The sequence below is a fragment of the Arsenicibacter rosenii genome, assembly GCF_001870735.1.
Lineage (GTDB): Bacteria > Bacteroidota > Bacteroidia > Cytophagales > Spirosomataceae > Arsenicibacter > Arsenicibacter rosenii.
Genome location: NZ_MORL01000018.1, coordinates 1 through 55,815 on the forward strand (window position 1 = coordinate 1; position 55,815 = coordinate 55,815).

General features: G+C 53.4%; 61 protein-coding genes and 1 tRNA gene (1 of these 62 only partly in view). 15 read left to right on the top strand and 47 right to left on the bottom strand.

The features are described from left to right. Positions 1-5,695: 5,695 nt before the first annotated feature. The 7 genes from BLX24_RS22650 to BLX24_RS22680 all read right to left on the bottom strand — a co-directional run bounded on the left by BLX24_RS22650 (position 5,696) and on the right by BLX24_RS22680 (position 10,620). A complete protein-coding gene (locus tag BLX24_RS22650; protein ID WP_071505499.1) occupies positions 5,696-6,100 on the bottom strand; it encodes a hypothetical protein in 405 nt (134 codons plus the stop codon). Then, positions 6,097-6,597, bottom strand: coding sequence for a hypothetical protein (locus BLX24_RS22655; protein ID WP_071505500.1), 501 nt, complete (start codon positions 6,595-6,597; stop codon positions 6,097-6,099). Before BLX24_RS22655 ends, BLX24_RS22650 begins: the two co-directional genes overlap by 4 nt. Further along, positions 6,594-7,487, bottom strand: coding sequence for a restriction endonuclease subunit S domain-containing protein (locus tag BLX24_RS22660; RefSeq protein ID WP_071505501.1), 894 nt, complete (start codon positions 7,485-7,487; stop codon positions 6,594-6,596). The genes BLX24_RS22655 and BLX24_RS22660 overlap by 4 nt, the downstream gene beginning before the upstream one ends. 93 nt (positions 7,488-7,580) lie before the next feature. After that, entirely contained in the window at positions 7,581-7,946 is a 366-nt protein-coding gene (locus BLX24_RS22665; RefSeq protein WP_071505502.1) for a hypothetical protein, read from the bottom strand. A gap of 28 nt (positions 7,947-7,974) precedes the next feature. After that, positions 7,975-8,919, bottom strand: coding sequence for a DUF6712 family protein (locus BLX24_RS22670; protein WP_071505503.1), 945 nt, complete (start codon positions 8,917-8,919; stop codon positions 7,975-7,977). Position 8,920: 1 nt separating this feature from the next. Then, a complete protein-coding gene (locus BLX24_RS22675) occupies positions 8,921-10,345 on the bottom strand; it encodes a hypothetical protein (RefSeq protein WP_071505504.1) in 1,425 nt (474 codons plus the stop codon). After that, on the bottom strand, positions 10,345-10,620 hold the full coding sequence (locus tag BLX24_RS22680; protein WP_143092760.1) for a hypothetical protein: 276 nt from the start codon (positions 10,618-10,620) through the stop codon (positions 10,345-10,347). The genes BLX24_RS22675 and BLX24_RS22680 overlap by 1 nt, the downstream gene beginning before the upstream one ends. Here BLX24_RS22680 and BLX24_RS22685 point away from each other — a divergent pair. After that, complete coding sequence (locus tag BLX24_RS22685) at positions 10,619-10,927, top strand: hypothetical protein (RefSeq protein ID WP_143092761.1); 309 nt, start codon at positions 10,619-10,621, stop codon at positions 10,925-10,927. The genes BLX24_RS22680 and BLX24_RS22685 overlap by 2 nt on opposite strands. A gap of 277 nt (positions 10,928-11,204) precedes the next feature. Here BLX24_RS22685 and BLX24_RS22690 read toward each other — a convergent pair whose 3' ends face one another. After that, positions 11,205-11,717, bottom strand: a complete 513-nt coding sequence (locus BLX24_RS22690; protein ID WP_083422124.1) for a JAB domain-containing protein — start codon at positions 11,715-11,717, stop codon at positions 11,205-11,207. Positions 11,718-12,780: 1,063 nt separating this feature from the next. On the opposite strand from BLX24_RS22690, the gene BLX24_RS22695 reads away from it, so the two are divergent. After that, positions 12,781-15,153: a choice-of-anchor Q domain-containing protein gene (locus BLX24_RS22695; RefSeq protein WP_071505507.1), complete on the top strand. Its 2,373-nt coding sequence runs from the start codon at positions 12,781-12,783 to the stop codon at positions 15,151-15,153. A 442-nt stretch (positions 15,154-15,595) separates the two neighbouring features. Here BLX24_RS22695 and BLX24_RS22700 read toward each other — a convergent pair whose 3' ends face one another. The 13 genes from BLX24_RS22700 to BLX24_RS22760 all read right to left on the bottom strand — a co-directional run bounded on the left by BLX24_RS22700 (position 15,596) and on the right by BLX24_RS22760 (position 24,622). Further along, positions 15,596-17,326, bottom strand: a complete 1,731-nt coding sequence (locus tag BLX24_RS22700; protein ID WP_071505508.1) for a hypothetical protein — start codon at positions 17,324-17,326, stop codon at positions 15,596-15,598. After that, positions 17,301-17,915 carry a hypothetical protein gene (locus BLX24_RS22705; protein ID WP_071505509.1) on the bottom strand — a complete coding sequence of 205 codons (615 nt, stop codon included), beginning with the start codon at positions 17,913-17,915 and terminating at the stop codon, positions 17,301-17,303. Before BLX24_RS22705 ends, BLX24_RS22700 begins: the two co-directional genes overlap by 26 nt. Further along, positions 17,912-18,190 (bottom strand): hypothetical protein, encoded by a 279-nt coding sequence (locus BLX24_RS22710; protein ID WP_071505510.1) that lies wholly within the window; start codon positions 18,188-18,190, stop codon positions 17,912-17,914. The genes BLX24_RS22705 and BLX24_RS22710 overlap by 4 nt, the downstream gene beginning before the upstream one ends. Beyond that, positions 18,156-18,401, bottom strand: a complete 246-nt coding sequence (locus tag BLX24_RS22715) for a hypothetical protein (protein ID WP_071505511.1) — start codon at positions 18,399-18,401, stop codon at positions 18,156-18,158. The genes BLX24_RS22710 and BLX24_RS22715 overlap by 35 nt, the downstream gene beginning before the upstream one ends. Before the next feature lie 2 nt (positions 18,402-18,403). Continuing rightward, entirely contained in the window at positions 18,404-18,997 is a 594-nt protein-coding gene (locus BLX24_RS22720; protein ID WP_071505512.1) for a phospholipase D-like domain-containing protein, read from the bottom strand. Then, positions 18,994-19,608, bottom strand: a complete 615-nt coding sequence (locus BLX24_RS22725) for a hypothetical protein (RefSeq protein ID WP_071505513.1) — start codon at positions 19,606-19,608, stop codon at positions 18,994-18,996. The genes BLX24_RS22720 and BLX24_RS22725 overlap by 4 nt, the downstream gene beginning before the upstream one ends. Before the next feature lie 68 nt (positions 19,609-19,676). Further along, on the bottom strand, positions 19,677-19,910 hold the full coding sequence (locus BLX24_RS22730; RefSeq protein WP_071505514.1) for a hypothetical protein: 234 nt from the start codon (positions 19,908-19,910) through the stop codon (positions 19,677-19,679). Further along, positions 19,876-20,400 (bottom strand): hypothetical protein, encoded by a 525-nt coding sequence (locus tag BLX24_RS22735; protein WP_071505515.1) that lies wholly within the window; start codon positions 20,398-20,400, stop codon positions 19,876-19,878. Before BLX24_RS22735 ends, BLX24_RS22730 begins: the two co-directional genes overlap by 35 nt. A 61-nt stretch (positions 20,401-20,461) precedes the next feature. Next, entirely contained in the window at positions 20,462-20,896 is a 435-nt protein-coding gene (locus BLX24_RS22740) for a hypothetical protein (protein WP_071505516.1), read from the bottom strand. 84 nt (positions 20,897-20,980) lie between these two features. Beyond that, positions 20,981-22,060 carry a hypothetical protein gene (locus tag BLX24_RS22745; RefSeq protein ID WP_071505517.1) on the bottom strand — a complete coding sequence of 360 codons (1,080 nt, stop codon included), beginning with the start codon at positions 22,058-22,060 and terminating at the stop codon, positions 20,981-20,983. Positions 22,061-22,117: 57 nt separating this feature from the next. Further along, on the bottom strand, positions 22,118-23,524 hold the full coding sequence (locus BLX24_RS22750) for a S49 family peptidase (RefSeq protein WP_071505518.1): 1,407 nt from the start codon (positions 23,522-23,524) through the stop codon (positions 22,118-22,120). 66 nt (positions 23,525-23,590) lie between these two features. Further along, positions 23,591-24,061: a hypothetical protein gene (locus BLX24_RS22755; RefSeq protein ID WP_071505519.1), complete on the bottom strand. Its 471-nt coding sequence runs from the start codon at positions 24,059-24,061 to the stop codon at positions 23,591-23,593. 24 nt (positions 24,062-24,085) lie between these two features. Next, entirely contained in the window at positions 24,086-24,622 is a 537-nt protein-coding gene (locus BLX24_RS22760; protein WP_071505520.1) for a hypothetical protein, read from the bottom strand. A gap of 260 nt (positions 24,623-24,882) precedes the next feature. Here BLX24_RS22760 and BLX24_RS31775 point away from each other — a divergent pair, with 260 nt between their 5' ends. Further along, on the top strand, positions 24,883-27,492 hold the full coding sequence (locus BLX24_RS31775) for a fibronectin type III domain-containing protein (RefSeq protein ID WP_083422125.1): 2,610 nt from the start codon (positions 24,883-24,885) through the stop codon (positions 27,490-27,492). Positions 27,493-27,561: 69 nt separating this feature from the next. On the opposite strand, the gene BLX24_RS22775 is transcribed toward BLX24_RS31775, so the two are convergent. From BLX24_RS22775 to BLX24_RS32235, 20 genes are all read right to left on the bottom strand, one after another. Beyond that, a complete protein-coding gene (locus tag BLX24_RS22775) occupies positions 27,562-27,921 on the bottom strand; it encodes a hypothetical protein (protein WP_143092762.1) in 360 nt (119 codons plus the stop codon). Beyond that, a complete protein-coding gene (locus tag BLX24_RS22780; RefSeq protein WP_071505524.1) occupies positions 27,918-28,388 on the bottom strand; it encodes a hypothetical protein in 471 nt (156 codons plus the stop codon). Before BLX24_RS22780 ends, BLX24_RS22775 begins: the two co-directional genes overlap by 4 nt. Then, on the bottom strand, positions 28,388-28,573 hold the full coding sequence (locus BLX24_RS22785) for a hypothetical protein (RefSeq protein WP_071505525.1): 186 nt from the start codon (positions 28,571-28,573) through the stop codon (positions 28,388-28,390). The genes BLX24_RS22780 and BLX24_RS22785 overlap by 1 nt, the downstream gene beginning before the upstream one ends. Further along, a complete protein-coding gene (locus tag BLX24_RS22790) occupies positions 28,563-29,222 on the bottom strand; it encodes a hypothetical protein (protein ID WP_071505526.1) in 660 nt (219 codons plus the stop codon). Before BLX24_RS22790 ends, BLX24_RS22785 begins: the two co-directional genes overlap by 11 nt. Next, entirely contained in the window at positions 29,203-29,547 is a 345-nt protein-coding gene (locus BLX24_RS22795) for a hypothetical protein (protein ID WP_071505527.1), read from the bottom strand. The genes BLX24_RS22790 and BLX24_RS22795 overlap by 20 nt, the downstream gene beginning before the upstream one ends. A 2-nt stretch (positions 29,548-29,549) precedes the next feature. Then, on the bottom strand, positions 29,550-29,726 hold the full coding sequence (locus tag BLX24_RS32790; RefSeq protein ID WP_177225896.1) for a hypothetical protein: 177 nt from the start codon (positions 29,724-29,726) through the stop codon (positions 29,550-29,552). A 66-nt stretch (positions 29,727-29,792) separates the two neighbouring features. Beyond that, positions 29,793-30,179, bottom strand: a complete 387-nt coding sequence (locus BLX24_RS22800) for a hypothetical protein (RefSeq protein WP_143092763.1) — start codon at positions 30,177-30,179, stop codon at positions 29,793-29,795. Positions 30,180-30,195: 16 nt separating this feature from the next. Continuing rightward, positions 30,196-30,624, bottom strand: a complete 429-nt coding sequence (locus tag BLX24_RS22805) for a hypothetical protein (RefSeq protein ID WP_071505529.1) — start codon at positions 30,622-30,624, stop codon at positions 30,196-30,198. A 7-nt stretch (positions 30,625-30,631) separates the two neighbouring features. Then, positions 30,632-30,973, bottom strand: a complete 342-nt coding sequence (locus BLX24_RS22810) for a hypothetical protein (protein ID WP_071505530.1) — start codon at positions 30,971-30,973, stop codon at positions 30,632-30,634. 22 nt (positions 30,974-30,995) lie between these two features. Then, positions 30,996-32,441 carry a hypothetical protein gene (locus tag BLX24_RS22815; protein ID WP_143092764.1) on the bottom strand — a complete coding sequence of 482 codons (1,446 nt, stop codon included), beginning with the start codon at positions 32,439-32,441 and terminating at the stop codon, positions 30,996-30,998. Positions 32,442-32,928: 487 nt separating this feature from the next. Further along, a tRNA-OTHER gene (locus BLX24_RS22820) sits at positions 32,929-33,020 on the bottom strand. Positions 33,021-33,191: 171 nt separating this feature from the next. After that, entirely contained in the window at positions 33,192-33,386 is a 195-nt protein-coding gene (locus tag BLX24_RS22825) for a hypothetical protein (RefSeq protein ID WP_071505532.1), read from the bottom strand. Then, entirely contained in the window at positions 33,370-33,777 is a 408-nt protein-coding gene (locus BLX24_RS22830) for a hypothetical protein (protein ID WP_071505533.1), read from the bottom strand. Before BLX24_RS22830 ends, BLX24_RS22825 begins: the two co-directional genes overlap by 17 nt. Then, positions 33,777-33,959: a hypothetical protein gene (locus tag BLX24_RS22835; RefSeq protein ID WP_071505534.1), complete on the bottom strand. Its 183-nt coding sequence runs from the start codon at positions 33,957-33,959 to the stop codon at positions 33,777-33,779. Before BLX24_RS22835 ends, BLX24_RS22830 begins: the two co-directional genes overlap by 1 nt. After that, complete coding sequence (locus BLX24_RS22840; RefSeq protein ID WP_071505535.1) at positions 33,952-34,356, bottom strand: C2H2-type zinc finger protein; 405 nt, start codon at positions 34,354-34,356, stop codon at positions 33,952-33,954. Before BLX24_RS22840 ends, BLX24_RS22835 begins: the two co-directional genes overlap by 8 nt. Next, the gene (locus tag BLX24_RS22845) at positions 34,356-34,613 is read right to left on the bottom strand and encodes a hypothetical protein (RefSeq protein ID WP_071505536.1); all 258 of its coding nucleotides are present in this window, start codon (positions 34,611-34,613) and stop codon (positions 34,356-34,358) included. The genes BLX24_RS22840 and BLX24_RS22845 overlap by 1 nt, the downstream gene beginning before the upstream one ends. A 5-nt stretch (positions 34,614-34,618) precedes the next feature. After that, a complete protein-coding gene (locus tag BLX24_RS22850) occupies positions 34,619-34,807 on the bottom strand; it encodes a hypothetical protein (protein ID WP_071505537.1) in 189 nt (62 codons plus the stop codon). After that, positions 34,782-35,252, bottom strand: a complete 471-nt coding sequence (locus BLX24_RS22855) for a DUF4494 domain-containing protein (RefSeq protein ID WP_071505538.1) — start codon at positions 35,250-35,252, stop codon at positions 34,782-34,784. The genes BLX24_RS22850 and BLX24_RS22855 overlap by 26 nt, the downstream gene beginning before the upstream one ends. A gap of 2 nt (positions 35,253-35,254) precedes the next feature. Next, positions 35,255-35,386 (bottom strand): hypothetical protein, encoded by a 132-nt coding sequence (locus tag BLX24_RS33925; protein ID WP_262482998.1) that lies wholly within the window; start codon positions 35,384-35,386, stop codon positions 35,255-35,257. Continuing rightward, the gene (locus BLX24_RS32235) at positions 35,364-35,624 is read right to left on the bottom strand and encodes a hypothetical protein (RefSeq protein ID WP_143092765.1); all 261 of its coding nucleotides are present in this window, start codon (positions 35,622-35,624) and stop codon (positions 35,364-35,366) included. Before BLX24_RS32235 ends, BLX24_RS33925 begins: the two co-directional genes overlap by 23 nt. 72 nt (positions 35,625-35,696) lie before the next feature. On the opposite strand from BLX24_RS32235, the gene BLX24_RS22860 reads away from it, so the two are divergent. Next, positions 35,697-35,999 (top strand): hypothetical protein, encoded by a 303-nt coding sequence (locus BLX24_RS22860; RefSeq protein WP_071505539.1) that lies wholly within the window; start codon positions 35,697-35,699, stop codon positions 35,997-35,999. A 34-nt stretch (positions 36,000-36,033) separates the two neighbouring features. Here BLX24_RS22860 and BLX24_RS22865 read toward each other — a convergent pair whose 3' ends face one another. Continuing rightward, positions 36,034-36,330, bottom strand: coding sequence for a hypothetical protein (locus BLX24_RS22865; RefSeq protein ID WP_071505540.1), 297 nt, complete (start codon positions 36,328-36,330; stop codon positions 36,034-36,036). 193 nt (positions 36,331-36,523) lie between these two features. Between BLX24_RS22865 and BLX24_RS22870 the strand changes: the two genes are divergently transcribed. Then, positions 36,524-37,042 carry a hypothetical protein gene (locus tag BLX24_RS22870; RefSeq protein ID WP_071505541.1) on the top strand — a complete coding sequence of 173 codons (519 nt, stop codon included), beginning with the start codon at positions 36,524-36,526 and terminating at the stop codon, positions 37,040-37,042. Between the two features lie 564 nt (positions 37,043-37,606). Here BLX24_RS22870 and BLX24_RS32795 read toward each other — a convergent pair. Next, a complete protein-coding gene (locus BLX24_RS32795) occupies positions 37,607-37,768 on the bottom strand; it encodes a hypothetical protein (RefSeq protein ID WP_177225897.1) in 162 nt (53 codons plus the stop codon). Between the two features lie 95 nt (positions 37,769-37,863). Between BLX24_RS32795 and gltB the strand changes: the two genes are divergently transcribed. From gltB to BLX24_RS22895, 5 genes are read left to right on the top strand one after another with little or no spacing between them, the layout of a single operon-like run. Next, entirely contained in the window at positions 37,864-42,495 is a 4,632-nt protein-coding gene (gene gltB / locus BLX24_RS22875; protein WP_083422126.1) for a glutamate synthase large subunit, read from the top strand. Between the two features lie 6 nt (positions 42,496-42,501). After that, a complete protein-coding gene (locus tag BLX24_RS22880; RefSeq protein ID WP_071505542.1) occupies positions 42,502-42,825 on the top strand; it encodes a DUF6883 domain-containing protein in 324 nt (107 codons plus the stop codon). Between the two features lie 5 nt (positions 42,826-42,830). Continuing rightward, complete coding sequence (locus BLX24_RS31780) at positions 42,831-43,421, top strand: UPF0175 family protein (RefSeq protein WP_083422127.1); 591 nt, start codon at positions 42,831-42,833, stop codon at positions 43,419-43,421. Beyond that, positions 43,421-43,921, top strand: a complete 501-nt coding sequence (locus tag BLX24_RS22890; RefSeq protein ID WP_071505543.1) for a PIN domain-containing protein — start codon at positions 43,421-43,423, stop codon at positions 43,919-43,921. The genes BLX24_RS31780 and BLX24_RS22890 overlap by 1 nt, the downstream gene beginning before the upstream one ends. Before the next feature lie 2 nt (positions 43,922-43,923). Beyond that, positions 43,924-45,411, top strand: coding sequence for a glutamate synthase subunit beta (locus tag BLX24_RS22895; RefSeq protein ID WP_071505544.1), 1,488 nt, complete (start codon positions 43,924-43,926; stop codon positions 45,409-45,411). A gap of 154 nt (positions 45,412-45,565) precedes the next feature. On the opposite strand, the gene BLX24_RS22900 is transcribed toward BLX24_RS22895, so the two are convergent. The 3 genes from BLX24_RS22900 to BLX24_RS22910 form a co-directional block, all read right to left on the bottom strand. After that, the gene (locus BLX24_RS22900; RefSeq protein WP_071505545.1) at positions 45,566-45,973 is read right to left on the bottom strand and encodes a T9SS type A sorting domain-containing protein; all 408 of its coding nucleotides are present in this window, start codon (positions 45,971-45,973) and stop codon (positions 45,566-45,568) included. Positions 45,974-46,067: 94 nt separating this feature from the next. Beyond that, positions 46,068-46,727 carry a response regulator transcription factor gene (locus BLX24_RS22905; RefSeq protein ID WP_229201876.1) on the bottom strand — a complete coding sequence of 220 codons (660 nt, stop codon included), beginning with the start codon at positions 46,725-46,727 and terminating at the stop codon, positions 46,068-46,070. Between the two features lie 206 nt (positions 46,728-46,933). After that, the gene (locus tag BLX24_RS22910) at positions 46,934-50,149 is read right to left on the bottom strand and encodes a sensor histidine kinase (protein WP_177225898.1); all 3,216 of its coding nucleotides are present in this window, start codon (positions 50,147-50,149) and stop codon (positions 46,934-46,936) included. A 337-nt stretch (positions 50,150-50,486) separates the two neighbouring features. Here BLX24_RS22910 and BLX24_RS22915 point away from each other — a divergent pair, with 337 nt between their 5' ends. From BLX24_RS22915 to BLX24_RS22935, 5 genes are all read left to right on the top strand, one after another. After that, positions 50,487-51,182 (top strand): BAR domain-containing protein, encoded by a 696-nt coding sequence (locus BLX24_RS22915; protein WP_071505547.1) that lies wholly within the window; start codon positions 50,487-50,489, stop codon positions 51,180-51,182. A gap of 93 nt (positions 51,183-51,275) precedes the next feature. Beyond that, positions 51,276-52,301, top strand: coding sequence for a hypothetical protein (locus BLX24_RS22920; RefSeq protein ID WP_071505548.1), 1,026 nt, complete (start codon positions 51,276-51,278; stop codon positions 52,299-52,301). Positions 52,302-52,379: 78 nt separating this feature from the next. Beyond that, the gene (locus tag BLX24_RS22925; protein ID WP_071505549.1) at positions 52,380-53,438 is read left to right on the top strand and encodes an acetate and sugar kinases/Hsc70/actin family protein; all 1,059 of its coding nucleotides are present in this window, start codon (positions 52,380-52,382) and stop codon (positions 53,436-53,438) included. Positions 53,439-53,521: 83 nt separating this feature from the next. Continuing rightward, complete coding sequence (locus BLX24_RS22930; protein WP_071505550.1) at positions 53,522-54,025, top strand: hypothetical protein; 504 nt, start codon at positions 53,522-53,524, stop codon at positions 54,023-54,025. A 128-nt stretch (positions 54,026-54,153) separates the two neighbouring features. Continuing rightward, a complete protein-coding gene (locus BLX24_RS22935) occupies positions 54,154-54,441 on the top strand; it encodes a hypothetical protein (protein ID WP_071505551.1) in 288 nt (95 codons plus the stop codon). Between the two features lie 49 nt (positions 54,442-54,490). On the opposite strand, the gene BLX24_RS22940 is transcribed toward BLX24_RS22935, so the two are convergent. Then, positions 54,491-55,815 carry the 3' portion of a TlpA family protein disulfide reductase gene (locus BLX24_RS22940; protein WP_071505552.1) on the bottom strand. 82 nt of this gene lie beyond the right edge of the window, so the window shows 1,325 of its 1,407 coding nt (coding positions 83-1,407); the start codon falls outside the window, past its right edge — the gene reads right to left on this strand; the stop codon is at positions 54,491-54,493.

Here is a 55,815-nt window from a genome sequence, read left to right on the forward strand (position 1 = left end):
CGGTACCGGCCGAAGGTGCTCCGGCACCGCTGTAAAAACGGGAACCCGCTGCGCCGGCCGTACCGGTATTGCCCTGCGCCCCTTTCAGGTTAGTCACCAGCAGCCAGGCTCCGGATGTTTTCTGGTAGATATCGCCGTTGGTGGTNGATATCGCCGTTGGTGGTGTTGAGGTAAAAGTCTGTATCCACACCGGTACCGGCTGACGGCGCACCCGGATTGGAGAACCATTTTGAGCCCGCCGTGCCGGCATTGCCGGTAGCGCCCTTAATGTTACCGATCACCGACCAGGCCCCGGAGGCTTTCTTATAGACATCCCCCGTCGAGCTGCGCAGGTAATAATCGCCGTCGATGCCCGTACCGGCTGACGGCACCGCCGCCCCGTCATACCAGACAGATCCGGTGCCACCCGAGCCNGGCACCGGCCGACGGCACACCGGCCGCATTGTACCACTTCGAGCCGGCCGTACCGGCCACGCCTTTCAGGTTACTTACCGGCAGCCAGGCACCGGCCGTCTTCTGGTAGACATCGCCGTTGGTGGTATTCAGATAGAAATCCGCATCCACACCGGTACCGGCCGGCGGGGCGCCCGGATTGGAGTACCATTTCGAGCCCGCCGCACCGGCATTGCCGGTAGCGCCCTTGATATTACCGGTCAGCGACCAGCTGCCCGAGGCCTTTTCGTAGACATCGCCGGTGGTCGTGTTCAGATACAGATCACCGTTGGTGCCGTTACCCGCCGCAGGCGCACCGGCCGCTGAGTAAAACCGGGAACCGGCCGCACCGGCGGCGCCTTTCAGGTTACCCGTCAACAGCCAGGCTCCGGATGTTTTCTGGTAGGTATCGCCGTTGGCCGTGTTGAGATAAAAATCACCGTCCACGCCCGTACCGGCCGATGGCGCCCCCGGATTGGAATACCATTTCGAACCGGTGGTACCGGCATTACCCTGCGCCCCCTTAATGTTGCCCGACACGGCCCAGGAGCCTGACGTTTTCTCATACACATCGCCGTTGGCTGTATTCAGATACAGGTCAATGCTTGTGCCCGTACCCGCCGAAGGCGCTCCGGAGCCGGCGTAGAACCGGGAGCCGGCCGTACCGGCTGCCCCCTTGATGTTACCGATGACCGACCAGGTTCCGGAGGCTTTCTTATAGACATCCCCCGTCGTGCTGCGCAGGTAGTAATCGCCGTCGATGCCGGTTGATGTCGACGGCACCACGGTGCCGTCATACCAGACGGATCCCGTGCCCCCGGAGCCGCCTGATCCGGCCGGTCCCTGCGGCCCCTTAATATTGCCGATCACCGTCCAGCCGCCCGATTGTTTCTCATACACATCACCGGTGGTCGTGTTCAGGTAATAATCTCCCAACANAGCTGCGCAGGTAATAATCGCCGTCGATGCCCGTACCGGCTGACGGCACCGCCGCCCCGTCATACCAGACAGATCCGGTGCCACCCGAGCCGCCCGAGCCGGCCGGTCCCTGGGGACCACGTATATTACCGATCGCCGTCCAGCCGCCGGACTGCTTTTCGTAGACATCGCCGTTGGTCGTGTTCAGGTAATAATCTCCCAACACCCCTGTACCCGCCGACGGTACACCGGCCGCATTGTACCACTTCGAGCCGGCCGTACCGGCCACGCCTTTCAGGTTACTTACCGGCAGCCAGGCACCGGCCGTCTTCTGGTATATATCGCCGTTGGTGGTATTCAGATAGAAATCCGCATCCACACCGGTACCGGCCGGCGGGGCGCCCGGATTGGAGTACCAGCGGGAGCCCGCCGCACCGGCCGCCCCCTTAANTTTCGAGCCCGCCGCACCGGCATTGCCGGTAGCGCCCTTGATATTACCGGTCAGCGACCAGCTGCCCGAGGCCTTTTCGTAGACATCGCCGGTGGTCGTGTTCAGATACAGATCACCGTTGGTGCCGTTACCCGCCGCAGGCGCACCGGCCGCTGAGTAAAACCGGGAACCGGCCGCACCGGCGGCGCCTTTCAGGTTACCCGTCAACAGCCAGGCTCCGGATGTTTTCTGGTAGGTATCGCCGTTGGCCGTGTTGAGATAAAAATCACCGTCCACGCCCGTACCGGCCGATGGCGCCCCCGGATTGGAATACCATTTCGAACCGGTGGTACCGGCATTACCCTGCGCCCCCTTAATGTTGCCCGACACGGCCCAGGAGCCTGACGTTTTCTCATACACATCGCCGTTGGCTGTATTCAGATACAGGTCAATGCTTGTGCCCGTACCCGCCGAAGGCGCTCCGGAGCCGGCGTAGAACCGGGAGCCGGCCGTACCGGCTGCCCCCTTGATGTTACCGATGACCGACCAGGTTCCGGAGGCTTTCTTATAGACATCCCCCGTCGTGCTGCGCAGGTAGTAATCGCCGTCGATGCCGGTTGATGTCGACGGCACCACGGTGCCGTCATACCAGACGGATCCCGTGCCCCCGGAGCCGCCTGATCCGGCCGGTCCCTGCGGCCCCTTAATATTGCCGATCACCGTCCAGCCGCCCGATTGTTTCTCATACACATCACCGGTGGTCGTGTTCAGGTAATAATCTCCCAACACCCCGGCACCGGCCGACGGCACACCGGCCGCATTGTACCACTTCGAGCCGGCCGTACCGGCCACGCCTTTCAGGTTACTTACCGGCAGCCAGGCACCGGATGTCTTCTGGTATATATCGCCGTTGGTGGTATTCAGATAGAAATCCGCATCCACACCGGTACCGGCCGGCGGGGCGCCCGGATTGGAGTACCAGCGGGAGCCCGCCGCACCGGCCGCCCCCTTAATGTTACCCACCACCGACCAGAGGCCTGAGGCTTTCTTATAGACATCGCCATTCAGCGTACGCAGGTAATAATCGCCGTCGGTGCCGGTACCGGCTGACGGGGCAGCACTGCCGTCGTACCAGACCGATCCGGAGCCCGTACCGCCGGAGCCACCCGATCCGGCCGGCCCCTTAATATTACCGGCCACGATCCAGACACCGGAACCCTTCTCGTAGACGTCGCCGGTGTTGAAGTTAATGTAGTAATCTCCGTTGCTGCCCAGGGTTGACCCGGGCAGGCCCAGCCCGTTGTACCAGCGGGTGCCGGTACCGCTTCCGGAGCCGCCACCTGAAGCACCCAGATCGACACCGGTTCCCCAGGCCCCGGAGGTTTTGGGCCCGTAGATAATCTTTGTGGTTTTCTGAAAATACCAGTCGCCTTCCTGACCCACCGATGAATCCGGATCGACCGTGCCCGACAGCATCGGCATGCCCTTGTCGCCTTTCAGCGACGTGCCGGCGCCCCAGCCGCTTTCGGTCTTGGGACCAAACAGGGTTTTGGTGGTCTTGTTAAACCACTGGTCGCCTTCATCGCCGTCATCAGCCGTGGGATCGGCCGTACCCGTCAGAATGGAACCGCCCCTGTCGCCTTTGAGCGGAACGCCTTCACCCCAGCCGTCGTCGGTTTTCGGGCCGAAGAGCAGCTTGTCGGTTTTCTGGAAATAGAGATTACCCGTCTGGCCGGTTTCCGGCTCCGGATCGTCATCCCCCGACAGAAAACCCGGCGGCAGCTTACTGACCGGCAGTCGTCGGATCACCCGCACGTCGTCGACCATTTCCCAGACGGCCATTTCCTTCAGATCGGGCAGCTCACTAAGCAGCGCCACATCGCCGCCTTCCGCCGTCAGATCCCAGTTCAGCTCATCTTTACGCAGATACGTATTGGCAATCTCGTCGGCATCCGCAATATCAGCCTTCAACGCGTAGAGATTATCCGCCACCTGACGGGTCAGATAGCCCGCATTGCCGTGGTTTCCCCAGGCGTAGGCCAGATTCCACTGCGAAATCATGGCCGGCGTTACGTCGCGCAGCTCGTCGGGTACTGTCGGATCAATGCTGCTGCCACCGGTACCGCTGCCGGATTCGATGTTGACAATGACCTGTCCGGCCGGCACAAAATACACCGGTGGCAGATCGTCGGATTCATCGCTGTCATCACCGGTGTAAAACTCCTGCCGGTACAGGTGGGAAAACTCAAAAGAATGGGCAAACTGGGTATCGCCGTCTTTAGCCTGTTTGATGCTGCCCGACACGATCCCGATAAAGATGGCCTGCCCGCCGCTATGCAGAAACTTCACCGGCGAACGGTAAAAATCATCCCAGCGCTGCAGCTCCTTCTGACTGCGGAAGCCGGTGGTCACCTGCTGCTGCTGCTGAAGCTGCACGTTATAGGGAATATACTGACCGCCCTTCGGGTCATAATTCACATCCAGATACCGCTCAGCCTGCTCGGCAAACAGCTGAAGCTCGGATGATCCTTTCCCGAAGGTGGTGATCGTATCCGGAGCGCCCAGCGAGTTAAGATAGGACAGATACCGCGCGTAGGGCTGATACGCATAGTTAAGCGTGTAGCGGTAGACCACGCTCAGGGGTTCGGTGCTGTAGAGCTCGATCTGGTATTCCTTCAGCGACTTGCCCGCCGGCAGATCACTGAGCAGCCCCAGCTGCTGCGGGCCGGCGGCAAACGTCAGTTTGTCCCCTGCTCCAAACGCCCGTGTGGCTACCGTATCGTAGCGCCACTGGCTGGTGTTATCATCGAAAAGCAGCAGGATTCTCAGCCCTACGTCCGAAACGGCCGTGCGCTGATTGATAAACGTCAGCCACTGCGGCTCATCGGGCAGCACGTAGCGCCGGCGCGGGCCGAAGCGCAGCGCGCGGTCCTGAGAAGCGGCGATGCCCTTCAGCTTCTGGCTCAGCCGGTAGCCCGTCGCCTTATTGAGAAAATCGGCCCCGCCCAGATAGACCGTGCGCGGCTCGTCGAGCAGTATCTGGCCTACAATCAGCGGCGAGCCGTAGCTTTCGGCATAGGCAATATAGTAGTCCCGTCTGGAGGTTGTGGCCGGAACCGAGAGATTACCCGCCCAGACGGCCCGCTCGGCTTCCATTTCGTTGTGCAGCATGTCGCCCGCGTCGAAGACGGCCTTGCCCGTGGCATCGGCCTCGATCAGACCACGGTAGACTTCTTCATACTGGCTTTCGTCGAAAACGGAGCTGCGTACCTGCCCCGATTTGAGCTTGAACAGCTGCACGTGCACGCCGTAACGTTCCTTGAGCACCGGCTGGATGCCGGGCGTAATGACGGCGGCCGACATGGACACGGTTACCGAGGCCGATGCGGCCACCTCGTAGGCGGGGCCCGGCTCTCTGGCCGTAAAAATTACCGACTCAAAACCGCCCAGCGAATCGCGGGACACGGTAAAGTCGGACCGGATGTAGAAATTACTGCGGAAGAAATCCGCCAGTGCATTCACATATCCGGCATTGACCGTGCCGGCCTGAAATTCGCCGGGCAGCGCGGGCGATGAGCGGGCGGTGAATACTTTGGGCTGACCGTTCCAGCGCAGGGTAATCTGCGCCCCGTCGGGAATAGTGCCCGTGAGGGCAAAGCCGGATACGGCCTTTGTGCCCGGTACGGTTACGGCCGCATTGCCCTGGAAAATGTACGTAGCACGCCCGCCCCGGCTCAGGGCCAGGGAATCGGGCGCGGTGAGGATTGAAAACGCCATGAGAAGGTGTAGAAGAAACTGCTTGCGCATGAGCCGCAAGCTATCTGCTCTCAGGGCGACGGACGGGGCCGGGTTCTGGCTAAAGCAGGCTTGTAGCCAAACTTGTAGTCAAACCGGTAGTTAAGCTTGTAGTCTTGCCTACAAAACGCTCTCCCAGCAGGTGCAGCCGCATTTTTTGCCAATCCGTTTGCGAATTGGCACCATATCACCGGTGCGGTAGTGGTAATACAGCTCCGGGGTAACAGACAGGAAACGGCTCCCGGTCATGTCCCGGATGTATAGATGATATTCCGGCGGATGCCAGGTACTGACCCGTGTCCGGCGGGTGCGGCGGTTACCCCGGCGGTCCGTGTAGGATTCGGCCACGTAATGCCGCTCCCAATACGCCTCCCGGAAGCTGCGGTCGTAGATGTAGGCCTTTGTGTCCACGTCGGTTCCCTGCGCGCAGTCTACCAGAAATAAGGCCAGATACCAGATCAGGGCAGAAAGTGCCAGTGCCCCGGCGGCAATGCCAAGGTTTTCAAGGGTCAGGTATTTTTTCACAGGTCGTACCAGTCTTCAGGGTCAACGCGTACGCTGAGCGGGGCGGTCAGCTCAAATTCATAGGCCCAGCCGGCCGCAATGCCGCCGATGAGCGGGGCAGGCTGCCCCTGTAGGTCCGGATCCAGGAAAACATCTTTCAGGCCGGGCTCCTGACGCAGACGGGCATCATGCCGCAGCCGGAAATAGATCTTCTGCGCCAGCGCACGGGCTTCCGCCTGTGCCAGCCGGACGGCATCGGCCCCCTTACCAATTTTGCAGAGCACCGAAAAGCCCCCACGGATCTGGCTGCGGCAATTATCCTGCGTCGTCAGAATATCATCCGTGTACTGATCCAGAATCAGCGCCGGAAAATTCAGCCGGGACCGCACCGCTTTTTCGACCTCCTGATAGTTATCGCCGGTGGCCATGAAAAAGTGCGGTTCTTCAACACTGTGGCGGATAAGCCGTGATTTGCCGGCAAGGGCCTCAAAGTAGCCGATGTACTGCTGCTCGGTCATTTTGGTTTCTGTTTAAGCGCTTCCAGCCGCTGGGCCTCTTCTTCCGCCTGCCGGATCTGCGTATTGAGTGTTTTCAGAACGAGGTATACATTCTGCTGCTCGATGAGCGGGATTTTCGTCACGTCCAGCTGGGCCATATTGATGATCACGTCCAGCCACCGGAAGGGTGCTGCACCTTTCCCGGCATCACGCTTCTGCTCGTCCGCATTCTGAAAAACATACCGGAAGTAGGGGGCAATCACCAGCAGGCTGTCGCCGAAATTCTGCGCCACCAGACTGATCACCGCCGGATCAAGGCGGCTGAACAGCTCAGCCCGTTCGTCGAGCGTATCGTGGTCAAACGGCACCCGCACCTTGCGGCCGGCCAGCTGCTGCACCGGCCGGTAGAGTACGGCGGCCAGCTTCACAAAATCCCCGTCGCGGTATGCCTGATCGGCCACCATAAACTCGCCGAAGGTGCAGTTAGAAAGCGCCGCTTCGGGGCCCATAAACCGCGTGCGGTACCGGAGCTGACGAAGCCACACCGATGGCCGGCCGAAGTGATAGTCATAGAGCCGCAGATCCGGCAGGCTAAAATGCGCATCCGGATCCGGATCGCCGATCCAGCCTAGTTCCTTGAGAAGCTCCAGCCCCTGACTGAAGTGGTCGGTCTGCTCTTCTTCAGAGAGCCATTTGTAGCGGATGTAGTAATCGTCGAAAAGCCAGCGCAGCTTCTTGTTTGGGATGCCAAAAAGCAGCTTTAAAGCCGGAAAAAGGGCTTCCGGCTTTTTATCCGCCAGCTTTCTGAGCCGGATACAGGCAACGGCCTGCGCAGGTTTCAGTTCTCCCCAACAGCCGGGGCCGGTATAGCGGCTATAGGTTCCGCGAACGGTAATCTCGACGGTTTTCATTTGTGTAGAATAGTCTCATAGAGGCGGTCAGAAGCGGTGATGCCCCGCCGGGCGGGGGTATCACCGCTTATTTTCTCATTATTTTTTTTCTGCCTATGTCAGCTGCGGACTATCATCCGGCATCTCCACCCACCTTCGTTTCCGGGTATCGGTTAATGCGGAATCCGGATTAGCCACCTGTGATCGCGGACGGTAACTGGTGTAGCCAGGCTGAATGATTACCGCGCAGGGAGACCGGTGAATCACCGAATCCAGGGGCATTAGATTATCCACCAGTTGGCCGAAGCGGACCGTGATCCGGTCGCTGACATGACAGTACAGATCCGGACCGGCATCAGCCGGTGCATACAGGCGGGTTTGCGGCGGCAGGGCCGCTGCGGGATGGTCCGGAGCACGCAGCTCCAGCAGGGTAAACAGGATCAGGCCGGATAGCCAGCCGATCAGCAGTAACGCTCTCATACGAGTTGTTTTTGGGGTTGAACAAACATTAAAAGCCGACGACCGGCCCCGCGTCAAAGACGGGCGAAAAACCGCTGTCGTCAGTATCGTTACCCGGAGCCGGTGTCAGCTGCTCCAGTTCAGTATCAAAGCGCTCCCAGGAAAGGGCCGTCTGTTTTTCCAGATTACTCAGCGCCACGGCCAGCAGATCACCGGTGGTTGGCTGGAAATAATCATAGGCGCCCGAGTACTGGCTGGTGTAATTGATCTGCACGCTGCCCTGCGTGATATCCAGGGCCAGATTCGGCGTGGCATCCAGCACCGCCTGCCGGGCGACGGCACGCATCAGCAGCCGGGTCAGCCGGTCTTTTTCGCCATCAGCCAGCGACAGGGCGGCAATACGGGCTTTGGCCGTAGCCGCGCGGCCGTCCTCGATGTCGTCGATATAGGGTCTGAGCGACCAGTACGTCAGCCAGCTGTCTGAAATGCCATAATAGCGGCTGAACTGAGCGGGATTCTGAAACAGCGAGCCGGTATATACCGCATACCAGGGCGAATCCGGCCAGCCCGGAAACAGCTCAGCCGACGCCGGATCGGCTACCACGGCAATCAGCTGATCGACCGCTGTCCAGCCGCGTTTGAGCAGCGCCTTTCCCAGCTTTTTAGTCTGGTAGTCGAAGGCCGGCTTGCGGGTCTGGCTGGCCGAGACGGTAATGCCGTCGTCGTCAATCTGCACTTCGGCAAAGGGCAGGTAGTCAAACATGGCCAGATTGGCCACGGCAATACGCGCCTGTTTGAGGGCTTTGCCCGCCTGACCGTCCGGATCCAGCTCACCGGCCATCTCCCGTAGTACCTGCACCGTTCCGGCATCCAGAAACCGGCTGAAGAGCGCCTCTTCGGTCTGCTCCAGACTCGTGCGGAAGGTGTCGACCGTGAAGTTGATGTTGACCGACAGAAACTGGCGGAGTTGTTCGGTATCGTCGTAAAACAGCATGTCAGCTTAGTTTTTTGGCAGAGCCCGCACCGGTGTCGAGCGTGGTAAGAATGGTATCCTTAAAGCGGAACGCCAGATCCGGATGCCGGTCCGTCCAGCCGTTGTATTCGGCCACAAACTGGATCGGCTCCAGCAGCAGATCGCGGAAGAAATTCAGCATCTGCAGGGCAATCAGGTAGCCTTCCCGCTTATCGGAGCCGCCCGACCGGGAACCCATTTTATCCCCGCCGGCAAAACCGGATATGACCGGATCAAGCCCCAGGGCGTAGAAGATGTTGGCCGCTGCTTCCAGGTTGTCTTCGATGTATTTGCCTTCCTTGCTGGAATCCTTAATCTCCTCGATCTTGATCAGTTCCCGCTGCTGGGCCTTCTGGTCACGGGGGTCATAGGCCATCGGCGTCACAATGGACACCCCGCTTTTTTCCATATTGGCCAGCGCCCTGGTCTGCTCGGTAATCCAGTCACGCTGGATCTGCATGCGTTTTTTGGCGTCCGCCTTATCCCAGATTTCCCCGTAGCGGACTTTCCAGTACTCGAAATCGATCTTCCAGTGGTACTTAATCGAAATCTGATTTTTAAGCAGAAATTTCTTAAACGTAGGAATCGCCAGGTGCACATCCAGCCAGCCCGATTCAACGATGGCATAGTGATGCGGCAGGGCATACACCCGTTTGCCGGGCGTGGGAAACTTCAGCGGGTAGACACACTTATAGAGCGACGAATCCCGGAGCCAGTCCACGCGGTCGATCCGGTAGGGATCGATAGCGGACAGCTGCTTCGGCTCGCGGGTGTAGCCTTTTTCCCATTCGGAAGAGAGATACACGTAGGGCAGATCACCCGCATCGGTCATTTTTCCGTAGCGGCATTCTTCGGCATTCAGCGGGTGGATCTGCACGATCTCCGACCGGTCGCGGGAGAGAATCATCTCCGGAAAGCCGTTGAAAAACCAGCTGAGATCACCCGACATTTCCCGCAGGTATTGTTTTGTCTGAATGGATCTCAGAAACCGGTTGATCTGCAGATCATTGACGCGGATATCCTTATCCTTTCCGTTATCGTCGATGGTTTCCTGCACGGCCATGATTCCCCGTCCCACCAGCATGGTCATCAGCTTGCCCAGCGTAGCGGGAATAATCGGATCACGGTTGTAGAGTTCGATAATCCGCTGCGGGAGCGCGTTGTCATCACCCCAGTTCATGATGTCACCGAACTGCGAGGTCAGCAGATTGGTATCGGGCTTTGCAGCCGATGGTTTGGCCCCGGCTGCCGGTGCAGTACTGCCCCCGGCGCGGGCCATTGCCATGCGCTCGGTTTCAAAACTGAACATGGCTCCGGTGCTGACCATAATGGCCACGTCGTAATCCCCGCCGTTACTGAAAAAAACGGGGGAGTGATCAGCGGTAACGGCTGCGTTTTTTTTTGACATCAGGCAACGGGTGTGTTATTGATGTAGAGAATCAGATCGATGTGAACGGGCATGGGGTGTTTCAGCCCGCGTGCCTTGATGAGAATACGCCGGGCATCCTGGCGTTTACCGGTGGCCAGTACGACGCGCGACAGCTCACGGATCTGCCCGCCGGTACCCTTCTGTGTATTAGCCGAGACAAATACCAGCTCGCACGGCCTGGGCTTTCCGTTAGGGAGTTTCTGGCGCAGGATCTGCATCATGTCGGCGACTGTAATCATGCCGGAAGTACGCATGCTGCACCGGATCAGGCCGGGCCGGGTTCTGCCGGAATCCAACTACCTGGCTTGGAAATATCCCGGCAATACGGTATTTTTGATTATGAGATCGGTCGAATCTACACGGGCAGCATTTGAATTGCTTCTGGAGACTCCTTATTACTGGAGCTTAACAGGAGAGCCAACCGAAAAGCGCTGGTATTACCGGTCAGCGTTAAAAACAGGTAAGAAGCCCATAACACTTGACAAAATGCAGGAACTGCTTCAGAAGGCTGGCTTCACGATCAAAACCGATATTGTCTGGAACATCCCCCAAGGGACATAAAGAATATAAGTAAAAAGTAATTGTTAAACCTCCCGATCGCTGATGGGGAGGTTTTTTGTTTGTAGCTTCACCAAAACACCCCATCACAGAAGAAATGAAACGGCAGTTAGCCGTCGCATAAGCATACGGAAGTTTCACTGGCTTTTCTTTCTTTGCTACTTTCTTTCTTTTGGCAACGAACCAAAAGAAAGAAAGTAGCGCCCTTCGGGCGAACACACCAACGCCCGAAAGCCCGCACCAGTGACGGCGCGGGCAAATCAGTGTCAGTAATTAAATGTTATAAAATTCCTTCGTCTGCGAAGCTGAAATACCGCTGGTCCGGGGTAAGGATAATATGATCTAAAACAGGGCAGTCAAGAAACTTCCCTACCTGTTTCAGCTTATAAGTCAGATCCTTATCTGCCTGTGATGGCTGCAGATTACAGGACGGGTGATTATGAGCCAGTATGATGCCACTGGCATGACATCCCAGAGCTACCTGAAATATTATTTTCGGATCAGCGACCGTTCCTGAAACACCACCCTGACTAACCCGGTAGTAGCCAATGACCTCATTAGCCCGGTTTAAACAAAGAATACAAAAATCTTCCCGGTGGGCGATGGCATCTTTAACCCAGTGCGTCGATATAACCTCATAGGCGCTGACACTACTGACAATTCTGATACGCGGCCGGGTTAAATCGGGACAGTAACGGACGGTAATTTCGCCTACACCAAGGATTTTTTCAATAGATTCATTCTGAGAGAGAGTCGTCTCAACAACCGGTTTTAATGTAGTGTGATTCTGCATATTTTTATAAGTAAAAAGTAACGTAAGTGATTGATTATCAAACTATAAATATACAAATTACCTTGGAAAATTCCAAGGTAACTTCCGGCTTTTTGCAAACAAAAAGCCGCTCTTTCCCCTAATTATCAACCTGTTATCTATTTTTTTTCTAAAACGCGAAGCGTCTGTGCGTCAGCTCTCCCCCCGTTCACGCACAGAGGGAAAATGCAATTGCAGGGGGGTGGCTTCCGCGACATATGAAATGATGAAGTCATCATGCGTTTTGGGCCGGTTTTGGGCGACGTCGATGGCATCCGCCCGGCCCTGTCCGGCCCCGCCCTTAGCGGTGAGGCCTGCCCCACAGACCCGCTATGTCAGCCCCGCCCTTAGCGGTGAGACCTGCACTACAGCCCCGCTATGTCAGCCCCGCCCTTAGCAGTAAGGCTCAGGTCAGGGCATAAAAAAGCCCGGCCCTTACAGGCCAGGCTAGTGCATGTGCACGACTATCCTTACAAGGCGAACACGGCATCCATTGCCACGCGGTCGCTGTTGAACTTATGCTGATAGTGTGCCCCTACCAAAAGCGTATCCCCCGCATCGGAAAAGTGGGTCGTTCTCCGCTAATCCAGTGAATATGAAGATCGCTTGAACAATAAGACTCTAGTAGAACTAGGTTGTGGGAGTGCCTCGTATCAATGATATAAGCCAATGACTCCTAAACAGAAAACAACATTGGTCTTTAATGATATTTCTGAACAGGTCAAAAGCGGTCAGGAGGCAACCTGAATACCTTTAATTTTATTCTTTGTGAGTAGATGAAAAGCATGCATTTCAGAGTGGCTTGCAAAATATTGCCGTAGATAAATCACCACTACCTAATCCGTCAATACAAATAAATTAACAGCCATACATTTTTATATATAATACTTATAATCAAGACTTTATCTATTTGTCAATTTCTATAGTTTATCCGATTAATTCTTTATTATTGCATGCCGAAACAGTTACAGAAAATCGTATAATTACTCTGCCCTGATATACGGCTAACGCTTATTCAGCTTCTGAATATACCATTCCTGAACCAATGAAACAACACGTTTACTTACTCAGCTTTCTTCTCCTTTCATTCGTTGCCAGCGCGCAAACGACCTATGTAGTGAGCAGTGCAGCAGACTCAGGTCCCAACACGTTGCGGGAGGCCATTTCACGGATCAACAGCGGAACAGATGCCGCGCCTTACACCGTTACCTTTTCTACTGCCGGTCCGGTCACGCTGACAGCTGCCCTGCCGGCAATCACACGATCCTGTACGATTACCGGGTTCAGTACACTTACACCTGCCACCGCTACCGGCGGCACCACCATAGAACGTTCGGGTTCAGCCGGAAACTTCAGTGTGTTATCGTTTAACGGGACAGGGATAACCGTCTACTTACAGGATTTGCTGTTACAGGGCGGGGCAGCAGGCAGTGGCGAAGGCGGGGCATTATATGTCAATGCCGGTGGCGGTAATGTGACCATCAACCGCTGTCTGATCCGTAATTCCACCGCTATTTCCGGCGGTGGGGCAAGAGTAATTTCCGGTACGCTTACTTTATCTGACTGCCAGTTTGCCAACAACACCGCTACAAATACATCAGGCTCCGGTGTATTTGGGGGGGCTCTGGGAATTAACTGTTCTACCTTCACTGCGAACCGATGTACGTTTACCGGAAACAGTGCAAGATTTGGAGGTGTGTTGGATTCTTTCGCTACCAATGCAACGATGGCAAACTGCACATTTACCGGCAACAGTGCGACCTCTGTTGCCAATTGCATTTACCTGAACCCCGGCACTGCTATGGATGTTATTCATTGTAGTTTTATCCGGAATCTTGGTAGGGACATGGTTCTGGATCTGGATGGGGGAAGTGCACGGATGCTTAATTGTCTTCTGCTTGGAAACCAGAATCGTAATCTTTTCACAATAGGACAAAAACCGACTACTTTGGGGGGAAATGTTAGTGACAATGCTGATGATAGCCGCACGCTGACAGATCCGACCGACAAAACAGGCCTGCGTCTTTTCGCCGGACCTCTGCAACAGAATAATGGCGGACTCGTTGCCACATGTAGCATCGGTGATTGCAGTCCGGCAAAAGATGCAGGAGTCACCTCTTCGACAGCGGTAACTATCCCAACCACTGATGCCAATAATAAGCCCCGGACCGGTGCGCCTGATGCAGGTGCCTTTGAAGTACAGGTGCCAACTTCTGTCAGCCTGACTGCCGGTAACAGCGGGACTATAACCTGCGTGAATCAGGTACTAACGTCATCTTTAAGTGGCGGTACCAGCGGAACCTATGTATTTGCCGGGCCCGGGTTAAGCACCACCACAACCAGTACCACAGCTATCGCCAGTCAGGCAGGTACCTATACCGTTACGGTCACTAGTGCCGAGGGTTGTACTGCTTCTGCCACCACGTCTGTTTTCGCCGATACCGCTTCGCCCGGTATAAGCTTATCGGTGTCCAATAGCGGCATAATTACCTGTAGCACACAAGCCGTAACGCTGACAGCCGGCAGCCCGACCGCCGGGAGCAGTTTCAGCTTTACCAGTCCGGGCGGAGCGGTCCAGACCACAAACCTACTCACGGTCAATACAACGGGAATTTATTCTGTAACAGCGACGAATCCGCAGAATGGCTGTGTCAGCTCGACAACTGCCACCGTTACAAGCAGCACCGAAGTGCCGGGAGTTAGCCTCACCGCGACGAACGGAGGTGTACTTGTCTGCGGAACCCAGACCCTGACCTTAACGGCAGGAAGTCAGACGAACGGAGTCTCCTACAGTTTCACCGGTACCAATCCGTTTACAACATCCGGTAATTCCATTATTGTTGCAGCGCCAGGGCAATACTCCGTAAGCGCCCTGAATCCGGCAAACGGCTGTTTTAGTACCACATCGCTGACAGTAAGTGAAAATCTGATCCCGCCCGGTCCTGTTTCAATAGATAAGAGCGGTGCGATTGGCTGCGGACCGAACAGCGTGACGTTGTCAGCCAGTGCCACCGGGGCGGTAAGCTATACACTCTTACCAGCAAATCAGAGCAGTGCCAGCGGTCAGTTTGTGGTTACCTCAACCGGTTCCTACACCGTAATTGCAGCCAATGGAACGGGAGCGGGCTGTCAGTCATCCGGCACGACTACCGTCAATCAGGGAGTGGGTGCAGTGGCAGGTCCTATGTCACTATCCGGTCAGCCCAATGCCGCCAATCCGGGACGTTTGTCTGCCACCGGTACCGGGGTCCGCTTCGTTTTTACGGGTCCCAACGGATATGTATTTTCGGCGGTGTACCGGTCTTCCGGTACGTATAATGTCATTGCCAACGGCATCATCGCCCCCGGCGTTTATACGCTGACTGTATACGGTACGGAAGGCTGCCCGCCGGCCACCAGCAGCATTACGGTGCAATAGACGCACAGTTCTGTCTAACAAAAATTAGACATCCCGAATTTTAAGCAGACTCAGAAAAAAGAACCTCTTTTCCTGGCTTTGAGCATCACCACAATGCTAAAGCCGGAAAGGGGTTTTATTTGTGGGGTAAGTAGTCCGTCAGAAATGGTTTATATTATTGTAAAAGTTCGTCTTTACAGGACGAGTCAATACACCGGCACTAACGGAATCACAACGGACAAAACCGGAGACACTCTTTGAAAAAAGTGCCATCCATAGTTTGCGAAATTGGCGCCAAACTATATTACTGCAAGCAGACGGCCGGATTTAAAGGCTATCGCCAAGATCGTAGGCGTGAGACATGTTAGTGTAAACAGTTGGCTAACTACCAGCAATTAACTCTTGAGCAACGCCCGGCAATTCAGGCATCAGTAAAAGTAGCCAACCTTTAGGCTAACTACTTTTACAAGGCAAACACGGCATCCATTGCCACCCGGTCGTGGTTGAACTTGTGCTGATAGTGTGCCCCTACCAGTAGTGTATCCCCCGCATCCGAGAAGTGGGTCGTGCCCCGCTGATCCAGTGAAAGCGTCTTTTCATCTTTCTTTTGCTTTTCGTAGCCTTCCTTACCCTGCTTAACCTGCGTGCGCTGCATGGACGTGCGCAGATACTCGGTATTCTGCCGGTTGAAGCTCACACTATACGTATCCTGATCACCGCCCGACAAGGCCCGTCCCCACAGCTCATACCGGTACTGATAGCTGGTGGTTTGGCCAATATACACCATGTTCACCTTCCAGCCCTTTCCGGTCAGCCAGTTGGCCACATCTTCCGCAAACGATACGGGGTCCTTGGCAGTCGTGACGTTTGCCGTGTGGTCATAATAGAAGTTGACTTCTTTACGCGGGTGATGGGTATAGTACGCACAGAACTGATCAATCAGCTGCCGCAGCTTCTGGGGGTGCATCACATACAGCGCATTGAGAATCTTATAACTCCGGCCAAACAGCTGCCCAACGGCCAGTGTATTAATCAGCGCGTTATTATCCATTGCCATATCCAGGGGCGCATAGCGGTTTACATCCCCGTCCTTACGCGAATCGCTGAAGTTACCCTTCCCGAATTCCTGACTCTCCACATAGCTGTAATCAACGTGATCATAGGCGTGCTCATCGGTCAGATCCGGATAGAATGCGTGCTCGGTCACGGCGGGTTTGCGGTTGAGAATTGCCGTCGAAAAAATAAACGGCGGCAATTTCTCTTTCAGTTCCTTGAGCTGCTTGAGACCAAAGCCGTGCAGGTTGTCAAATGTGCTGGCATAAGAGACATAAACCGTGTTCGCCCGTATGGCATCCCACTGAGCCTGGAAACGGTTAATCTTCGCCACGATGCTCTTCCGGCGCGCGGGTGACGCTACCAGTTCCGAGTTCAGCTCATACAGCTGCGCCTGAATGGCCAGCAGCGCCTGAATCCGTTTGGGGTCCATGCGCTTCTCCTGCTCCAGGATCCACTGGGCTGATGCGGTCGTGGGCATATCGGTACAGAACAACAGGCTGTGAAACTCGGGGATTCCCCCGAAATACCGCTCGTCGCCCCTATTGGTCATCAGCAACTCGTTATCCAGCGATTGCTTGTTGAGCAGCTTGGCTTCGTCGCCGACGATCCAGTGCACGGTTTTCCCGTTGGCTGATCCCGGCCGGTCCTGACTGACCATGCTGGCCACGGCACCATTCCGGAAGAAAATACAGTGCTCCGCCGTCAGGGGCCCCACAATCGGCTCGGGAATATTCAGGCTCTTCGGCGGGCGCTCGCGGATCCAGAAATCACGGCCGCGCTTCCAGCCCATATTCTCCCAGCCCTTCACCACCGGCGGCAACGTCCGTTCGAGCAACTGCAGGTAGGTGGCCCCCACAAAACAGCCGTGGCCACGGGGCATCACCTGCACGTTGCGGAACGTACGGGGCGCAATGCGGCCTTCAGACTTTCCGGTACCACGACCCCAGATGGCATACTCTTCCCAGGCTTCCACGGCCATCGACCGCAGCTGGGGCTTATTGTAGTGCAGCTGGCGGGATTCGGTTTCGGCAGACAGCCCCTTGTACTGGCCGATGTGGGCCAGCTCCAGCAGCAGATCCAGATCGCCTTCCAGGAGACCGGATATAGCCAGGCTATCGGGCAGGTTTGTCGCTGACATCGGTAAATGCATCAAACAGTTCGTCTTCCTTACGGCGGTCTTCGGCCATGATGTCCTTAATGAGCTTATTGAGCTTATCTTCCGGAATCTCCTTCGCGCCCAGCTGCGTGGGGTTGTAGTTGAGAATATTGATCACCGTTTTCTGCTCGGCGGCCTGCGTCGGCTGATCCAGCCCCAGTATCGACACCAGCAGCTTTCTCAGCGCCGCCACCGACCGGAAATCATTGCGGGCCTTCGCTTTTTTGATATCATCCTTCAGCTCGGAAACCTGCATCACCTTCTCAAAATCAATATTGGTAACCGAGATGGCCCCGTAGAACCGCCGGCAGTCGTTGATGTAGTTGTAGGCGGTGCGCTGAGAGACCCTCTGTCCGTCGATCTCCGCTTTGCGGAGAATCTCCTGCACCAGTTCGGTATCGCGGGCGTAGCGGCCGGTATGGAGCTTATTGTATATCCACTCCCACCACTTCACCTGACGCTCCAGATCGGCGGGCAGCGTCACGCTGCCCGTGCCGTCTTTCCACCAGCGCTGCACCTGATCAAACTTATCGGCCCATTTCTGGCCGGCTTTTTCCAGATCGGTTGTCATAATTCGCGGGATTCAAGGTCGAGCAGGATGCGGGCGGCCATCGTCTGGGCCGGTCCTGAGCCCTGCTTTGCCTGGGTGAGGATCGTTTTATGTAATTCGGCTTTGGTCCTGAGCTTCCCGCGCTGGTAGGCCTTGTAGGTATCGCTGCTCTCGTAGAGCAGATCATCCAGAAACTCATCGGTATCGACGGCCAGAACAATGGCAATCTCGCCGGGAGCCAGCAGCAGGCTGGCCAGCTGCTCAGTCTGCTCCAGCTGTTCGACGGTCAGAAACATAATTAGTGTGGATTTCGTATTTGTGAATTGTATCACCTGATTCCGTATCAAGTGCAGCACCGACCGGCAGAAACCGAACGCCGTTTTCACTGGCCAGCTGTGCAAACCGCATCAGCAGTTTTTCATCGACCGCCCGGGCGTTTTCGCTCACATCAAAACTGATGATGGGGTCGCCGGTGAGTTTGTTGAGATCTAAATTGATGGTGATCATGATTAGTCAAATGGTTTGGATTTAGCGATTTCGGCCTCGATCCACTGGCGGTGAAAGGCCGCCACGTCGGCGCCTTCCCTGAGGATGCCGCATTCGATGCGCGGATTATTGGTATAGTTGGCAGAGCCGATCAGACTGAAGCTCCAGTGCTCGTTCTGAATCACCGTCACCTTCGCGTGACAGATCGAGGTGCGGATGGTGGCCGTCTGGTGTTTTATGAACGCATACACCGCCGGATTGCGGACCTGTACGCGCACGTCGAGCAGCAGCTGCAGCGAGCGGATCGTGTTGTCCGCCAGTTTCTGCACCAGCTGACGGGCCGGCTCTTCGGTCATGCTCCAGGTAGCGATCCAGACGTCGGCAGGACCTGTCTGCTCCAGCAGGTGAAACAGCAGATCGTGCGATGACCACAGACCGGCCGTGGCGTAATGAATCTCCTGATTCCGGGCAACGGGCGGCCAGCGTTCCTGCAGGGTCTGCGTAGCCTTCAGCAGCAGGTTCTGCACGGGATTACCGGTTGTTTTCTCCAGAATGGAGGGCTCGCGGTGCTGCGGCACGCTGAAATCACCGATACTGCTTACATCAAAAAGGCTCATGTCAGCTGCCGTTCAATGGTGTATAATTCCTTGCGGTAGCCTTCCAGCCGCTCCGCCAGCTCCGCTTTTCGTTTTTCCGAAGTGGCCCGTATAATCTGACGGGGCAACCGGGAGCAGTACGTGCGCAGCGTATTGCGCCGGGCAATCAGCTCGGCATCGGTAAGCTGACTGACGACGACGTCTTCATCGGGCATATACCCGTGGGCGTGAAAGAAATCCTTCTTTCCGTAGATACCGTCCAGCTCTGCGGTAATATCCAGCACGCGGAAGGCTTTTTCCCGCAATGCGTCGCCCTGCGAAGTGCCGCTCAGCCACAGGCTGCGCATCTGCTCCTTAAGCACTACGCGCTCATCCATCAGCCGGCCCGCACCGGCCAGCTCCTCTTTCAGGTGATCCGGATAGGCGGACTTTTTCGCCTTCAGCTCCGACTCCAGCTGGTCATGGCGGGCCTTCAGCGCCTGGTGGAGTTTGGTCCGGTTGTAGTCGTCGGCGCCCTTCATCAGCATAGTCAGCAGAAAACCCCTGCCGATGAGCTTTTCGTAGAGCAGTACGCCCTGATCGTAGCCAGGGGTGGCCAGCCAGTCAGCCAGCAGGGACAGTTCGTTTTCCATCTAAAAAAAGAAAGAGGCCCGGCAGCAGCCAGGCCTCTTTGCCGGTTTATCGTGAAACACACACGTTACTAAACTTTCAGATACGGTACCTGCTCCGGAAACCCGAGCAGGTAATTCAGCTCATCAGCCGTGAGCTGCTTGAGATCATACGACCGGCCGCCGAAGTCAATCACGACCGGACCGGTGATATCCAGACCGATGATCGCATAGGCCTGCGTGCCGGTTTCGCCTGTGGCCGTATATTGTACTCCTTCCGGAGCCGGCTCATCAGGCAGCTGCTGTGAGCGGGACCGCTGCCGCATAGATCAGGATGTTTGGCTGGTAACTCATCACCGTCAGCTCGGAGCCTTTGCCACGGCCCGACACCAGACCCGTTTTGGGTAGTCCCATCACGTAGGCAAAGAACTTATCGGTACCGATCTGAATCATTTTGCCGTCCGGCAGCGGCACGATGAATACAAACTTGTCGTTTTTAGCATCGTTGATGAACTGCACCCAGTCTTCAGTCAGGCCCGGATAGAACATTTTAAGTTCGGGTTTGAATGACTTGCCGTCAAACTCCCCGACTTCACCGTAATCGAGTTGAGACGTATCCAGCGTTGTGTACAGCTGATAAAATTTCTTGCCGGTCTTCATCACAAACGGCTGGGTGTGCACGTAGGGATTGGTGGCATTCTGGGCCGGTGCCGCATAGGTCTGGATCTCGCTGACTTTTGCGTAGTAGACGATCTGCGCCGTGCCGCCCATGTTGTTTTCGGTCCCGTCCGGACCGAGTAAATCTTTATAGGCCATTGTCGTAAAAAAAATGGTGTTGGATATAGCGTTTCTGCGTCCTGAATACTGTGAGGGTCGTTTAGTCTACCGGTTTCAGATCACCCACCCCTTCGCTGATCAGCTCGCGGGCCAGCTTCGTGTTTTCCTGCAGCTTTTCAAACGTCACAATCTCACCCTTCCAGCGGAACTCCGAAACAAACTCGTAGTCCGTGGCGTCGATGGTCAGTATCTTCTTTTTGGCAGTTTCTCCGGGCCCTTTGGCAGCTGCTTTCTTGAGCTCTTCAATCATTGCGCCGGCCTGGTCAAGGTCCGTTTCAATGTCAGCGATGGTTGCCGCCTGCGCCGTGATCTGCTTTTCGGCATCCTTCAGCTTTACCTTGTGCTCGTCGAGCTGCTTTGTGGTCTCGGCAAGTTTGGCCTTTGTAGCGTTATGGGCCTTTGTAGCGGCCTCCAGACCGCTCTCCAGTGTTTTGACCTGTGCTTCCAGCCCGGCCACTTTTTCCTCCTGGGTCATGTGTTTTTTCAGAAAATCCGGACACCGGTAGCGGTGTCCGGACAGATGATGACAATAAATTAGCTAACTCATTACCGGCCGGGCCTACGCCTGGTCGTTCAGGTAGAGCGTTGACAGGTCAGCGATCTGACTGGCAATGATCATCTTGTAGATGTAGTTCGCCCCGTGCAGGGTCTCAATCATTTTTCCGATCGAGTCCATATCCGAGGTCACATCCGTACCGAAATACAGGTTTTCCTTCTGGGTACCGATCAGCCGCTGCGAGCCGTTCATCCAGGTTACCGGCTTCAGCACCCACTTGTTGGCCGAACCGAAAATGTACAGACTGACGGAGCCGGGCACCTGGAACATGCTCGTACCGTTCTTGAACTTCTCGGCCAGTGCCAGCTGGTATTTGCCCATTACGTTATAGCTGCAGTAGATCGTACCGCCCAGCTTCTGGTGGGCCGGCAGCATCGACATGTAGAAGCCCGTTACCTTGTCGTAGCAGTTGGTTTCCGTCAGCAGACCGGTAGCAATCTTATTGGCAGCCGGCAGGTTGGCGTACTCGGCATTGATGATCGTTCCCAGACCGTCACCCAGACACTTGCCGTTGATGTTGACCCACTTTTCCGGGTTAGCCGTCGGCGACTGGTTTGCCGTTGCAGAAGCCGTACACTCAAAGAAGTCGGTACCGAAGGCAACGCGCTGACCGGCCGTGTACGAGTTACCGGCCACGTAGTCGGCAATCGCCTCGGGATCGACCGACAGGTAGAACTCGTCGTTGATCTCGGCGCTGAGCGTTTTCTGCTGTTCATCCCAGAAATACTGGGCAAAGCCGCCGGGATAGGTCGGGGCATTGGCCGCCAGGCCTTCACTGAGGAAGGTCTTGCGCAGCTCTTCCGGAAGGACCTCGATGATTTTCATCGATGTGCGCGGCACGATGGTCCGCTTGCTCCACGTACCGGCCTGACCCGATGCCCGGTTGACACTGGAGTCGTAGGGCCGCAGGCCTTTTTTGCCGGTATACTTTGGCAGCACGCGCGGGGCGCGCAGGTTACGCAAAACCGTTAAATCCTGTACAACATCCAGACTATTGACAATACTGGTAATAATCTGCGAACGATACTGGCCGGCGTAGTTGTTAATCGCGGTGATGTCGTTCACCGCTGTTACTTTTCCCATGGGGTGTAGATGAATGGTTTAAAAATGGTATGGATACAGTCTGGTTCAGCTGTCTGATCAGGCCTTGCCCTTCAGTCTCTGCAATTCCCGGTCGGTTTCCGAGATAAAGGTTTCCTGATCACCGACTGTTGATTGCTCCTCTGTCTTGCCGTCACCGGATGCTTCCGCGCCCGGCAGTTTGGCATACTTTTCAGCATTAGCCTTGTGGGTGTCCCGTTCGGTGGTCAGCGTCGTTACCTGACCTTCCAGCGTCGTCACTTTCGCGTTCAGGGCATTTACCTGGCCCTGAAGTGTACCTGCGTCGTCAATCTCTTTCTGACTCACAACGGCCACATTATAGCCCTGCTCCGCCATTTCCTGATTGATTGCCTTCACATGTGCTTCTGTGATATCGGCGGCAGCCAGCCCGTGAATAGCGGCCAGGCTTTTGAATTTTACATAACCTAACATATCTGTATTTTGAGATTGAGACGTGGTTGGGGCGGCTGAGCCGCTTTGGGGGGCAACGGTTACCGTTGCGCCGGACGAACCTTCCTGCCGGGCGGCATGCAGTTCCTGTACTTTTGCGATCGCGGTATCCAGATTACCGAATCCGTCGATCAGACCGAGTTCAATGGCCTTTGCCGCGTAAAAGACTTTTCCGGTGAACGGATCGCCGGCTTTCAGATTCAGCCGCTCGCCACGGCCTTCGGTTACCGCCTCACGAAACATCGTTGCGGCGTAATCCAGATCTTCCTCCAGCAGTTTGGTATCACCTTTCAGGGCATCCTTGTAGGGCTTGTTCTTATCGGGCGACAGGGTGGAATAGACGGCTATTTCCTTAATACCGTCCTGCTCCAGCTGTTTGGTGTTATCCCGCAGGCGGACAAATACCCCGATGGAGCCGACCTGATCGGTTTTCTGAGTGGCATAGATGTAATCCGATCCGCAGAACGCCCACACACCGGCCGAGCAGGCCATGCCCTCATTGATTACCGTCACAAACGGCTTGGCCGGATCGCGTACCGCATCATACAGCGTCGGCGTGCCGTTAAGCTGACCGCCCGGCGTGTCGACCAGGGCAATTCCTCCGATAATAGCCGGGTGCGCGTATGCCTTGCGGATGAGCTGTGCATATTCTTCGGTACCGATCGTGCAGCAGTTAGACTCCTTCATGATCGGCCCGCGCACATCCAGGATCAGGATTGAACCTTCGGGGAGTTCAGGATCGTCGATGCTGTATCGCGTAGCAGTTCCGGCACTCCCGGAATCGCTGCCAGCACGGAGGCAGAAGGCATGCGGCGGCGGACCGCTTTCTTCTTCGGTGTCGGAGTCGTCTGATTGTTCACTGGCCAGAATGGTTCTGAGGTCTAATTGACCGTTAAAATATGCGTCAACCTGCGGCATGTACTGCCCCGCATACGTGGGCTCAATGGCCCACGTATGGCGGAGCAGTGCAGAGATAGTACGGAATTGCCGGTTCATGGGGTGAAAATTCCCGAAAACACCCCTGAACCGACGGGCCTGGTTCTGCCATACTTTCGGTGGCGATCAGATAATGACCGGCGCCGGTGTAGTCGTGCTGCCCGACAGGGTAATGCTGTAACCCCTGCGGTCGGGAACGGCGCTGCCGGTATTGAAGGCCGATTTCAGCGAGAGCGGTTCGATAATTGTCCCTACGCGCCGGTAAATGCCGGCCTGATCGTAGATCTGCGCAACGAACCGGTAATTAGCCCAGCGGAACAGCTCCCGCCGGTAGGCGGCATTGTCAGACGGCAGAAACAGGGAGATTTTCGGCATCCAGACGGGGCCGTTGTCCGTCTCGTCTTCCGGCTCCTCGAAGCCCGGCGTATTGGCCGTCGAATAAATGGTAAACCAGCGGTAGCCCTGCCGGAAGGAAACGGCGGCGCTGACCTGCCCGTCGGCCGCTGCGGGGAAGGACGCAAAGCCAAAAGTCGGGCATACCTGAACGCTGACCAGGCTGCCCGGATTATCGGTGTTGGAATAAAGAAGATCCTGCATAGGGCGAAGCTATCGCCGCCAGGCTCAGGAAAACGGGCCGGGTTCCGGCATTTGCGGCACGGTCGCTGAAAAGGCGTGCTGCACCCCGCTGCGGACCCGCTTGTAGATGTGCATCAGGCTGTCTTCCGTGACGTCGTCTTCCGAGAGATCGTAGCGGTCCACCCAGGCGCGCAGCACTTCCGCATCGGACTGACACCGCCGGTCATTAGCGGCCAGCAGCTGCACCAGTTCATTGTGCATGCTGTGCAGCACCAGCCGGTTAAAAATACCTGCCTCCAGCTGATTGAGCAGCAGGTTGCGCCGGGTATGATGACGGCCGGCTATCAGTACGTGCAGTTTGTCGCTGTACTGCGCCTCGAAGTAAATCCGGCGGTGATCGCGCTGATGGCGGCCGACCACTACGGTAGTTTTTTCGATCTGACAGAGCGCCCACAGAATCGAGCCGAACGGGGGATTGTCCACGTGGGCGACAAGGGGATTACCCTCCAGTTTTACGCTGAGAAATTTACGCACGCGCGGCAATACGGGTACCGTGTAGTGCAGGGAAGTATTAGCTGTCATGAATGGGGAATATAGTCATAATATAACGAAAACAGCCGGCACTTCCAATGTGTTCGCGTACAGATTACACAAATAACGCGCCAGTGGTACCGGCAATCCTGCATTTTATCAAACCGAACTGTACCATGCAGTTTACTCAGCTACCGGCTCTTGTCACAGTTGCAAACAGCTTTAACCAATATATTAGCAGGATTTTCACTTACTTTTGCAGGATTTTTCAATTCAATTCCACTCGTAAACACATCCAATAATTCCGGTTTATGCATTCACAACCAGTTACTATCTCATTAAAGCATCATCTACTCATCCGCTTTTTCCACCTGAATGCCTTTTTGCTACTACTGATCACTTATCCGCTTTTGGGACAAACCCAACAGGTTATTTCCGGAACTGACAACCCTTCGCTTTACGAAAAAGCATCCGTCAGTTCTATTAGTGATCATAGCACGTTCAGTAGTACTACTACTCCAAATAATTTAACAGATGATAGCCTGCAGGCTGAAACTGCTTTTTTGGCCTGTGGAATACCAACAGGCTTGTCAGAAGATGTTGGCTCCTACAAGGCAACTGTTAAATGGTTTCATATATATAATACCGGAGATTATAATTTGCGGTGGAGAGCCGTCGGGGCAACTGACTGGCAAACAGCAACGAACATTTGCTGTACAGCGTTTACGCTTGAGAACCTGGAGAAAGGGCGTACTTATGAATGGCAAATCCAGAAAAATTGCAACAACGGTACGTTTTCAGATTTCACTCCGTCAAGACAATTTACAACAACCTGCAGCGCGACAAACATAATTTACGGAGAATCACCTACAAGTAATACTATTAAACTACAATGGACAGGGAGCAGGTATTATACCTATAACCTTCGCTATAGGCCCACCACCAGCCCGTCAAACTGGACAGTCATAACTGGTATTGAGGCCCCTGATCTGGAGAATGTATATACACTCAACAAACTTACAGGTTATACTAATTATGAGATTCAGCTACAGACTGCCTGCGACCGGAATGATGTTTCTACATTTACATCCAGTTATACTACGACTACGTCTTGCCGTATACCCAGTTTATTAGAGGTTTCATCATCTTTAAATCAGGCAACCTTTAACTGGATAGCAGAACCGGATGTAAAGTATTCATTATTTTATCGGTCCGGCAACAGTGCTCCCTTTCTATCTATCAGCAATTTAACTACATCGCCATTTAACCTGACAGGCCTATCGCCTAATCAGGCGTATCAAAGTTTCATTCAAATCAATTGCTCAGATGGTTCTTCATCAATAACTAACTTTATAAACTTCTCAACCATCTGTACTGCGCCAAAGTACGGATATCAAAAAAAAACATTCGTGATAGCCTGGCAGTCCTTAGGAAGTGGCCTGCTATACGAAGTGCAGTATCGTCAGTCAGGGCAAAGCACCTGGACCAATAGCATGACAACTACAGTAGCAGAAACAACCCTTCCCGGCGTTAACCCAAACACGCAGTATGAGTGGCGTGTCAGAGTACAATGTAACAGTCAGACTTCATCAGATTGGTCTCCGATCTTTACCATGCGAACCGGTTCATGTAATCCTCCTGTAAGCCTGAATTATTATTCCGTTGAAGGTGGTGCCGCGATTTTGGACTGGAACAGATGGGAAGATGAAAAGTACATACTGCAATGGCGATCTCAGGGCCAGTCGGAGTGGGTTACTGATACTATAGAGGGTGACCATTATTACCTGACAGGCTTAATGGCTGGTAAGACCTATGAATGGCGTGTAGCATCTCGTTGTGGACGGGACATGATTTCTGACTTTTCCACCATTCAAACGTTTATTACAGAATGTTCTAATAAGTTTTTTTTCAGCGGCATCTCTTATGCTACTAATACTGATGCCGAAATATACTGGTCAGGTCTTCCCGGGGTTAAGTATCAAATCTCATGGCGCAAACTTGGTACAACCGACTGGAATGTATCAAAGTACGTATCACCGGGTTATACAGGTAAAGCTTTTTATAAACTCTCAGGTCTCTCTCCGTATACAATTTATGACGCAAAGGTTCAGGCATTTTGCTCTGATGGCAGTACTTCATCCTTCTCAGATACACAAACATTTTTAACACAATGCGGCTACATTGGATATTTAAGTGAAGTAATTAAAACGCCTACAAGTGTAGGTGTAAGGTGGGGAGGCCCGGAAACAGGAACAAGTTACACTATTCGATGGGCAGAGTTCAATCAGCCCTGGCAAGGCAGTGCAACTGTTAATACCAATAGATATACAATCAAAGGACTTAAGCCATTCCGGACATATCAGGTAGAAGTTAAGTCTAACTGCCCAGGCGCTCAAAACTTTTTCAGTGTAGTTAGTACCAATACTCAGTGCGGCTTTATTTGGCCTGACAATACAATCAGCTCACTGTCATCTACCTCATTAGCTATGACCCTTAGCGATAGTGCCATAGGCTTTGATACAAAAATTTATTATTTATCATTAAATCGCTCACGATCTGACGCACAATCGATATCTATCAAAAAAGCACCCACGGCCAGCATGTCCGGCTTAACCCCAAATGATATGTATATGGTCCAGCTACTCCCTGACAGATCCGATTGCCAGGAAGTTCAAAGTATCGTTTATGTGCTGCCTCCTTCCTTAACCCGTTCTGCAACCATTTACTCGGTTACCAACGGTAACTGGGATAATCCCGATACCTGGTCAGCCCGCAGAATACCGGATAAAACAGATACTGTCGGCATACGCCATACGGTCACAATACCGGACAACACCACGGGAACGGCAGAGTACATTATGTATTATAAAGCCGGCAGAATCATTCAGAAATCCGGTGCCCGGCTACAAACCGGATATTAAGTAATACTTTCCTGAAGCCGTTTTGTATAACGGCTTCAGGAAAGTATGCTTTGTTAGTCCGGCACTACTTTACCTGCTGGCGGTACTTTCCTTATGCACTCTTTTAGGTAGCGCGGGAAATACCCGTTCAATGGCGCGGGCAGCTTCAGCCGGCGTGGCGTAGGCCCTTGTTTTGTAGCAGACTACCGTATCAGTCAGCCCAGCTGAATTCGCCCGGTAGCTGATGAGTACACCGTGAAATCTGTCATCGATGATAAATACCGCATGGTCGCACTTATTCAGACCGTGATAAACCACTGTCCGGGTAGATGACAGAATCCACAGGATCAGCATCAGACAGATCAGGATAATTACGATCAGAATAACCGGGTGCTCGATGGCCATCGGGTGACCATAGCGTCTTTCGAAAAGAAAATGCTCTCTGATCATTCCGCTTCAGGATAAATGTGGATAAATTCAGTAAAACACGCCTGAATCGCATGCCAGGTAATACAATTCAGCGACCGGAAACGGTCATTATCTTCTTCAACCATCATGTATCCCGCCTCGCTGGTCAGCAGTTTCAGCGAATCCCCGATTTCACCGGGCCGGAGTTTTCCGGTTTTCAGAAAATTGCTTACGATCTCCGCCGGTGTCTTGTGCAGATTAACAGTCAGACTCATCATCTCAAGATAGCGGATGAGATAGCCGGCCAGCCTGCGCGAAACAGGATATACCTCGTGATGGGGCCGGGCCTGCCGTTCCAGGGCGGCAATCTCGCCCATCAGAAAAAGTACGTCGATGAACAGATTGGACTTCTGTAGATCAGGGTCGGCTTGCTTCTGGTGCTCTGCTTCATTTACCAGTTCAGTTGCAAAGTCTGTAATTAATATATCCGTGTAAGTCTGGATGGTCATCAGAATATAGAGGTTTGACTTGTGGGTGTCTGATTTAGTTTTGCCAGATCAGCGGCCAGTTCCTTATCGATCATGGCCTCAAACTTGTCCATGATCCGCTTATTCTCCGGGTGCCTGTGCTGCTGATATTTCTGCTTTGCGTGCCAGTACTGGAGTACCAGCACGCGGAAATCGCTATTTTCCATCCCGCAGAAAATTGAAGATGTAGATCACGTTGTGCTCCTTCTGCATGCTGCGCGAGTAGAGCCAGCCGGCCTTCACTTCCTCGTAGTAGTATTTTTTCAACAGGCCCTTATCGCCGTGAGTCAGTTCATTGCCCACATGAATATACGTCTGTGTGTGCCGGGCCAGCTGAAGCTCATCGACGCCGTACACATTACCCTTACCGGTTTCCGTATTAAACCGCTCGGTAATCCAGCAGCCCACCACAACCTGAGGCTTCATCTGCATCACCGCATGATTACCGGTTATCTTCAGCACGTCATCCGGATACTGAACTCGGGGGATGCCGTTCAGATCGTACAGTTCTCTGACGCCCGGCAGATTGCTTTGCTGTAAACAGGAATCAGTGACGGGGATCCCCAGCGCACGGCCGACCGCCCCGTTGCCGGCTCCGATCTCAATGGCCGTGCGGTCGCCGATCTCGTCTTCCAGAAAACGGATCAGTTCCGTGGTCGGCAGCTGATACACTGCATGCTTGTGACAGAATGCCGACAGCTGCTCCTGGCTGAAGCGGGCCAGATCCGCTGCGGGAACCGGTATTAGTTTCCCCACGGGCATAAGCAGCGCCTCCAGCTCAGCGGGGACAGTGGAATTAATAAGTGTTCCGTTCATCTTTCTGAAGCATTGAAACCTTAACCTGTGAAACAAACTGACTTTCCATAATCGAAATAGCCTTGCGGAAAAGTTCGGCCGCATCCATACCATTCAGCTGGCCGGCATTATGGATTATCGCCGTTACGCCGTTGCAGAACCCGAACAGCAGGGCATTAATCCCCATTTCTGTATACCGGCCTTCACCGTCATGCCACTGGTCCAATGGCAGGTTATGGCTGTATTCCACTTCGACCTGTCGCGCACTGGTGGTGCCACTTTGGGTGGCCGTTGCGTCGATCCGGACAATGGCCTCGTAGGTGAAGTCAATTTTGATACCTTCCATGTTTAGTTGCGTTGATGTTGACAGAGGCGTTTCTGAATGTGCTGCATGATGTTTTCGGCCTCCCGGATCAGCTCCGGATTATTGATTTGCCTGGCAGCAAGGCGGGCTTTTGCTGCCAGCAGGTACACAGCGACCTGATCGGCTTTGGCCGGTTGCGTTGTTTTCCGTACGTTTGTCATGGTTTTTGAAGTTGGCCCCGGGTAGTTGTTGGAAGCGATACCCGGGGCTTTTTTTATTGTGAGAAATTAAGTTGCGTAATCGCAGCCGGCTACCGTTTTCATCACGGCCGCCAGCCCTTCAGCTGTCAGCGTTTCCACCGGTAACAGATCCCTGTGGATTCCGTCTGTATACCACTCCGGATGAGCTGACAGAAATTGCAGCAGGCCCACCCAGCTGTAGGTACTCAGCTCAATCCGCACCGGATCGGAGACCCCTTCGGGATTATATACTTCCGGACTTTTCCCCAGCTGATCGTAGGTTACCCGGTAGTTTTCCGCTTTCAGCAGTTTCCGGGCAGGCAGCACCAGAAACGACGCCCCGCGGACCATATAGTGAAAATCCGGCCATCTGCCCTCCAGTGCTGCCAGGCACTCATTGTTGGCGCAGAACTCCAGCCGGTGACAGATATTCATCCGGTTACCGTACTGATCATTGATCCAGGCCAACAGGTGGGTCCTGACGGGATATATCATCCTGAAGCTGACTTTTTACAATGGCCGGCAGCTGACTGAGAATTACCTGATATACGCTCAGCGGCCGGTTGCCCAGATTAACCAGGGCAATATCCAGCTGATTGAGGAAAGACTGCTCGGCCACTGAAAGCGGAACCCGCTGCATCAGCTGGTGCAGCACTTTGGCTACCACCAGCCTGATCTTAAACCGGAAGCGCTTGTTGTGGCGTTTGCGGTGCCAGCTCTCCAGATTCCACGCCGACCGCTGCTGCACGTACTCCTGTAGCACCAGCACCTCGATGGTCAGCTTCCGGGTCTCCGTAACGTAGATATACTGCAGGTGCCGTTTAAGAAACTCGGCCAGGGCCAGCCGCTCGGCCGGATACAGGTGTAATTCAAGATTCATAGTCCGATCAGTTATGCCGGTTCCATGTCCAGCCCGCCCGTCGTTCAAACTGGCAGATCTTGTCTCCCCGGTTACCGTCAAAGCTATGAAAAATGGCCGCAGCTTCTACCCTGCCCTTCCAGCCCGGCGGCGTTTCGAATTCGATTTTCTTCTGCCACAGCGATGTCCAGTAACCGACATTCTGGTATATCTTCTTTCCCCGGTGCTGCACATCGTACGAGTAGCGCAGAACCGAGTTCCCGTCGATGAACCGGACGACGACCTGAATGCAGGCCTCCTGCTTCAGCGGATCGGCCGCGCCGGGATTCTGCGGTTTGGGTGATGCGGGGGGGTGTGTGCTTATTGTCATGGATTATAACTGGTTTAAAATGTTACATTGGTTGATTTGGTCTCAGATCCACGCCGATACCGGCTGCCAGTTCGTGGAAGCGCTTCAGGGCGGCTTCCCCGTAGCGGGCAATCTGATTTTCAAGGAACCGGTAGGCCTCGATATAGGTCTTCAGCTGAAGCTGCTTCGGGGCGCGGCCGACGCGGTGGCGGTGCAGGTTGCGGACGGCCAGACTCACCCGCTGGGAAACGTACGACTGGCGGTAATGGCGGTAATTCTCGTCGATCCAGCCGGCCGTTGCCCGGAATCCGCGCAGGTTTTCCCAGTCAAAGAATCCCGTTCCGGATTTTACCTGCGCATACGGCTCGGGAATCCACTTGTCCGGATGGCGCTGGTAATAAGCCGCCACCAGATCCACGCGCTTAAAGAGCTTATCCTGAAACCCGTCCCATTCGCGGTCGGTGAGCGGTGACTGGAAATTGCCGTACACGCCGAAGAGAATGCTGCGCAGAATGACCCGTTCTTCCTGCTCTGACCACCGGCGGGCGGTGTAGAGCACCTGTCTGGCATACGCCCAGAAACTGCGCACATAGCCTTCGCGCATTTCCAGCCGTTTTTGCTCGCTCATCGACGGCCGGGGCCGCTGTGTACCCGTGAGCCTCGCTTTCAGCCTCGCACCGGCCCCGTTTGGGTTTTCCACTGCGTTTTCCACCGCCCGCGCCCCCCCCGGCCCCTTGTCTCCGTTTCCGGCGCTGTCCGAAGGTTGGGACTGACTTTCTGTCAGTTGCCTCTGCTGCGGCCGTTCGGTGTCGCTGTAATTGTCGCTGTGCTCAGACATAAGGCGCGTATGCTGCTTGTCGCTGTGCACATTTCCACGTTTATATGTTTCAGTTTCTTTGTCTCTGTATGTTACAGTGACTTGGTATGCGGAGGAAAGCTCCGTTGATGACTGAGCGAATTGCGGTATTTCTGTCTGAGAAACAACGCTATCCACATGCAATTGTGCAATACCGACCAGCTCCCAGAATTCGGCCTGTTTGGGCCCGAAAAGCACCTGCTCGTTGATCCGGATTTCATAATCAGAGCGCGAGCCGTGCCACTTGTAGAAGCTCACCAGACCGACCTTCTGGAGCTTTCTGACGTGGTCGCGGGCCTGCCGGTCAGACAGGGAGCGGCGCTCACCGATTTTGACGGAATTGGTAAACAGCGGCGGCAGCTGCGGATTACCGGCCGGATCCAGAAAGGCCGCCTTGCCGGCCTTAATGAACAGGGCTTCGCAGTAGGTGACATAATCCTTGATCAGCCGCTCGCCGGTGGCTTTCACGTTGGCAGAAATCTCTTTGGGCTGCCAGGGAATCTGAACCGGCCGGCCACGGCGGGTAGTGGTGTAATACTGCACCGGAACCGCCTCGTTCAGCTGCTGCACCTGTTTGTGCCAGCGTAGCAGCATATCGCCCTGTGAAATCGGTAAACGTACTGGTTTACGCATAATGAACTGAAAAGTCGTTGAATTTGGGCCCATCCCCTTCGGAGGGACAGGCCCGGAAATAGACAGCTCTGCTGTGGCCTACTTCGGTGGTGATGCTCCGGGAGTCGAACCCGCTGCGGCAGCCGTCGGCTGCTTCTCCATAGACGGCATCAAGATGGGGCCGGGACCAGTGATCCCGGCCTATCCAAACTACGTCTTGTAATTTTCCCTTAAACCCTGGCAAACGGATTTAGCTCCCTGCAGCCGGGGTCGAACCGGCACCTCCGGACAGGTTTTCTGACATCGACACCTGATGCTGTCCGGCGACTTACCCTTTGCCTATGCGGGAGTATTTTCCTGAAGCTGAGCGGGCCGAAACGGCCCGTCCAGACCTGACGTATTAAAGCACAGAAAATTTTTCGGCGGGACTATACTGGCCGGACCGGCCTTTGCGATTCCGGCCCGGCAGTACGACTATATCCACACCATTTAACGCCCCGCGTGGGGTTGGTTGCGGGAGCCGGACTCGAACCGGCGACCTGGAGCTTATGACCGCGATGGCGTACCATACTCCCGAGCTTCCATCTGCTCTATCCCGCAGTAAAAAATCTGTCCGGCCAGATAATCCTGACGCGCGGCTGAACCGAACCGGATTCCGCCGGCAGACCGGCTATATTCCGTGTACTCCTGTGAACTGCTGAGAATCTTAGGCCGGCTCAAGATGGCCGGCCCAGACTAACCTACCGTTTGAAACTACGTTTAACCCTTTACCTATTCGCTCTTCCAGTCCGGTACAGCCTGTACATAGGCTTTCCGTACCTGACTTAATATTTTTTTCAGCTCGTCGGCCTCCCGGATATCCACCGCCGACGGCCGTCGATGACTCATAGCATCCGCTTCGCGCTCGGCTATCATGTGTCTGATCCGCTGGCAGAGTCCTTCAATGGTATCAGGCCACACCTGCATTTTTATGCCACCCGGCCGGGTTATTGTTTGGATCCGGACGGCCGATTTCCTGCATAACTGCGGCCATTTTCAGTCGGTCATCAATTGTGCGGTTGATGTGATAGGTGGCCATACCGGCAAGGTAAAATACATGCGCCAGCTCGGCAGCGCTTTTAGGCGGGCACCTCTCGTCGACCAGAGCAGTAAGGTCACGCATTACCGTCTGAACGCAGGTGGCATGATCTGCTTTCGCGGCAAAGCGACGAAACGCACGGTTAGAGGCTTCCTGAATGCAGGCAGTTAATTTTTGGTCATACTCGGCCGATACCCCGAAGAAATCTTTCGGTTCTGTTGTGCACTGCTCCGGCAGAAACAGCACTGATAGTGACCTGAACGTAACGGTTGTTTCCATTAGTGATAACTCATTTCAATTTCCAGAAAATCAGCCTCTGCCATATCCTCCCAAAACAGGAGAAAGCTGTAGGTTGCGTGGCCGCCCAGCAGCCGGTAAGCCCATTTCGGAAGACCGGCGAACCACTCCGCCCGCCGCTTCCAGATCAGCCACTTTTGATAGGCCAGACGAAGCTCATTCATACCGGTGTTTTTTCTGGTGGCCCTTCAGGGCCGCCGGTGAACCAAAGACTCTCCCGCATTTGGGGCACTCCAGCCCGCTGGCGGGCAGTACTTGCGGAGCAGGCGCGGCCGGCGCTTCCCTGACGACCGGTGCAGGCGGGTACACACACGCACCACCTTTTCCATGAGCCCCGGCATTCCCGTCCGTACAGAGACCACCGGCCAGGCCCGCTCCTGATTTCTTTGTATAATATTCCCGGAACCAGTCCCCGACGGCAACCCCTGCGTTATGGGCGGCTATGCCCAGCAGGTTCAGAATCGACCGCTGTATGGATTCGTCGCTGGCGGCTACGCCGTGCATGCGTTCCATCAGCTCCTCCATCCGGGTCAGTGCCGCTGTTCGTCGGGACGGTACCATTATGCGCTCCGTTTAAGACCTACTTCACCGAACTTTCGGGTTGTGGATGCCCAGAGCCGGAAGATCTGACGCTTTCGCTGGAGACTCTCCAGTTGTGGCCTCAGGCTGGCATAAGCCTGACACTGGGGATGCATCTGGGTAATGCTGCCCTGCATCTGATCGATGTGCTTATCAGCTTCTTCCACGATCTCACAGCGCTGCTCCCACGTAAACGCATCAGGATTTTCCAGTGCTAAAAGCTGCTCAACGGTACGCATATACGTTACAGGTCTTTAAACAGGTCTTTAAGTCGTTTACGGTCATGGGCTTTGGCTACCAGCAGCTGAACCAGCTGAATCAGAACCAGGCTGACAATGAACACGCCCAGCACAAACAATCCCGGCGGCGCCGGATAGATCCGTTCGACGAACACCAGCCACAGCCGGCTAAGTATCTGAATTGCCTTCTCCATTTTCTTCGTAAGGGAAAATATCCAGTATGGGCGTGCGGTTAATGTCGGTAATCTCGTAAGGCATCAGAATTCTCTTCAGACTCGTCTCCAGACGTTCATAGGCCTGTTTGACCGACTCTGCGTTGATCAGCATCAGATTGACCAGCTTCTTCTCGCGGCCTTTGTCATCTTCAGTCGTAAAAACAACCTTGCATTTATACCAGGTTTCGCCTCCTTCGTCAATAAAAAAGACATCGGCCAGCTTCATTTTGCTGATTTTGCCCACCGTAAACTCCGGCGTATTATCAGCCGTTTCCTGATACAAACGCGCTTCGGCGTCGGTGTAACTCACCGCATCCAGCAGGTAAAACTCAGTGATGGTTTTCATCTTCACCTGATCGCCCTGCCGGTCGGTGACGATTTCCTCTTTCTGGTACTTGATACTACCCTGATACCACGTTGGCATAGTTAAACCGATTTTAGGGTTCTGGCTCGTTCCGTTTCTTCCAGTTCTTTCCGGAAACGTTCGTTCCGGGCTACCTCGCGCTCGACCGACCGAATCAGGTCGCGCTTGGTTTTACTGAGTCGCTTTGGTTTCATGGTGCTGTTCAAATAACGCTTTACTTTCGGGTATCAACCGCACAAATACATCACGTAGTGGCCACGGAGCATGGCGAAGATCATAATGGCTATAACTTGCAACAGATCGCCAGTGGCGCTCTAATGAGTTTTTCTTTAACTCCAGAAATATCTCCATCCGTACCAGTGGATCAGCGCTCTCATATAGACTCCATAAGGCGTTTTTTGTCTTTCCTGTGGTCAAAATGCGTCGCGCCATGACAATAAAAGGCTTTTAGTCTTCGTTTGGTAAGATGTCGGGACGAGACTAAGCACCCCGACATCCACAACCATGACCTACAAAAACATGATCGGTCCAGACCCGATCCGTGAGCCAATAGTGGCTCCCAATGCCAGTGAACAAGACAAGCTTGACACTGAATACTTACACTTTCTGCAGAAAGGGAATTATCCTTCCGGCTCCGTTTATGAATTCCTGTATGTCTATTACAGAAACCAGGAAACCGAACATATTAAGCTCATTGAGCAGGGCCGGGCTATCCTAGACCGCCTTTCGGACGACGGCCTCATTTTCCTAACCCCCTACGGCGCAAAACTGACCGCAAATGGTCGCCGGTATTTAGCCGACATTTAGCGACACCACTTTATTTATGGCCGGGCAGCTGTCACTACCCGGCTTTTTCAATTTCCAGCTCCAGCTGCTCCAGCTCCGGAATCCGGTTGCTCCAGATGTCCTCCCAGGTGAAGCCAAGGAAGCCAACCAAGCAATGCAGTATCCAGCCGGGCAATACCCGCAGGTCGATCTTTTCCGGATTCTTCCGCTCCTTACCCAGCACCGACCGCTCAAAGTAGATCAGGCAGTTACCATCTTTCAGACTCTGCCGGACGAGTACCGAGTTCATCTCGTTCCATCGGTCCAGGTCGGTCTGGCGGAGCCGTTCATAATGTTGTTGTAAGGTGCTCATAGGCTTTTTCGACCGCTAAAGCATATATCTTGCTATTTCTGTTTATATTGCTGCAATATTTGTTACAACGTTTGTTACATGTCCTGTAGCAATAACAGCAGCAAATATAATGTTAACTTTAAACAGATTGCAAGTAAAAATGTAATTTTTTTAAAGTTTAATTAGGTATTCACTATAAATATCCTGATTAACAATGGATTACAACTTTTCTGAAAAAGTCGATTTATTAATCAGAGAGTCAGGCAAGACGAAAAAGAGCCTATATGACTTTCTCGAAATGACTGCGCAAGGCTTCGATAACATGATGAAGCAGAACTCCTTTTCGGCAATCAGGCTTGCTAAAATTGCCGAATTCTTTGAGATTCAGGTAGGTTTCTTTTATGATCAGCCCTCTAATACATATAAAAGGAAATCGGGCGACGGAGGTGCTTTCGGGGAACAAGTTTTAGACGAACTTAGAAAAGTCTTTAAAGAAGAGTTGAATCAAAAAAACCAACAACTCTTGGCAAAAGACAGGCAATTAGAAAATAAAGACAGACAGTTAGAGAATAAGGATAAGCTACTTGAGGGCATGCAACGGACTATTGACGCTCTGGTGGGAAAGTCTAGCGACGTAACAGCAGATGACCGGCATGACGACCCAAAGATTATTGTCCATCCTGCCTTCGCAAGAAAAAGCGAAGAGGAGGTAAATGATTACCAGATCGCTTAAAAATAGCTCCGGCTATTTTTTTGCCAGCACTGAGGGTACATGCGCGGTTACGTCGTAATATATATATAGTATAACGCTATGTATATCGGTCTAAATGAACTTCTTATAAGAAGACCTTGAATCCCAGCCGGATCACCAGAGAAGCCTCGTCACACGACGAGGCTTTTTCTTTTTGCCGTTGTGCCAGCCAAAAGTCAGCCAGACCACTTCCGGCGAACGGAAGCTGACAGGACCGTCCGGCACTCCCCTTGCCAGGCGCCAATAACGGTACTTACAGCGCTCATGTAATCAACGACTGAAGAGCGTGAGTCTTGCTCCTCCGCCCATGAACGGGACGTCAGCGACTATAAGCAGAAGAGCCGTTCTGGTTTCAATCGATAAAGCGCGGCAAGATGCTATAATCCGTACTTCAGAAACGTTTTTTTTTGCCTGCCGATACGTTAAAAAATGCACATTCATGTCGTTTTTATGGCCGGAAACGCATTTGTCACTCAATCACGCAGGTGGGTTTTGTTAATTGTACTTCCCAACATAACCGTATTTTCATTGTAAAATATTCATTAACTAAGATGATTTATAATCAAAGTCACAATTTAAGATTTCTAAAACTTCGTTCGGCCAAAACGCTTTATTACCAAATTTTTTTGTATTATCTTGCACCACTTCGTCAAAAACTACTGTAGAACCGGCTAAATAATTTAATCTTTTAGCACCGGCTTGAACCACCTGGATTTTCTAATTTGTTAATAATCGTCGCAGCAATGGTGGCCGAAGAGTACAACCCACCAACGCGAGGACATAACCAGTAGCAGTTACGTCCCATGTCTGATCAAATTGACCAGTCGGAATGCCGAATCACCGATGTCCGGCACAGCCTGGAAGGGCAAACAAATGAATTGGGCCTCTACCGCCCGGATTACGAACACGATAACTGCGGCATCGGCTTTGTGGCTGACATCAAAGGCCGGAAATCGCACCAGATCGTAGCAGATGCCCTGCACATGCTCCACCGCATGGAGCATCGTGGTGCCTGTGGTTGTGAACCCAATACAGGTGACGGTGCGGGCTTACTCATCCAGATTCCACACGAATTCTTTGTGGATGAATGCCGTAAATTATTTATTCACCTGCCGGCCGCTCAGGAATACGGCGTGGGTATGGTGTATTTCCCGAAAGAATCTAAGCTGCGCGAAGAATGCCGTGCGATTCTGAACCGGAAAATCAAGCGGCTTGGCATGGAGTTGCTCGGCTACCGTGTTGTTCCTGTCGATAGCAGCGACCTGGGTAACGGCTCACGCGTGGGCGAACCACAGATGGAGCAGGTGTTTATCAAACGCCCTGATACGGTTACGAACGACGAGGACTTTGAGCGTAAACTCTACGTTCTCCGGAACTATAGTACTCGCATCATTAACGAATCAGTAAAAGGCGTTAACAACGACTTCTACTTCGCTTCGCTGTCGTGCCGGGTTATTACCTATAAAGGTCAGCTGACGACCGGTCAGTTAAACGCGTACTTCCCTGACCTGTCGCGCGAAGAAGTAGTATCGGCCCTGGGTGTTGTACACTCCCGTTTCTCGACCAACACCTTCCCGTCGTGGAAACTGGCCCAGCCATTCCGTTACATTGCCCACAACGGTGAAATCAACACCGTAAAAGGAAACGTAAACTGGATGAAGGCCGCCGAGCGCATGCTGAAATCGTCGAAATTCACCGACGAGGAAATGGACATGCTGCTGCCAATCTGCGACCACCGCCAATCGGACTCCGCCAACCTGGATAATGCCATCGAACTGCTGGTGATGAGCGGCCGCTCGCTGCCACACGTCATGATGATGCTGATTCCGGAAGCATGGGACGGCAACGAACACATGGACGATAACCGCCGGGCATTCTATGAATACCATGCGGCCCTGATCGAACCATGGGACGGTCCGGCTTCAATTTCGTTTACCGATGGCAAAATCGTCGGGGCCACGCTCGACCGGAACGGTCTGCGCCCGTCGCGCTACTGGGTAACCAACGACGATGTCGTAATCATGGCCTCTGAAGCCGGTGTGATCGACATTGATCCTGCCAAAATCGTGTCAAAAGGCCGTTTGCAGCCAGGCAAGATGTTTGTAGTGGATATGGAAGCAGGCCGCATCATTGCCGATGAGGAACTGAAAGCCGGCATCTGCTCACGGCAGCCATACCAGCAGTGGATCGATCAGTATAAAATCAAGATTTCTGAGCTGGAAGCCCCGGCCCGTAAATACAGCCGCTACGACGAAAAAGCGCTGCTGACCCGTCAGAAGGCATTCGGCTTTACGTCGGAAGACCTCCGGATGATTCTGGCGCCAATGGTCGAAACCGGTAAGGAAGCACTCGGCTCAATGGGCACCGATACACCGCTGGCGGTGCTGTCGGATCAGAGCCAGCACATGAGCCACTACTTCAAGCAGTTGTTCGCGCAGGTAACCAACCCGCCGATTGACTCGATCCGGGAGCGGTCTATCATGTCGCTGATTTCGTTCGTAGGCGCTACCTATAACCTCCTCGACGAATCGCCGGAACACTGCAAGCAGGTCGAACTGGACCAGCCTGTTCTGACCACAAAAGAATTCGACAAACTGCGGTTTATTGACCGTCACCACTTCCAGGCCAAAACCATCAACACGTATTTCCGTGCGGATGCGGGTGGCCAGGGACTGGAGCGTGCTCTGGAGCGCATCTGCCGCTATGCCGAAGACGCCATCGAAGACGGTTTTGAAATCATCATCCTGTCTGACCGTGCCATTGACTCCGACCACGCACCGGTGGGATCATTGCTGGCAACAGCCGCCGTTCACCACCACCTGATCCGTCGCGGGCTACGCGGCAATATCGGGCTGCTGGTTGAAGCCGGTGACGTCTGGGAGACACACCACGTAGCGACCCTGATCGGGTACGGCGCGTCGGGTGTGAACCCGTACATGGCCTTCGAAACCATCGCTCAGATGCGGGAGAAGAATCAGCTGGGTGTCGATTATCCGGAAGAAAAACTATTCCAGAACTATATTAAAGCCGTTAACGGCGAGTTGCTCAAAATCTTCTCGAAGATGGGGATCTCAACCCTGCAATCATACCAGGGGGCGATGATCTTCGAATGTCTGGGGCTGAACGAAGATGTCGTTAACCGCTATTTTACCGGAACAGTATCGCGGATCGGCGGTATGGGGCTGGAAGAAATTGCAAAAGAGATTCTGGTCCGCCACCGGACTGCCTTCCCGGAAACGCCGTCCCTGTCGGTGCAGCGTCTGGAAGTCGGTGGTGTCTACCAGTGGAAGCAACGCGGGGAGAAGCACATCTTCAATCCGGATACCATCCACCTGTTGCAGGAATCGACCAAGCGCGACGACTATCAGCTGTTCAAGCGGTATTCGAAACTGATTAATGATCAGACCGAAAAAGCCATTACGCTGCGTGGGCTGCTGAAGTTCAAGAAAGGCATGCCGATTTCGATTGACGAAGTAGAACCAATCGAAAACATCTACAAGCGTTTTGCGACGGGAGCCATGTCCTTTGGCTCAATCTCGTGGGAAGCCCACACAACGCTGGCCATTGCCATGAACCGCATTGGCGGGAGAAGCAATTCCGGTGAGGGTGGTGAAGATGAGCTGCGGTTTACACCGCTGGCCAACGGCGACAGTCTGAACTCGGCCATCAAGCAGGTGGCGTCGGGCCGCTTCGGGGTAACCAGCCATTACCTGACCAACGCGCAGGAACTTCAGATCAAAATGGCACAGGGTGCCAAGCCGGGTGAAGGTGGTCAGCTGCCAGGGCACAAGGTTGACGACTGGATTGGCCGGACCCGCCACTCGACGCCGGGTGTGGGTTTGATTTCGCCGCCGCCTCACCACGATATTTATTCAATCGAAGACTTAGCCCAGCTGATCTTCGACCTCAAAAATGCCAACCGTGCCGCACGAATCAGCGTGAAGCTGGTGTCGGAAGCCGGTGTTGGTACAATTGCTACGGGGGTTGCCAAAGCCCATGCCGACCACATCCTGATTTCAGGTTACGATGGCGGTACGGGGGCCTCGCCGCTGTCATCGATCCGTCACGCGGGTCTGCCATGGGAGCTTGGTCTGGCCGAAACCCACCAGACACTGGTGCGTAACAAACTGCGTGGCCGTGTAACGGTGCAGGCCGACGGACAGATCCGTACCGGCCGTGACCTGGCGATTGCCGCCCTTCTGGGTGCCGAAGAATTTGGTGTAGCCACAGCAGCGCTGGTTGCGGCGGGCTGTATCATGATGCGGAAATGCCACCTGAACACCTGCCCTGTCGGGGTAGCCACCCAGAACAAGGAACTGCGCGCCATGTTTACCGGCAAACCGGAGCACGTGGTGAACATGTTCAAGTTCATGGCAACAGAACTGCGTGAGATTATGGCTGAACTCGGTTTCCGTACCGTCGATGAAATGATCGGTCAGGTACAGGTACTGGAGCCACGCGAAAACATCAAACACTGGAAATACAAAAATGTCAACCTGAACGCGCTGCTTTACAAAGAGCCTGTCAGCCTTGACGTATCGCTTTACAAGCAGGAAGAGCAGGATCACGGCATCGATCAGGTACTTGATCGTGAACTGATCAAGGTTGCTCAGCCTGCCCTCGAAAAAGGCGAGTCGGTGTATGGCGAATATGCCGTAAACAACCTGAACCGCTCGGTAGGTACCATGCTGTCGAACGAGATTTCGAAAGTGTACGGCGGCTCCGGCTTACCGGACAGCACGATCCACTTCAAACTGCGCGGCACGGCCGGTCAGAGCCTTGGCGCTTTCAGCACAAGCGGCATTAAGCTTGAACTGGAAGGGGATGCCAACGACTACTTCGGTAAGGGCCTCTGCGGTGCGAAACTGATCGTTTATCCTGACCGCACGGCAACCTTCCAGCCGGAAGAAAACAGCATCGTCGGCAACGTATCGTTCTACGGAGCGACATCGGGTGAGGCCTTCATCCGTGGTATGGCCGGTGAGCGTTTCTGCGTCCGTAACTCAGGGGCAAAAGTCGTTGTAGAAGGGATCGGTGATCACGGTCTGGAGTACATGACCGGCGGTCTGGCCATCATCCTCGGGCAAACAGGCCGCAACTTTGCCGCTGGTATGTCGGGCGGGGTGTCCTATGTCTGGGATAAAGACGGCTCGTTTGCGTCGAAAGTAAACCGCGAAATGGTGAATCTCGATGTGCTGAATGAAGAAGATCAGGCGATCCTGCGCGAATACGTGGAAAAACATTTCCAGTATACAACCAGCAACGTGGCCCTGGCGCTGATTCAGGATTGGGACAACAGCATCAGCCAGTTCGTGAAAGTACTGCCAAACGACTTTAAGCAGGCATTAGCGAGCCGCGGCGTTTCGCTCTCGGAACAGATCCGTGACAAAAACGTAGTTTATCAGGACATTGTCGTAGATGTAACGCAAGGTTAACGCTTCATGCGCTTACCTCCTCCTTATCTGATCACGGAATCTAAGCTGACTGGTTATCTGCTTAAATTTCGTGATCAGGATGATAAATCAAACTATTTAGGACAAGCAGGTTACACATTAGACAATTGGGAGCTACTGCTGGCAGATCTTCTCAGGTTGGTAGAAACGAACGATGCCGTATTGGATAAACCAAGTGTTTATGGCCAATCCTATCAGGTAATAGGAGAGCTAACAGGACCCACAGGTCGTAAATTATCAGTAAAAACCATTTGGATGCTAGACATCGATGAGGAAAAAACTAAATTTATAACCTTGTATCCAAACAAATAAACGCCATGCGGTTACCTCTTTACGAAAGGGTTATTCTCTTGAAAGATATACCAGAGACCGGTTTTGAAAAAGGAGATATTGTTACGACTGTGGAGTTTATCCAGGGCCGTCGCGGCTTGCCGGATGCTTACTATGTCGAAGCCTTCAACGCGTTGGGTAAAACGATAGCTACCTTTATCGTGGAGGAGAAATTTCTGGGAGCATTACAGGAAAGTGATGTACTAAGTAGTCGTTCTAAAGAACCCTCCAAACCGTTAGAGCAAGGTGTGATTGTTAATTTTGAACAACCTTCAGCAGTCAGCCAAATGATAACGATACCGGAAAAACCGTTAGCGAACGAGCTATTTGAACTACTCTGTGAACGATTTATCCGAGAGCAGTTACCTGAAAACCAGGCACAGCTTGAAGCAGCTATCTGGCTTTTCCAGCACGAAGTTTGTTCGCTGGGCAAAGCAAGTCAACTGTCAGGGTTATCTGTCTACCTGTTTCAGAGCGTGTTAGCATCACGTTCTATACCAATTAGCTACGATACGGAAGATTTTCGCGAAGATTTAAATACATTAGATCAGAACAAGATTTTTCAGAAAACGTCCTGATGATTGTTATTGGTGAAGCCTCAAGTGTAATAGCCTTAGTTCAGCTTGGGCAGCTAAGCTTACTAAAAAAGCTCTATACTGAAGTATACATTCCTCATTTGCTCTATGCAGAGGTCATGCCTATATTTAGTGACTTAGCGCTTTCGTCAAGTGATTTACTACTTGCGGTTAAGAATCGGGAAATACAAGTTCGCAGTAGTTGGGAAGATGAACCTGTTTCACCACATATTCATTCGCACCTTACAAAGGCTGAAGCAGATGCAGTCAATCTGGCTTTTGAATTAGGAAACTGTTATTTGTTAGCAAGTGACCGGATTATCCGAAAAGAAGCAAAGGCTGCCGGCATCATCTCAATTGGCCTTTTGGGGTTATTACACCAGGCAAGGAAGTCTCACTTAATAGACGCCCTAACACCTCTTTTAGACCAGCTGAGGAGTAAGTTAGTGCAGCCCATTAGTGAGCGTTTATATACTGAAGTATTACAAAGCATTCATGATTAGTCATGGGAAAACCGACAGGATTTTTAGAATTTGCCCGCGAACTGCCTAAAAAGCGTGACGTACAGGAGCGGGTTCACGACTATAAAGAAATTGAGATGCCGTTTGCTGAGTCTGACTCGCAGCGGCAGGCTGCCCGCTGTATGGACTGTGGCACTCCGTTCTGCCACAGCGGCTGTCCACTGGGTAATATCATTCCGGAATTCAACGATGCCGTTTACGAGGAAAACTGGGCGTATGCGTATGAACTGCTGAGTTCGACCAACAACTTCCCGGAATTTACGGGCCGCATCTGCCCTGCTCCCTGCGAAGCGTCGTGTGTACTGGGTATCAACAAACCACCGGTTGCCATCGAATTTATTGAGAAGTCGATTGTAGAGGCAGCCTTTGCCAAAGGGTATGTACAGCCGAAAACACCGGCACAGCGTACGGGTAAAACCGTTGCTGTGATCGGCGGCGGCCCGGCTGGTATGGCAGCCGCCGCACAGCTCAACAAAGCGGGTCACACCGTAACAGTTTTTGAGCGTGCTGACCAGATTGGTGGTTTGTTGCGGTACGGCATTCCGGACTTTAAACTGGAAAAAACGGTAATCGACCGTCGTCTGGCGGTGATGGAAGCCGAAGGCATCACGTTCAAAACCGGTGTAAACGTTGGTAAAGACATCAAAGCTGCCGACTTGCTCGATAGTTTCGATGCGGTGGTTCTGAGCGGTGGTTCTACTGTACCGCGTGACCTGCCGATCAAAGGCCGTGAGCTGAAAGGGGTTCATTTTGCCATGGAGTTCCTGAGCCAGCAAAACAAGCGGGTGGCCGGACGTCCGGTGGAAGTGGATCATCGTGGCGCTGCCTACGAAAACGGCGAGCTGCTGGCTACCGGTAAAAACGTGGTCGTTATCGGCGGGGGTGATACCGGCTCCGACTGTGTGGGTACTTCAAACCGCCACGGTGCAGCTTCGGTGACCCAAATCGAGCTGATGCCGGTACCGCCGAAAGAGCGTGCCGAAAGCACGCCATGGCCAAACTGGCCGATGATGCTCCGTACGTCTACCTCACACGAGGAAGGCTGCGACCGCCACTGGTCAATCAATACGAAAGAATTTATCGGCGACGAAAACGGCAACCTGAAAGCGCTGAAGATCGTCGATCTGGAATGGTCGAACGCAAACGGCCGGATGCAGATGGCCGAAGTGCCAGGTTCGGAACGTGAAATTCCGTGTGAACTTGCCCTGCTGGCGGCGGGCTTCCTGTTCCCGCAAAAAGAGGGCCTTCTGGCTGATCTGGGCGTCGAACTTGACGAGCGCGGCAACGTAAAAGCCAATAACTACCAGACAAGCATCCCGAATGTATTCGCCGCCGGTGATATGCGTCGTGGTCAGTCGCTGGTCGTATGGGCCATTTCAGAGGGTCGTGAAGCCGCCCGCGCGGTAGACACCTACCTGATGGGCGAAAGTATGCTCGAAGCAAAAGCGACATCTATGCTGGCTGTCGTTTAGGCAAGCGAAGAAATATAATCTGATTGCAGTGGTGGCACGACTAGGCGTCCCCGACCAGCAGGCGAACCTGTTGAGGGGGCGGCCCTCCGTTCGTGCCACCACTTTTTTTACCCCCTTCCCCTGAATTCAGGGGAAGGGCCGGGGATGGGGTCCCCTACTCGACCAGTGTTACCCGCGACGGATTTACAGCCGGGGTATCATTAATCTGAAATGTCTTTGTCAGCGTTTCTTTACCGTCAGAAACCGTAATCTGGTAGGTGCCACGATTCAGGGCTTCGACGTTAAATTTCGCATGGTAGCTTTGCTTACGGCCCGGAATGTAATCAGTTGCCAGCTGTTCGCCGCGCTGATTCAGAAAATTCACCGACAGTTTCCGGCCGGCGTGGTTCTCTACGTGCAGGTTTACTCTCGAATGATCGGCCGACGGGTAGATGGCAAGACTCATCGACTTCGTAATCGCTACGTTTGACGGAGCCGCCGCCGCTTCTTTGGTTTTGTCATCCTCAGGGTTTACGGCCGACAGCAGGGTGGCCAGGGATAAAGCATGCAGGAAAAGGATCATGAGATTTGTTGTTTATGGTTCAACGCAGTTTTCGCTGTAAAGGTAGAGGGCGTTGTCCCGTAAATTTTCCCGCAAACAGGGTGATTTTATCGCCTCAGATCAATTTTTCCCGGATGGCCTTTTCAATGGCCTCCGCCTTAGAATGAACCTCCAGTTTCCAGTAAATATTCTTGATATGTGTTCGGATTGTTTCCTTGTCGACGAAGAGTTGTTCGGCAATATTCGTGTAGCTTTTCCCTTTCGACAGTAGCTCAAGCACCTCTGTTTCGCGGGTTGTCAGGGGCGAATTCCGGTTTTTCTGGAACGATGCCACTACCATCCGGGCGATATTGGTGCTCATCGGCGCGCCCCCTTCCTGAATATCACGGATAGCGTCCAGCAGACGGGCAGGCTGCATGTTTTTGGTCAGATAGCCCCCCGCACCGGCACATAACGCCTTGAAAACCACCTCATCATCGTCGTAAGCCGTTACCACAATGATATTGGTCCGGGGGCGTACTTTTTTGATCCGGGCAATGCCTTCGATGCCGCTCATACCAGGCAGATTGATGTCCATCAGGACCACATCCGGCGCGTCGGTATCCAGATTGCGGAGAGCATCTTCGCAACGCTGATATGCATTGACGACACGGAAGCCAAAAGTACTATTAATGAGCAGCGCAAACCCGTCGCGGATCAGATTATCGTCTTCAATCAGACAAATCCGGATGGTCTGCTGCGATCGCAGTGGTTGGGGTTGAGTAATCGTCATCATCTTGCTTTCTGCACGAAGAATTTCAGTCAAAATTACCTTTACTCCGCTAGGTTGCTCTTCTTTTTTACACCAAAGGGGCATAGGGAGGATAAGCGCAAGCCGGGTTTAGTCAGGTGATCTGTAACTGTGTAGGGAGAAATTGATATGGCCTAAAGACGATTATATTGCCCGTTTGTTGCATCACAGCCCATCTTTTTATTTATGGCTTATCCCGCATTCCGGGGGATTGACATGGTAAACGACACGGTCGTCCCCTGCCCTGCCTGGCTGTGAAAACTGACCTGTCCGCCCAGTCTGCGTGCGCGGCTCTGCATATTCAGGAGGCCGTTTCCCATATACCCCGGCGTTGGGGTCATCCCCGTACCATTGTCCCGCCAATACATGTTTACGTCTGCTTTTCCTGCTTCTACCCAAAGACAAACCGATGTAGCCGAGGCATGTTTCAGGGTGTTGCTCATCGCCTCTTTAAACAGAAAAATAAGATGACGGCTGGCACCCATCGGCAAGGGCACCTGACGCAGCGTTTCGGATACTTCAGCGGCCTGAAACACAATCCCCGTCTTGTCAAATATATCGTCGCCGAAGTCTTTGATCCGGATAAACACTTCGTACAGATTATCGTGCTCCGGATTAATCGCCCAGATAAAATCTTTAGTACCCTGATAAAGGCGGCTGCTGTTATCACTGATTTTGGTCAGCAACGGGTCTATTTCCTTTGCCTGTCCGTTGAGCTGCGCTCTGATCAGTTCGGTAAGCATCGAAATGCGGGTGATGGTATTGCCGAACTCATCGTGCAGGTCCTGTGCTGCTAACCGGCGCACGCGTTCATTCTCAGCCAGCTTGATACGCTCAATGACCAGCGCATTTTCGATCCGTTGCCGAAGCCGCAGACTGTAGATGGTCCAGAACAGAAAGCTGATGGCCGTAAATACCAGGAAATAAAACCACCACGTCCGCCAGAAGGGGGGCAGAATCCGGATGGGCAGCTGCAGCATTCCGGCTTCATTCCAGGCACCATTGGGGCGGGCGCCTTTAATTTTGAGCACATAATCGCCGGGAGCCAGATCAATAAAACTTACGTAACGCCGGTTACCGCTCGACACCCACTCATCCTGTAACCCCTCCAGTTGGTAAGCAAACTGATTTTTCTGCGGCTGGGTGAAATCAAGGGAGGTAAACCCGACCGTGAAAAAGGCATCGCCGGGTTGCAGAACAACCTGGTCCGAATCCAGCATCAGGCTATCGACATTCAGCACCCGGTCGAACACCCGGAACGAGGTCAGCCGGACCGGTGATTGCTGCCGGTTGACAACCATATGTGCCGGATCAAAGCTTACGGCGTTACCGATACCGCCGAAAAACAGTTCACCGGCCGGGCTTTTATGAAAGGCGCCCATATTAAACTCATTCGTCAGCAGCCCGTCTTCCGCATCGTAGGTCTGAAACTGCCCGTTGACCGGGTCAAACGACGCCAGACCATAGTTGGTGCTCATCCATAGCTTACCGGCCTTATCTTCCATAATACCGTAAACCATGCTGTTCGGCAATCCATCCTTACGCTGGTAGTGCTTAAACGTTTTTCCGTTTTTACCCGAAACCAGCCGGCTCAGCCCTTTACTGCTGCATACCCAGAGTTGCTGCCTGCGATCGATGAGCAGGCCAAGTACCTGATTACTCAGCAGACCGTCTGGTTTCCGGGGCGCATAGGTATACTGCGTAAACTGGCCAGAAACGGGGTTGAAATGGTATAATCCGGCCCAGGTGCCAACCCAGAGATTACCGCTTTTATCTTCGCTGATGGCCGAGACGGTACGTAGCTGCATAGCCTGTCCATCGTCCATTTGGTCGGAGTAGGCTGCCAGCAACCGGTTGGTTTTCGGGTCAATACAACGCAGACTTCGGGAACCACCCACCCAGATTCGCCCTTTATGGTCTTCCAGCAAGCTGAAGACGGCCTGAAACAGGGGCATTTCTTTGTCGACCATGGGCATAAAAACCGGCAGAAACCGGTTGCGGGCACGGTCGAACCGCTGCAGGCCGACAGCCGTGCCAACCCAAAGTGTTTTGTTACGGTCGACCAGCAGACAATGGATAAAATCATTGCTGAGGCTGAACGGGTCATTGGGGTTACTCAGGAAACGGTCCTGCTGCCCGTCTGTCCGGATGCGCAGCAAACCAGAATACGTCCCGAACCACCGGTCGCCGTTATAGTCGGTGCAGATCGAAAAAACAGCCGCGGCTGTCGATGGCTGGCGGGGATCAGAGATCAGGTTCCAGAGCCGGAAGCTGTTTTTCGTACGGCTATACAGATGTACGCCGGCATCGTACGTTCCGATCCAGACAATGTCTTCGGCCGGATCGGGGCCTTCATACAGGTGCACGACATGTCCCGATTTCAGACCCTTTACCGATAGCATATCCTGCTGGATGGCCTCCAGAAATACCGCTTTACCCCTTTGGCTGATATCAAACCGCAATACACCCTCCTGCCCCTGAGCAACCCACAAGGTTTGTGTACGGTCAATAAGTACCGCATTAATCAGTTTCCCGGCCAGGTACTTCTCCAGTTCGGGGACGGCAATGCTTTCGCCCGTGGCTCCATCCAGACAAGCCAGCCCCTGCGGCGTTGCCGCCCACAACCGGCCGGCAGCGTCGGAAACAACCGACAGCACAAACGGATTGGGTAATTGCCGGTTTTGCTCATTATTCAGTAAAGGAATCCAGTGTACGGCGGGGGCCGGAACCCTTGCCAGCGACAACCGCGCCAGACCAGCTGTTGTACCGATCCAGAGCATTTGCCGCCGGGCATCGTAGTGCAGACAGCGCAGCAACACGTTTTTATCCTCCCATTGGCTGCCAACCCTGAATCGTCTTACCTGCGTAGGTCCCGGGGCCAGCCAGACCACCTGCACAAGTTCTCTGGCAGTAGCCACCCACACCGACCGGTTGCTGTCGCAGGTGATCGCCGCAATTTTCTGACCGGCCAGCTCAGGCAGACGGGTTACCCGGCCCGTCATCGGATCGAGCCGGCCCAGCCCGTCGGCCGTTCCGACCCAGATCTGATGGTTCGGACCTTCTGCCAGCGCTGTGATTTCGTCGTTGGGTAATGAATATTCGTTAAACGGATCGTTTTTGAAGGCCGTAATCTGATAGCCGTCATACCGGTTCAGGCCGTTGCCGGTCCCGAGCCACATGTAGCCACGGCTGTCTTTCAACATACTCCGTACTTCACTCTGCGACAATCCGTCGTCGACACTAAGCTGGTCCAGAAAGACACGGGCGGCATAGCCACGGGCCGTTATGCTGCGTGCAACAGAGGGGGGCGCCACGGGGCCGGAGCTGAGCTGGCCACGCACCTGTTGACCAAAGAGCGGCATCAGCAAACCCAGACACAAACAAAGACAGAGGTAATAGTTTTTCATCAATGGGTGATTAAAATCCCGCGTTTCACAAAGATACAGCCTATTTCCGGGCGATAAATCCCCCAATATGCGTGAAAGCGCCCCCCCGCCAAACCGGTAAATTTGCACTGTTCTTCCTCTTAAACGCATACTGCTTTTTTCGCAGGGGAACGATTATTATTGTTTGGAAAAAATATTCGGAAAAATAGCCTTGCCAGAGACAAGGCTATTTTTTTTCGTACAAACTGCTCCTTGTTTTGGTCCCATTGTCAAGTCCGCTGACCGTTTGTATGATTTCCTGAACAGGGTAAGCATGCAGCGAGTAATATTGTCATGTCACTTAAACGACTTAACGACGATGCCTGAACCAGACAACAGTTTGGGGCGCAAAATTCTGAGTTTTTTCATCAAGGATGAGCCTGCGCCCAACGCACCCGCATCCGGCACGCCCGCTCCGGCCTCACCCCAGTCACCGGCCTCCGCTCCTGCCACCCCTGCGCAACGACCCGTTTCTGCTCCTCAGCCGGCCGGTTCGATTGATACGAAGTTTGTTACGCATTTTGCTTCGGTGCTCGAAAAGGCGAACATTCAAGGGCCTGATTACTTTGAATTCCGCGAAATGCTCCGTAACCTGGCCGAACTGGGCTTAGACGAAGACAAGCGCTTTCAGGCAGCATGGGCCAGTTTCAAAACGCTGGGCGGAAAAGCCGATGTGTCTGTACTGACTAACACGGCCAGCCAGTATCTGACCGCGCTCGGTCAGGACCGCGATGCGTTTCTGAAAAGTGTGGAAACCGCACTGGCCGAACGTGTCGGCGGTTTGCAGAACGAGCAGAAGCAGCTTCAGGCGACCAACGAAGCACTGGCCAAACAGATTGCCGACTTACAGCGTCAGATGGCTCAGAACACCGAAAGGCTGAGCAAAATCAATGACGAGATTGACGAGCAAAGCTTGAAACTGACGCAAAACCGCAGCAACTTCGAAGCCACATACGGCAGCTTCACCGAACAGATCAAAGACGATATTCATAAGATTCAAACGTACCTGAAATAATTTGTGAATGAGTGGTTTAGTGATTGAGTGATTTTTTGTAACTCATATCAAAATCAATCACTAAACCGCTCATTCGCCCAATCACTCAATACTATGGCATCAACTCCTGATTTTTCGCAGTTAGGCGGCGCAGACGACGATAAGAAACGCTCGTTCTGGAACCGCCCCGAAGGTGTAGCTGGTATGCTTTTCATGCTGGCAATCGGCGGCGTTGTCCTGTACCGGATCAATGACATTCTCGAATTCCTGATCAAGGTCACCGAAAATACCTTGTATCTGGGCGGGCTTCTGGCGGTTCTGGGGCTTATCATCTTCCTCATTACGAGCAAAGACATCCGGACCGGTGTGTTCTTTCTGTTCAAATCGATGATGCGGTCCCTCACCGGAACAATCATCCAGCTGAACCCGATCGCAATCATGAAAATCTATGTGCAGGATCTGAAAGATAAGCGCGAAAAAATGCAGAGCCAGATCAATCAGCTGGCGGGACAACTGGTGAAGCTGAACAAAAAAATAAGCGAAAACAACGAAGCGATCAAGCAAAAGTTTGCCGAAGCCAACCGCGCTAACCAGATGACCGACCGCCCCGGCATGAAAGAAGCCGCCTCACTGGCCAGCATCGAAGCCGCCGGCCTGCAGGAGATGAACGAGAAGCTTCTGCCCCTGCAACGCAACATGAAAACCGTACTGGATTTCATGGAAAAGGTAAATACCAGTGCCGGTTATATCATCAAGGAGACCGAAATCAAGGTCAAACTGAAGGAAACCGAATACAACATTGTTAAAGAAAGCTCAAACGCCCTGCGGACAGCCATCAGCATCTTCAAAGGTGATCCTGATAAGAAATTCTACTTCGACGAGTCGATGGAATACATTCAGGATGACATGAGCAACAAGCTCGGCGAAATGAAACGTGCCATGGACCTGTCCATGGATTTCATCAACGGCGTTGATATTCAGAACGGTGTCTTGTCAGACAAAGGGCAGGCCATGCTGGAAGCCTACAATAAAGGTGACTTTAAGCTGATCCAGCTCGACGGACCGGCACCGGCACCCGCCCTGCGACCAGGCGAAACCAGCCTGCCCAAAGACGCCGGTTACCGCAATCTTTTAGACTAACCTAACCAGCCCCCTCTCCCCCGGGGGGCTCCTTTCACCAAACTTCTCCCTGCGGGGGCGGGGAGCCCTTTTCAACACATGCAACGATTAACCGTAGCCGGCCGTCTGCTCATCACGGTCCTGATTTTAGCCGCCCTTTATTTTGGCCTGAAATACGTTGGGGGCGTCGATTTGCTGAAAAAACTGCAATCACGTCAGCAAACAACCGAACAAACGGATTCGCCGTCGATGCCGGGCAATAATGACGAAGCCAGCAGCGCATCCACAGACAATACGGCCTCATCTGATAACAGTTCAGAAAGCGCATCGGAAGCCAGCGACAGCGGCCCCCGTAAGGCATTCGACTATACAGCGCAGGAACCCGTAGGCGGTAAGCTGAAAGGCGTAGTCGAACTGGGTGCCAGCGGTTTCAACTCCTTCATCGTCCGGGTTGACGACCAGAAACGCTGGAAACTCGAAAAAGCCGAATTCGGCAACAGCCTCGTCATCGAGAACATGGCAACCGATCAGGACATCCGCGACGGCCTGAAAAAATACATTGCCACCATGCTTGATTTTGGCGTTGGCGGGCGCGACATCCACTTTGTGGTTAGCTCGGGGGCCGTCAAAGCCGAGGGCACGCAGAAAATCATTAAGGTACTGAAGTCGCTGAACTACTTTGTAAACACCGTTACACCGGAGCAGGAAGGCCGTCTGGCCCTTCGTTCGGTGCTGCCCGGCGATTTTGAAGACAAAGCGTTTGTCGTCGACATCGGTTCGGGTAATACCAAGATTTCGTGGAAAGAAGGCGGCGACATAACGGCCCTCGAAGCAGCCGGTTCGAAATACTTCCAGAACGGCGACACCGACCAGAAAGTATACGACGACGTATCGGCCAAGTCGAAGCAGGTGCCGTCGGCGAAACGGAAAACGTGCTTTATCATCGGCGGTATTCCGTTTGAACTGGCCAAGCAGGTGCGCAACGGCAAAGAGCGTTATACCGTTCTGAAAGCCCCCGGCGACTACAAAGGCGAAAACGCCAAACAAAAAGCCGGTATTAACATCTACAAAGCCATTGCGGATGCAACCGGCTGCGAGCAGTTTGTCTTTGACTGGGACGCCAACTTTACCATTGGCTACCTGCTGACGCTGAAATAAGAAAACAACCGGCAGAACGGGCAGGAGAAACGTATCCCGCTCGTTCTGCCGGTTGTTTTCCGCTATCCCTTTTCCTGCCTCTCATGACCTTACGCGATCTGTTTCAGAGTGTTTCGGATAATCCGGGGCTGCTCATTTTATTGCTGTTACCGGTACCGGCCATTGCCTTTCTGGCGAACCTGTGGTCGGGGCAAACGGCGGAGGAAATCTGGAAATGGCGGTACGTTTATGCCGTTCTGGTTTACCTGGCCTGTATTCCGGGCATGTTTGCCGTTACGCTGAATATCTACCTCTTTCTGTTTGAGCGACAAAGCATCTGGGACATGAATCTGGTGATTCAGGTACTGCCTATCCTATCGATGGTTGGTACGCTGATGCTTATACGCAAAAAATTACCATTCAGTTATGTGCCGGGTTTCGGCAGACTATCCGGCTTTCTGACCCTGATTTTTGCCGTTATGGGCATGCTGTGGTTCATTGACCGCACGCATATCTACGCGATTACCTACATCCCCTTTGCCTACATTGCCATTGGTTTTGTTGCGCTGCTGCTGATCATCCGTTTTGCCTGGCAACGGATTTTTTAAATACATTCCTTAGAGACGCAACATATTGCGTCTCTAAGGTTACCATGAAACGAATCCTGCTCCTTGTCTTACTCGCTCTCAGCCCCTTGACAGGCTATCCGGAATGAGGGCATGACCACCATCAGTTTTTGTGGGAAAGCAAATGGGAAGTACTCCGTAAATTGCTTTCCGACCCGCTTTCGGTGCTCCATCCCTTCATTCTGCTGCCGATGGCCGGTCAGCTCCTGCTGCTCGTTGCTGCTTTCCGGCCAGGTACCCCGCGCTGGCTGATCCGGCTGGCGACGGGAAGCATTGACCTGTTGCTTTACTTCATGGCCATCATCGGCCTGTTCAGCCAGAACAGGCGCATTCTGCTGTCTACGCTGCCGTTTACAGCCGCCAGTGTACTGGCGTTCCGGGAGCTGCGGAAAGAATAACCGGTCAGGACTTCTCTCCGCTTACGCGCTCCGGCGATAAGCGGGTTCATTACCTCAGCCCGCAATACAGCTTCACAAAGGATACCCAGTCAGTGTTAAACGGTATAACGACATACTTCCCCTGCGGCGTTATCAGCACTTTAGTCGGGTAACCCTGAACAACATACGTGTTTTCAATCTGATTATCAGACATGGCAACCGGGAAAGAGAACTGTTTCTCGTTCAGGTACGCCACTACCTTTTCTTTCACATCGCGGCAGGCTATAGTCAGAAACGAAAGCCGGTCCTTGTTCTGGGCCAGCATGGTATCCATGAATTTCTGCATAACCGGATGTTCCTTCCGGCAAGGACCGCACCACGTACCCCAGAAATCAACCAGTACCCATTTGCCGGCCTGCTGCTCAGCCAGATTCGAATATACCGTACCATCCAGCATAGGGAGTGAAATTACCGGAGCCTGCTTTCCGCTTGCGTTGATGGCGTCAAGCCAGCAGGCGCTGAATGGTTTTCCGGCCGGAACCGTTTTATTGTAATACGCTTCCAGATTGGTTTTATATTGCGGTTCGGCCAATGCCATACTCAACAACATTGGCAACAAATTGACCTGCTTGTTACCGCTCTCTGTCAGATAGTCAATGTATACTGTTTTTAAGTCTTTTTTCGGGCGTTCTCCCCAGAAAAAGGCCATATCATAAAAATAGCCAGCCGAACGGTTTTTATCGGCGAGGTCCGGACTATAGTCAAAAGCATTTTTCAGGTAGTTGCCTTTCAGCGTCGCATCACTGGTCTGTTGCGCTTTCAGGTAGTTGGTATAGGCAAACAAATACCTGTACCAGGCCCGCGTCTCCTGCATGTCTCTGGAAGACGTTTCGGTAACCGTCACCTGGTTACGGCTGAAGTTTGTATACAGCGTTTCCAGCAATTTATCCGACAAAGGCTTTAGCTCCGTATGCACAGACGTAAGCTGATAGATCAGTATGCCGAAGCGGCCCCGGTAGTTCTCGTAAAAGTCGGCCGATGATAGTTCATCCTGTATAAAATCGCCGGTCAGCTGCTTCAGCATCTGCGGATCGTTTTCATATTGCTGTGCCTGAACCCAGTAATGCAATGGCCTTACGGTTTCGCGGATTTGCCTGGTGGTATCAGCAACCAGCCGTTTCAGGACGTCCCCCGTGAGTTGACGATACCTGATATAACGTTCTTCGGTTCTCGAACTTTTTTGAAATGCCTGCGCGATGCTATTGTACAACAAGCTTCGCCATAAGGCTATGTATCGCTTATCTGACCCTAATTGGCTGGCACAGTAGTATGCTGAATCAGCATTCGGCTTGTCATAGATATAGGCCTGGTAGTTATTAAATAGCTCATAAGGGC

Coding starts and splice junctions, on each gene's coding strand:
- BLX24_RS22655 (WP_071505500.1), bottom strand. CDS start 6,597: ATGACCGAGCAGCAGTACATCGGCTACTTTGAGGCCCTTGCCGGCAAA.
- BLX24_RS22660 (WP_071505501.1), bottom strand. CDS start 7,487: ATGAAAACCGTCGAGATTACCGTTCGCGGAACCTATAGCCGCTATACC.
- BLX24_RS22665 (WP_071505502.1), bottom strand. CDS start 7,946: ATGAGAGCGTTACTGCTGATCGGCTGGCTATCCGGCCTGATCCTGTTT.
- BLX24_RS22670 (WP_071505503.1), bottom strand. CDS start 8,919: ATGCTGTTTTACGACGATACCGAACAACTCCGCCAGTTTCTGTCGGTC.
- BLX24_RS22675 (WP_071505504.1), bottom strand. CDS start 10,345: ATGTCAAAAAAAAACGCAGCCGTTACCGCTGATCACTCCCCCGTTTTT.
- BLX24_RS22685 (WP_143092761.1), top strand. CDS start 10,619: ATGCTGCACCGGATCAGGCCGGGCCGGGTTCTGCCGGAATCCAACTAC.
- BLX24_RS22680 (WP_143092760.1), bottom strand. CDS start 10,620: ATGCGTACTTCCGGCATGATTACAGTCGCCGACATGATGCAGATCCTG.
- BLX24_RS22690 (WP_083422124.1), bottom strand. CDS start 11,717: ATGCAGAATCACACTACATTAAAACCGGTTGTTGAGACGACTCTCTCT.
- BLX24_RS22695 (WP_071505507.1), top strand. CDS start 12,781: ATGAAACAACACGTTTACTTACTCAGCTTTCTTCTCCTTTCATTCGTT.
- BLX24_RS22700 (WP_071505508.1), bottom strand. CDS start 17,326: ATGTCAGCGACAAACCTGCCCGATAGCCTGGCTATATCCGGTCTCCTG.
- BLX24_RS22705 (WP_071505509.1), bottom strand. CDS start 17,915: ATGACAACCGATCTGGAAAAAGCCGGCCAGAAATGGGCCGATAAGTTT.
- BLX24_RS22710 (WP_071505510.1), bottom strand. CDS start 18,190: ATGTTTCTGACCGTCGAACAGCTGGAGCAGACTGAGCAGCTGGCCAGC.
- BLX24_RS22715 (WP_071505511.1), bottom strand. CDS start 18,401: ATGATCACCATCAATTTAGATCTCAACAAACTCACCGGCGACCCCATC.
- BLX24_RS22720 (WP_071505512.1), bottom strand. CDS start 18,997: ATGAGCCTTTTTGATGTAAGCAGTATCGGTGATTTCAGCGTGCCGCAG.
- BLX24_RS22725 (WP_071505513.1), bottom strand. CDS start 19,608: ATGGAAAACGAACTGTCCCTGCTGGCTGACTGGCTGGCCACCCCTGGC.
- BLX24_RS22730 (WP_071505514.1), bottom strand. CDS start 19,910: ATGCGGCAGCGGTCCCGCTCACAGCAGCTGCCTGATGAGCCGGCTCCG.
- BLX24_RS22735 (WP_071505515.1), bottom strand. CDS start 20,400: ATGGCCTATAAAGATTTACTCGGTCCGGACGGGACCGAAAACAACATG.
- BLX24_RS22740 (WP_071505516.1), bottom strand. CDS start 20,896: ATGACCCAGGAGGAAAAAGTGGCCGGGCTGGAAGCACAGGTCAAAACA.
- BLX24_RS22745 (WP_071505517.1), bottom strand. CDS start 22,060: ATGGGAAAAGTAACAGCGGTGAACGACATCACCGCGATTAACAACTAC.
- BLX24_RS22750 (WP_071505518.1), bottom strand. CDS start 23,524: ATGAACCGGCAATTCCGTACTATCTCTGCACTGCTCCGCCATACGTGG.
- BLX24_RS22755 (WP_071505519.1), bottom strand. CDS start 24,061: ATGCAGGATCTTCTTTATTCCAACACCGATAATCCGGGCAGCCTGGTC.
- BLX24_RS22760 (WP_071505520.1), bottom strand. CDS start 24,622: ATGACAGCTAATACTTCCCTGCACTACACGGTACCCGTATTGCCGCGC.
- BLX24_RS31775 (WP_083422125.1), top strand. CDS start 24,883: ATGCATTCACAACCAGTTACTATCTCATTAAAGCATCATCTACTCATC.
- BLX24_RS22775 (WP_143092762.1), bottom strand. CDS start 27,921: ATGATCAGAGAGCATTTTCTTTTCGAAAGACGCTATGGTCACCCGATG.
- BLX24_RS22780 (WP_071505524.1), bottom strand. CDS start 28,388: ATGACCATCCAGACTTACACGGATATATTAATTACAGACTTTGCAACT.
- BLX24_RS22785 (WP_071505525.1), bottom strand. CDS start 28,573: ATGGAAAATAGCGATTTCCGCGTGCTGGTACTCCAGTACTGGCACGCA.
- BLX24_RS22790 (WP_071505526.1), bottom strand. CDS start 29,222: ATGAACGGAACACTTATTAATTCCACTGTCCCCGCTGAGCTGGAGGCG.
- BLX24_RS22795 (WP_071505527.1), bottom strand. CDS start 29,547: ATGGAAGGTATCAAAATTGACTTCACCTACGAGGCCATTGTCCGGATC.
- BLX24_RS32790 (WP_177225896.1), bottom strand. CDS start 29,726: ATGACAAACGTACGGAAAACAACGCAACCGGCCAAAGCCGATCAGGTC.
- BLX24_RS22800 (WP_143092763.1), bottom strand. CDS start 30,179: ATGAATATCTGTCACCGGCTGGAGTTCTGCGCCAACAATGAGTGCCTG.
- BLX24_RS22805 (WP_071505529.1), bottom strand. CDS start 30,624: ATGAATCTTGAATTACACCTGTATCCGGCCGAGCGGCTGGCCCTGGCC.
- BLX24_RS22810 (WP_071505530.1), bottom strand. CDS start 30,973: ATGACAATAAGCACACACCCCCCCGCATCACCCAAACCGCAGAATCCC.
- BLX24_RS22815 (WP_143092764.1), bottom strand. CDS start 32,441: ATGCGTAAACCAGTACGTTTACCGATTTCACAGGGCGATATGCTGCTA.
- BLX24_RS22825 (WP_071505532.1), bottom strand. CDS start 33,386: ATGCAGGTGTGGCCTGATACCATTGAAGGACTCTGCCAGCGGATCAGA.
- BLX24_RS22830 (WP_071505533.1), bottom strand. CDS start 33,777: ATGGAAACAACCGTTACGTTCAGGTCACTATCAGTGCTGTTTCTGCCG.
- BLX24_RS22835 (WP_071505534.1), bottom strand. CDS start 33,959: ATGAATGAGCTTCGTCTGGCCTATCAAAAGTGGCTGATCTGGAAGCGG.
- BLX24_RS22840 (WP_071505535.1), bottom strand. CDS start 34,356: ATGGTACCGTCCCGACGAACAGCGGCACTGACCCGGATGGAGGAGCTG.
- BLX24_RS22845 (WP_071505536.1), bottom strand. CDS start 34,613: ATGCGTACCGTTGAGCAGCTTTTAGCACTGGAAAATCCTGATGCGTTT.
- BLX24_RS22850 (WP_071505537.1), bottom strand. CDS start 34,807: ATGGAGAAGGCAATTCAGATACTTAGCCGGCTGTGGCTGGTGTTCGTC.
- BLX24_RS22855 (WP_071505538.1), bottom strand. CDS start 35,252: ATGCCAACGTGGTATCAGGGTAGTATCAAGTACCAGAAAGAGGAAATC.
- BLX24_RS33925 (WP_262482998.1), bottom strand. CDS start 35,386: ATGAAACCAAAGCGACTCAGTAAAACCAAGCGCGACCTGATTCGGTCG.
- BLX24_RS32235 (WP_143092765.1), bottom strand. CDS start 35,624: ATGGCGCGACGCATTTTGACCACAGGAAAGACAAAAAACGCCTTATGG.
- BLX24_RS22860 (WP_071505539.1), top strand. CDS start 35,697: ATGACCTACAAAAACATGATCGGTCCAGACCCGATCCGTGAGCCAATA.
- BLX24_RS22865 (WP_071505540.1), bottom strand. CDS start 36,330: ATGAGCACCTTACAACAACATTATGAACGGCTCCGCCAGACCGACCTG.
- BLX24_RS22870 (WP_071505541.1), top strand. CDS start 36,524: ATGGATTACAACTTTTCTGAAAAAGTCGATTTATTAATCAGAGAGTCA.
- gltB (WP_083422126.1), top strand. CDS start 37,864: ATGTCTGATCAAATTGACCAGTCGGAATGCCGAATCACCGATGTCCGG.
- BLX24_RS22880 (WP_071505542.1), top strand. CDS start 42,502: ATGCGCTTACCTCCTCCTTATCTGATCACGGAATCTAAGCTGACTGGT.
- BLX24_RS31780 (WP_083422127.1), top strand. CDS start 42,831: ATGCGGTTACCTCTTTACGAAAGGGTTATTCTCTTGAAAGATATACCA.
- BLX24_RS22890 (WP_071505543.1), top strand. CDS start 43,421: ATGATTGTTATTGGTGAAGCCTCAAGTGTAATAGCCTTAGTTCAGCTT.
- BLX24_RS22895 (WP_071505544.1), top strand. CDS start 43,924: ATGGGAAAACCGACAGGATTTTTAGAATTTGCCCGCGAACTGCCTAAA.
- BLX24_RS22900 (WP_071505545.1), bottom strand. CDS start 45,973: ATGATCCTTTTCCTGCATGCTTTATCCCTGGCCACCCTGCTGTCGGCC.
- BLX24_RS22905 (WP_229201876.1), bottom strand. CDS start 46,727: ATGATGACGATTACTCAACCCCAACCACTGCGATCGCAGCAGACCATC.
- BLX24_RS22910 (WP_177225898.1), bottom strand. CDS start 50,149: ATGAAAAACTATTACCTCTGTCTTTGTTTGTGTCTGGGTTTGCTGATG.
- BLX24_RS22915 (WP_071505547.1), top strand. CDS start 50,487: ATGCCTGAACCAGACAACAGTTTGGGGCGCAAAATTCTGAGTTTTTTC.
- BLX24_RS22920 (WP_071505548.1), top strand. CDS start 51,276: ATGGCATCAACTCCTGATTTTTCGCAGTTAGGCGGCGCAGACGACGAT.
- BLX24_RS22925 (WP_071505549.1), top strand. CDS start 52,380: ATGCAACGATTAACCGTAGCCGGCCGTCTGCTCATCACGGTCCTGATT.
- BLX24_RS22930 (WP_071505550.1), top strand. CDS start 53,522: ATGACCTTACGCGATCTGTTTCAGAGTGTTTCGGATAATCCGGGGCTG.